Origin of the sequence: Nocardia testacea NBRC 100365, assembly GCF_000308775.1 — a bacterium.
Classification (GTDB): Bacteria; Actinomycetota; Actinomycetes; order Mycobacteriales; family Mycobacteriaceae; genus Nocardia; species Nocardia testacea.
In genome coordinates this window covers 1-51,491 of record NZ_BAGJ01000181.1, presented here as the reverse complement: position 1 = coordinate 51,491, position 51,491 = coordinate 1, and the positions used below count along the sequence as shown (strand labels likewise).

The 51,491-nt window shown below is 67.8% G+C and carries 42 protein-coding genes; 25 read left to right on the top strand and 17 right to left on the bottom strand.

Annotated features, from left to right (window positions below):
- The first annotated feature begins 113 nt into the window (after positions 1-113).
- The 7 genes from ON38_RS25295 to ON38_RS25265 all read left to right on the top strand — a co-directional run bounded on the left by ON38_RS25295 (position 114) and on the right by ON38_RS25265 (position 7,326).
- Positions 114-1,145: an MCE family protein gene (locus ON38_RS25295; RefSeq protein WP_039827500.1), complete on the top strand. Its 1,032-nt coding sequence runs from the start codon at positions 114-116 to the stop codon at positions 1,143-1,145.
- The gene (locus tag ON38_RS25290) at positions 1,142-2,140 is read left to right on the top strand and encodes an MCE family protein (RefSeq protein ID WP_245564194.1); all 999 of its coding nucleotides are present in this window, start codon (positions 1,142-1,144) and stop codon (positions 2,138-2,140) included. The genes ON38_RS25295 and ON38_RS25290 overlap by 4 nt, the downstream gene beginning before the upstream one ends.
- On the top strand, positions 2,137-3,237 hold the full coding sequence (locus ON38_RS25285) for an MCE family protein (RefSeq protein WP_039827498.1): 1,101 nt from the start codon (positions 2,137-2,139) through the stop codon (positions 3,235-3,237). Before ON38_RS25290 ends, ON38_RS25285 begins: the two co-directional genes overlap by 4 nt.
- The gene (locus ON38_RS25280; RefSeq protein ID WP_039827495.1) at positions 3,234-4,328 is read left to right on the top strand and encodes an MCE family protein; all 1,095 of its coding nucleotides are present in this window, start codon (positions 3,234-3,236) and stop codon (positions 4,326-4,328) included. Before ON38_RS25285 ends, ON38_RS25280 begins: the two co-directional genes overlap by 4 nt.
- Positions 4,328-5,491, top strand: coding sequence for an MlaD family protein (locus ON38_RS25275; RefSeq protein WP_039827493.1), 1,164 nt, complete (start codon positions 4,328-4,330; stop codon positions 5,489-5,491). Before ON38_RS25280 ends, ON38_RS25275 begins: the two co-directional genes overlap by 1 nt.
- Positions 5,492-5,625: 134 nt before the next feature.
- The gene (locus ON38_RS25270) at positions 5,626-6,660 is read left to right on the top strand and encodes an Rv1363c family protein (protein WP_157181881.1); all 1,035 of its coding nucleotides are present in this window, start codon (positions 5,626-5,628) and stop codon (positions 6,658-6,660) included.
- A gap of 39 nt (positions 6,661-6,699) precedes the next feature.
- Positions 6,700-7,326: a hypothetical protein gene (locus ON38_RS25265; RefSeq protein ID WP_051165157.1), complete on the top strand. Its 627-nt coding sequence runs from the start codon at positions 6,700-6,702 to the stop codon at positions 7,324-7,326.
- A gap of 128 nt (positions 7,327-7,454) precedes the next feature.
- Here ON38_RS25265 and ON38_RS25260 read toward each other — a convergent pair whose 3' ends face one another.
- Entirely contained in the window at positions 7,455-8,654 is a 1,200-nt protein-coding gene (locus tag ON38_RS25260) for a helix-turn-helix domain-containing protein (RefSeq protein ID WP_039827491.1), read from the bottom strand.
- A gap of 163 nt (positions 8,655-8,817) precedes the next feature.
- On the opposite strand from ON38_RS25260, the gene ON38_RS25255 reads away from it, so the two are divergent.
- Positions 8,818-9,126, top strand: a complete 309-nt coding sequence (locus tag ON38_RS25255; RefSeq protein ID WP_039827490.1) for a hypothetical protein — start codon at positions 8,818-8,820, stop codon at positions 9,124-9,126.
- A 315-nt stretch (positions 9,127-9,441) separates the two neighbouring features.
- On the opposite strand, the gene ON38_RS25250 is transcribed toward ON38_RS25255, so the two are convergent.
- The 4 genes from ON38_RS25250 to ON38_RS25230 all read right to left on the bottom strand — a co-directional run bounded on the left by ON38_RS25250 (position 9,442) and on the right by ON38_RS25230 (position 13,329).
- The gene (locus tag ON38_RS25250; RefSeq protein ID WP_039827489.1) at positions 9,442-10,005 is read right to left on the bottom strand and encodes a ribonuclease H family protein; all 564 of its coding nucleotides are present in this window, start codon (positions 10,003-10,005) and stop codon (positions 9,442-9,444) included.
- A 9-nt stretch (positions 10,006-10,014) separates the two neighbouring features.
- Entirely contained in the window at positions 10,015-10,485 is a 471-nt protein-coding gene (locus ON38_RS25245) for an SRPBCC family protein (RefSeq protein ID WP_039827488.1), read from the bottom strand.
- 365 nt (positions 10,486-10,850) lie between these two features.
- A complete protein-coding gene (locus ON38_RS25240; RefSeq protein ID WP_039827487.1) occupies positions 10,851-11,654 on the bottom strand; it encodes a TIGR03084 family metal-binding protein in 804 nt (267 codons plus the stop codon).
- A gap of 319 nt (positions 11,655-11,973) precedes the next feature.
- Positions 11,974-13,329 (bottom strand): DUF445 domain-containing protein, encoded by a 1,356-nt coding sequence (locus ON38_RS25230; RefSeq protein WP_039827485.1) that lies wholly within the window; start codon positions 13,327-13,329, stop codon positions 11,974-11,976.
- A gap of 133 nt (positions 13,330-13,462) precedes the next feature.
- On the opposite strand from ON38_RS25230, the gene ON38_RS25225 reads away from it, so the two are divergent.
- The 6 genes from ON38_RS25225 (at position 13,463) to ON38_RS25200 (ending at position 22,934) form a co-directional block, all read left to right on the top strand.
- The gene (locus ON38_RS25225) at positions 13,463-14,263 is read left to right on the top strand and encodes a cyclase family protein (RefSeq protein ID WP_039827484.1); all 801 of its coding nucleotides are present in this window, start codon (positions 13,463-13,465) and stop codon (positions 14,261-14,263) included.
- Positions 14,260-15,963 (top strand): thiamine pyrophosphate-binding protein, encoded by a 1,704-nt coding sequence (locus ON38_RS25220; protein WP_051165155.1) that lies wholly within the window; start codon positions 14,260-14,262, stop codon positions 15,961-15,963. The genes ON38_RS25225 and ON38_RS25220 overlap by 4 nt, the downstream gene beginning before the upstream one ends.
- A gap of 69 nt (positions 15,964-16,032) precedes the next feature.
- Positions 16,033-17,169, top strand: a complete 1,137-nt coding sequence (locus ON38_RS25215) for a serine hydrolase domain-containing protein (protein ID WP_245564193.1) — start codon at positions 16,033-16,035, stop codon at positions 17,167-17,169.
- 163 nt (positions 17,170-17,332) lie between these two features.
- On the top strand, positions 17,333-19,666 hold the full coding sequence (gene lon, locus ON38_RS25210; protein WP_051165158.1) for an endopeptidase La: 2,334 nt from the start codon (positions 17,333-17,335) through the stop codon (positions 19,664-19,666).
- 373 nt (positions 19,667-20,039) lie between these two features.
- Complete coding sequence (locus tag ON38_RS25205) at positions 20,040-21,191, top strand: RNA-guided endonuclease InsQ/TnpB family protein (RefSeq protein WP_306306697.1); 1,152 nt, start codon at positions 20,040-20,042, stop codon at positions 21,189-21,191.
- Between the two features lie 138 nt (positions 21,192-21,329).
- Complete coding sequence (locus ON38_RS25200; protein ID WP_083873074.1) at positions 21,330-22,934, top strand: molybdopterin-dependent oxidoreductase; 1,605 nt, start codon at positions 21,330-21,332, stop codon at positions 22,932-22,934.
- 19 nt (positions 22,935-22,953) lie between these two features.
- Here the strand turns inward: ON38_RS25200 and ON38_RS25195 are convergent, their stop codons facing one another.
- Positions 22,954-24,834, bottom strand: a complete 1,881-nt coding sequence (locus tag ON38_RS25195; protein WP_039827482.1) for an ABC transporter ATP-binding protein — start codon at positions 24,832-24,834, stop codon at positions 22,954-22,956.
- Positions 24,835-24,909: 75 nt separating this feature from the next.
- Positions 24,910-26,022: a DNA polymerase IV gene (locus ON38_RS25190; protein ID WP_039827480.1), complete on the bottom strand. Its 1,113-nt coding sequence runs from the start codon at positions 26,020-26,022 to the stop codon at positions 24,910-24,912.
- 181 nt (positions 26,023-26,203) lie between these two features.
- Here ON38_RS25190 and ON38_RS25185 point away from each other — a divergent pair, with 181 nt between their 5' ends.
- Both ON38_RS25185 and ON38_RS25180 read left to right on the top strand, forming a co-directional pair.
- Positions 26,204-29,008 (top strand): FAD-binding and (Fe-S)-binding domain-containing protein, encoded by a 2,805-nt coding sequence (locus ON38_RS25185; protein ID WP_039827479.1) that lies wholly within the window; start codon positions 26,204-26,206, stop codon positions 29,006-29,008.
- A gap of 274 nt (positions 29,009-29,282) precedes the next feature.
- Positions 29,283-30,230 carry a DNA-3-methyladenine glycosylase family protein gene (locus tag ON38_RS25180; protein ID WP_051165154.1) on the top strand — a complete coding sequence of 316 codons (948 nt, stop codon included), beginning with the start codon at positions 29,283-29,285 and terminating at the stop codon, positions 30,228-30,230.
- A gap of 97 nt (positions 30,231-30,327) precedes the next feature.
- Here ON38_RS25180 and ON38_RS25175 read toward each other — a convergent pair whose 3' ends face one another.
- Complete coding sequence (locus ON38_RS25175) at positions 30,328-30,528, bottom strand: hypothetical protein (protein ID WP_039827478.1); 201 nt, start codon at positions 30,526-30,528, stop codon at positions 30,328-30,330.
- A gap of 279 nt (positions 30,529-30,807) precedes the next feature.
- On the opposite strand from ON38_RS25175, the gene ON38_RS25170 reads away from it, so the two are divergent.
- Both ON38_RS25170 and ON38_RS25165 read left to right on the top strand, forming a co-directional pair.
- Positions 30,808-31,044, top strand: coding sequence for a DUF397 domain-containing protein (locus ON38_RS25170; RefSeq protein WP_039827477.1), 237 nt, complete (start codon positions 30,808-30,810; stop codon positions 31,042-31,044).
- A gap of 73 nt (positions 31,045-31,117) precedes the next feature.
- Positions 31,118-31,315: a hypothetical protein gene (locus ON38_RS25165; RefSeq protein ID WP_039827476.1), complete on the top strand. Its 198-nt coding sequence runs from the start codon at positions 31,118-31,120 to the stop codon at positions 31,313-31,315.
- Positions 31,316-31,334: 19 nt separating this feature from the next.
- Here ON38_RS25165 and ON38_RS25160 read toward each other — a convergent pair whose 3' ends face one another.
- The 5 genes from ON38_RS25160 to ON38_RS25140 form a co-directional block, all read right to left on the bottom strand.
- A complete protein-coding gene (locus tag ON38_RS25160; RefSeq protein WP_039827475.1) occupies positions 31,335-32,081 on the bottom strand; it encodes a succinate dehydrogenase/fumarate reductase iron-sulfur subunit in 747 nt (248 codons plus the stop codon).
- A 4-nt stretch (positions 32,082-32,085) separates the two neighbouring features.
- A complete protein-coding gene (locus ON38_RS25155) occupies positions 32,086-34,056 on the bottom strand; it encodes a fumarate reductase/succinate dehydrogenase flavoprotein subunit (protein WP_051165153.1) in 1,971 nt (656 codons plus the stop codon).
- Between the two features lie 15 nt (positions 34,057-34,071).
- Positions 34,072-34,905, bottom strand: coding sequence for a succinate dehydrogenase subunit SdhC (gene sdhC, locus ON38_RS25150; protein ID WP_039827474.1), 834 nt, complete (start codon positions 34,903-34,905; stop codon positions 34,072-34,074).
- Between the two features lie 287 nt (positions 34,906-35,192).
- On the bottom strand, positions 35,193-35,483 hold the full coding sequence (locus ON38_RS25145) for an Rv0250c family protein (protein ID WP_039827473.1): 291 nt from the start codon (positions 35,481-35,483) through the stop codon (positions 35,193-35,195).
- Between the two features lie 401 nt (positions 35,484-35,884).
- Complete coding sequence (locus ON38_RS25140; protein WP_039827472.1) at positions 35,885-37,072, bottom strand: ATP-binding protein; 1,188 nt, start codon at positions 37,070-37,072, stop codon at positions 35,885-35,887.
- A gap of 450 nt (positions 37,073-37,522) precedes the next feature.
- Here ON38_RS25140 and ON38_RS25135 point away from each other — a divergent pair, with 450 nt between their 5' ends.
- Positions 37,523-38,101, top strand: a complete 579-nt coding sequence (locus ON38_RS25135) for a C40 family peptidase (protein ID WP_051165152.1) — start codon at positions 37,523-37,525, stop codon at positions 38,099-38,101.
- A 3-nt stretch (positions 38,102-38,104) separates the two neighbouring features.
- On the top strand, positions 38,105-38,509 hold the full coding sequence (locus ON38_RS25130) for an RNA-binding S4 domain-containing protein (RefSeq protein ID WP_051165151.1): 405 nt from the start codon (positions 38,105-38,107) through the stop codon (positions 38,507-38,509).
- Between the two features lie 52 nt (positions 38,510-38,561).
- Here ON38_RS25130 and ON38_RS25125 read toward each other — a convergent pair whose 3' ends face one another.
- Entirely contained in the window at positions 38,562-40,550 is a 1,989-nt protein-coding gene (locus tag ON38_RS25125) for an acyltransferase domain-containing protein (protein WP_083873073.1), read from the bottom strand.
- A 263-nt stretch (positions 40,551-40,813) separates the two neighbouring features.
- On the opposite strand from ON38_RS25125, the gene ON38_RS25120 reads away from it, so the two are divergent.
- Positions 40,814-41,767, top strand: coding sequence for an MBL fold metallo-hydrolase (locus tag ON38_RS25120; protein WP_245564192.1), 954 nt, complete (start codon positions 40,814-40,816; stop codon positions 41,765-41,767).
- A 129-nt stretch (positions 41,768-41,896) separates the two neighbouring features.
- On the opposite strand, the gene ON38_RS25115 is transcribed toward ON38_RS25120, so the two are convergent.
- Entirely contained in the window at positions 41,897-42,874 is a 978-nt protein-coding gene (locus ON38_RS25115) for an NAD(P)H-dependent flavin oxidoreductase (RefSeq protein ID WP_039827469.1), read from the bottom strand.
- 331 nt (positions 42,875-43,205) lie between these two features.
- Between ON38_RS25115 and fadD5 the strand changes: the two genes are divergently transcribed.
- Positions 43,206-44,774 (top strand): fatty-acid--CoA ligase FadD5, encoded by a 1,569-nt coding sequence (gene fadD5 / locus ON38_RS25110; RefSeq protein WP_039827467.1) that lies wholly within the window; start codon positions 43,206-43,208, stop codon positions 44,772-44,774.
- A 142-nt stretch (positions 44,775-44,916) separates the two neighbouring features.
- A complete protein-coding gene (locus tag ON38_RS25105; RefSeq protein WP_039827465.1) occupies positions 44,917-45,510 on the top strand; it encodes a cysteine hydrolase family protein in 594 nt (197 codons plus the stop codon).
- A 412-nt stretch (positions 45,511-45,922) separates the two neighbouring features.
- On the opposite strand, the gene ON38_RS25100 is transcribed toward ON38_RS25105, so the two are convergent.
- Positions 45,923-48,307, bottom strand: coding sequence for a lysylphosphatidylglycerol synthase transmembrane domain-containing protein (locus tag ON38_RS25100; protein ID WP_039827463.1), 2,385 nt, complete (start codon positions 48,305-48,307; stop codon positions 45,923-45,925).
- A 118-nt stretch (positions 48,308-48,425) separates the two neighbouring features.
- Here ON38_RS25100 and ON38_RS25095 point away from each other — a divergent pair, with 118 nt between their 5' ends.
- Entirely contained in the window at positions 48,426-49,025 is a 600-nt protein-coding gene (locus tag ON38_RS25095; RefSeq protein WP_039827461.1) for a GDSL-type esterase/lipase family protein, read from the top strand.
- Positions 49,026-49,123: 98 nt separating this feature from the next.
- Here the strand turns inward: ON38_RS25095 and ON38_RS25090 are convergent, their stop codons facing one another.
- Entirely contained in the window at positions 49,124-50,497 is a 1,374-nt protein-coding gene (locus ON38_RS25090) for an ABC1 kinase family protein (RefSeq protein ID WP_245564191.1), read from the bottom strand.
- A 99-nt stretch (positions 50,498-50,596) separates the two neighbouring features.
- On the opposite strand from ON38_RS25090, the gene ON38_RS25085 reads away from it, so the two are divergent.
- Positions 50,597-51,388, top strand: a complete 792-nt coding sequence (locus ON38_RS25085) for a winged helix-turn-helix domain-containing protein (RefSeq protein WP_039827460.1) — start codon at positions 50,597-50,599, stop codon at positions 51,386-51,388.
- Positions 51,389-51,491: the final 103 nt, after the last annotated feature.

The following is a 51,491-nucleotide window of genomic DNA, read 5'->3' as shown; positions in this document are numbered from 1 at the left end:
GGCGACGCCGCGGTGGAGACGCTGCTGGGTCGTAAGCCGTCCTCGATGGAGTACTTGATGCTGAGTTCGATTCTGGAAGGCGGAACCCTGCGCGTGACCGAGGAGGCCGCCTCGTGAGGGGAGTTCGCAAACCGCTGATCGGGTTCGGCCTGTTCGCGATCGTATCCGTGCTGGTCACGGTGCTGGTCTGGAATACGCTGGCCCGGACGGTCGACGGCGGTACGAAATCGTATTCCGCGGTCTTCACCGATGTACTGGGCCTGCGCGAGGGCGACGACGTCCGGATGGCGGGCGTGCGGGTCGGCAAGGTCCAGAAGATCGAGGTCACCGACGACCACAATGCCAAGGTCAGTTTTATCGTCCAGGACGATCAGACGCTTTTCGGCAACACCAAGGCGCTGGTGCGTTACCAAAACCTGATCGGCCAGCGTTATGTCGCGCTGGCGCCGGGATCCGGTGGCGATGCGTCCCAGCTGCCCGAGGACGGCACCATCCCGGTGGACCGCACCGAGCCCTCCTTCGATATCTCGGCACTGCTCAACGGTTTCCAGCCGCTGTTCGAGGTGCTCGAGCCCGCCCAGGTGAACCGGCTCTCGGAAACATTCATCCTCGCGTTGCAGGGTGACCGGGTATCGCTGAGCTCGTTCATCACCCAGGCGGCCACCATGGCCACCGATTTCCAGCGGCGCGACGCCATCCTCAGCGATGTGATCACCAACCTCAGCGGTGTGATGGCCGGTTTGGCCAAACGAGGGGACGAATTGGAGACGCTGATAACCCAGACGCGGGCGCTCATCGGCGGTTTGTACGAGCAGGGGCAGCAGTTGCTCGGCTCGACCGAGCAGATCGCGGGCGCGACCACGGCTCTCGTCGGCATGGTGGGCAATATCCAGCCGAAGCTGGAGGCCGTCCAGAATTCGACACGTGACGCTTTGACCCTGTTCCTGGCCAACGGCGCCAAGCTGGATCAGGCCGCGATCGACCTCCCGTCCATCCTCGCCGACGCCGGACGCTTCACCTCCGAGGGCGCGTACGCCAACGCCTACATCTGCCGATTGGATGTCTCGCTCTACGGCGTGCTCTTCCCCCGCGGGCTGTTCTCCCAGATCGGCGGCAATTCGCAATCGGCGGTGTGCCGGCCATGATGACGAAACTCAAAACCTGGTTCAACAACAATCGGTATTTCGGCCTCGGCATCATCGGCGTCATCGTGGTCGCTGTCGTGGTGATCGCCTCCAGCGGGTTCCGCAACCTCGGGATCGGTGAACAGTCCATCGAGGCCGAGTTCGTGCAGTCCGCGGGTATCACCGTCGGGGACAAGGTCGATGTCGCCGGGGTGCCGGTGGGCCGGGTCGCGGCCGCCGAACTCGAGGGCGATCACGTACTGCTGACCCTGCAGGTCAGCAATGACGTGAAGCTCGGACCGGACGCCCGGGCCGCCATCAAGATGGCGACCCTGCTCGGCGCCCGCTATGTGGACCTGGATCCCGGTGACGGTTCCGGCCTGCCCGACGACCGGATCCCGAAGACCAATACCGCGGTCCCCTACGACCTCGCCGATGTGGTCTCCAAGGGCACCCCGGAGTTCCAGGAACTCGATCCCGGCAAACTGGCCGAATCGCTGAACCTGTTCAACGAGCAGTTGAACGGGTCGCCGGAACTGGTCGTCCAGTCGCTGGACAGCATCGGCGCGCTGGCCAAGGTGATCGATCAGCGCAAGGACGATGTCTCTCAGCTGCTCAAGGACCTCGACCGGGTGACCACGATCCTGGCCGACAACCGCAACAGCGCGCTGCTGATCATCACCCAGGGGGAGGCCATCGCCTCGCGGGTGGTGGAGCGGCAGCAGCTGCTGCGGACCCTGCTCGACAATGTGGCCACGCTGACCGCCCAGTTGCAGGCGATCGGTGCCCAGAACAACAACCAGTTCGGCACCACGCTCGACCAGCTGAACGTGATGGCGTCGGGCCTGCAGAAGAACAAGGACAACCTGGATCGGCTGCTGTCGATCATGCCGCCGTCGGTGCGCTACCTGGCCAATGCGTGGGGTAACGGCAACTACGCCGAGGTCGGTATTCCGTGGCTGTTCCCGGACAACTGGTTGTGCTTCGCCCAAGTCGCCGAGGGGTGCCAGGGATGATCAAGGACAAGATCGGGATCGTGAAGCGGACCGCCCAGGCGCTGTTCATCGGGGTTTCGGCGGTCGCGCTCGGCAGCTGTTCGGTGGTGAACAGCGTGACCGGCGGAGATATCAAGATCACCGCCGACTTCGAGAACATCGCCGGCATGTTCGAGGGCAACCCGATCACCGTGCTGGGGCTCGAGGTCGGCAAGGTCGACAAGATCGTGCCGCACGGTGATCTGGTCGAGGTCCATATGACCATCGACGGTGATGTGCAGATCCCGAAGGACGCGATGGCGGTGGTGGTCTCGCCCTCCATCGTCACCGACCGGCATATCGAGATGACGCCCCGCTACGTCGAAGGGGACACGCTCGAGAGCGGCGATCATCTGCCGCTGGAACGCACCGATGTTCCGGTGGAACTGGACACGATGCTCAAGACCATCGACAAGTTCGCCGATGCGCTCAAACCCCAGGAGGGTCAGGAAGGCGTCGGCCCGCTCTCGGGCCGGGTGCTGTACCCGATGCTCAACGGCCAGGGCGCGAAATTGCGCGACACCCTCAACGCACTGTCGAGCGCGTTGAAGGTCGGTGTCGACAACAAGGACCACATCTCGAACATCATCATCAAGCTCAACGAGCTGACCACGATGCTGGCCGAGAACGACCAGGCGGTCCGCGATTTCAGCAACCAGGCCACCCAGATGACCACCATGCTGGCCGAACAGGCGCCGGGCCTGCAGGCCACCCTGCAGCAGCTCTACGACTTCCTCAACAACACCAGTTCGGTCTTCGCGCAGCACCAGGATCAGCTGGTGGACACGCTGAACCGGATGAACACCGTGATCGAGCAGCTGCGGGCCAACGCGCACGGCGTCACCGAGGTGGTCGACGTGGCGCCGATGCTGCTGCAGAGTATCCACCGGTCGATGAACTACGAACAGGGCTACGTCCGGTTGCACGCGCTGATCGGCACGAATCTCGCCAACGGCGAACTCGTCAGCCTGTTCTGCGAACGGATACAGATGAAGTCCGACGGCTGCCGCACCGGCCGGCCCGAAGATTTCGGACCCGACTTCGGACTCACCGCCGCACTGCTGGGACTGACGAAATGATGCGAACGATCCGCCGGGCCCGCCGCGCCATGGCCGCCCTCGCCGCGGCCGGGACGGTGGTGCTGGCCTCCGGATGCGGTCTGACCGTGGAGGACATCCCGCTGCCGAAACCCGGTATCGGCGGGGACACCTTCACGCTGAAGGCGGTGTTCGAGAACGCGCTGAACCTGCCCGACCAGGCCAAGGTGAAGATCGGCGGTTCCGATGTCGGTGTGGTCACCAATATCGAGACCAAGAACTTCCAGGCCATCGTCGATATGGAGATCCGTAAGGATATCGACCTCCCGGAGGGCACCACCGCCGAACTACGCCAGGCCACCCCGCTCGGCGATGTGTTCATCGCGGTCTCCAAACCGCCCACCGAACAGGGCAGCCGATTGCTCACCGACGGCGATACGCTGCCCATCGAGAAGACCTCGGCCGGTGCGACGGTGGAGGAACTGCTGCTGTCGGTATCGCTGATGTTCAACGGCGGCGGTATCGCCCATCTGACCCGGCTGGGCACCGAACTCGACTCGATCGTCGGCGGGCGCAGCGATCAGCTGGTGCATCTGGTCAACGAGATCACCGGTGTGGTCTCGAGTATCAATGCCAACTCCGCGCAGATCGACAGCGTGCTGGGCGAATTCAATGTGCTGGCCGACACTCTCGACGCCCGGCGGACCGAGCTCGGTCAGGTGGCCGACACGCTGCCGGACATGATCGGCGCGATCGCGGAGAACAACCGGGCGCTCGGGGATCTGCTGGGCAAGATCGCGACCACCAGCGCGGCGCTCGGTGATTACGCGAACACCACCGGCGGTGATCTGGCCGGGACGCTGGACAACCTGAACAATCTGATGGCGGCGCTCGCGGCCACCGGTGACAACTTCGGCGCGCTGCTGGACGCCCTGCACGAGTTGAAGGGTCCGGTGAACGCCACCTTCCGTGGTAGCAGCCTGGCCGCCCAGGTCAATGTCACCAATCTCGATATCGCCATGCTGACCGCGCCCGGCACCAGCCACTTCTACGATGTGCGCGATCTGCAGGACTTCGCGGGCAGCCTGCTCCAGATCCTCCAGGTCGTGCAGTACCGCGTGGGAGGCCAGTGATGTTGTCCAAGAACAAGATCCTGCTGTCCAATATCGGACTGGTGCTGGCCCTGCTGATCGGCGGCACCTACCTGCTGGTCAACGTCATGCGGGTGAATCCGCTGCGTAGTACCTACACCGTCATCGTGAACCTGGACCGGTCCGGTGGGCTGCAGCCCGGCAACGATGTCACCCTGCGCGGTTTCCGGGTCGGCGAGGTGAGCGATCTCCAGCTCGTCGACGACGGCGCCGGTATCCAGGCGAAAGCCGAGATCGATTCCCGCTACGACATTCCGGTGGATACCAAGGTGGCCGTACAGGCGCTGTCGGGTGCCGGTGAGCAGTACATCGATTTCCGGCCGGCCGCCGACCAGGGCCCGTACCTGACCGACGGTTCGGAGGTCACCTTCGATCCCGAGCGCGTGAGCACCCCGGTTCCGATCTCGGCGGTGCTGGAGAATTCCAGCGACCTCATCGCCCAGGTGAACCCGGAACATTTCGCGGTGATCCTGAACGAGCTCGATATCGCGCTCAGCGGTGGGCCCGACCAGCTGCGTTCGCTGATCGAAGGGGTCAGCCTGGTCACCGCGGGGATGGATTCGCTGCTCCCGCAGACCACGCACCTCATCGCCAATCTGCGCACCATCGCGGGCACCACCTCCCAGGCCCAGCCGGACCTGGGGACGCTGACCGCCAATTCGCGGGTGCTGTTCGATCAGTTCAACAAGGCCAACGCCGAACTGATCAATGTGCTCGACCAGGCCCCGGGACAGTTCGCGAGCGTGACCGCCACGCTCGACAGCACCAGTGACCCGATCACCGCGCTGGCCAACAATTTCCTCGCGGTGACCCGGGCGGCGCAGCTGCGCACCCCCGCGCTGGCCGCGCTGTTCCCGGCACTCGAGATCGGTGGCGCCGCGCTCGGTGTCCCCGCTCACGACAACGAGTTCCACACCATCCTCGATATCTGGTTCCGGCCGTACTGCCAGTACCAGTCCACTCCGATGAAGACCCAGGTGGTGCAGGACGGCACGCTGCCGAAGTGGAACTACTGCGACAGCCCCGGCCCGGGTCAGCAGATCCGTGGCGCGGTGAACGCACCGCGACCGAACATCCCGAACAACGGCGCCACCATTCCGCCGGGGGTGGATCCGAACGAACGTACGCTGCCGCCCGTGCGGTAGGAGGTCCGGTCGCCGCGCGCCGGGTGCGACGGTGCATACTCTCGCAGAGATGCCCGCCACACCCGGCGGTCGTTTTCGACCGGTAGATTACGGCGCGTTTGCCAAGCCGCGCCGGGAAGGTGTGAACAGTACAGATGTCCTCAGAAAAACCCGTCTCCGATCCCCAGGAGCCGGAAGGCACCGGTGTGCCAGCGGACGCCGCGGCTGAGCACGCCCCTTCCGGAAAAGACGAGACCGACGCCGCGACCGGCGGCGGAGCAGCCGACAGCAAAACCGATACCGGCGCGGCGGACGCCGGTGATCCCGATGCCACGGTGCGGTCCGAGAAGGTCGATGCCGCGGAACCGGCCGGGGAAACCACGAAGTCGCCCGCCGATGCCGATTCGGCCGTGGCCAGCAGGTCCGGAGCCGATGACGAGACCGTTGTCATCGGCAAGCCTGCGGCGGCCGGCGACGAGACCGTCGTGGTCGGCAAGTCGGGCTCCGGGACGCCGGACGCCGGCGACGGTACCCCGGACGAAGCGGATTCCGGCGCCACGGTCGCGCTGAGCAAAGCGGAGGCGACCGCTGGGAAGGCCGATACCGCGAAGAAACCGGCCGGAGCCACCGAGGCGGAACCGGAGTCCGGGAAGGACCCGGGCGCCGCCGCGAAGCCCGCCGCCCGCCGCTCACCGTTCCCGCTGCCCGCGTTGATCGGTGCCGCGGTGCTGCTGGTCGCCGCTCTGGTCGCGGTCGGGGTCTTCTTCTTCCTCGCCGGGAACAAGCAGGACGAATTGGACCGACGTGCCGCGGCCACCAAGGCGGCCTGCGATTTCGGGAACAATTTCGCGACCTACACCGGCGACAAGGCCGACGACTACATCCAGCGCCTGGATCGATCCGCCACCGGTGAGTGGAAGAAGCTGGTATCGCAGATCGGGCCGGACCTGAAGACCCGGTTCGCCGAATCCAAGGTCAGCTCCACCGCCACGGGGGTGCAGTGCGGTTACGAATCCGGCTCCGGTGACGAGGCGCGGGTGGTGCTGGTCATCGACCAGCAGTTCACCACCGCGAACGTGCCGCAGGAGCAGGGGCCGGGACAGGTCAAGGTGGCCGCGAATGTCTCCATGCAGAAGGTCGACGGCACCTGGCTGGTCGCCGACTTCGATACGCCGATGATGCAGCAGTAGTTGCCGCCGCGAGACGAACAGACGTTAGGACTCGAAGCTATGGCCAAGAACGAGACCGCGGCCCCGGACACCGGCGACAAGTCCGGACTGCTGCCGGTGGTGGTTGCCTTCGTGGCGGGCGTGGTGCTGGTGGCGCTGGTCGCCGCCGGTGTCGTGTACTTCCGGGCGTTCCAGCAGAACCGCGGAGAACTCGCCGCCCAGGACCAGTCCGCCCGTGCCGCCTGCGATTTCGCCCGCGCGACCAACACCTACGACTACCAGGGCGACCTGGACGGATTCATGCAGGCGATGAAGGACGGGGCCACCGACAATGTGGTGTCCTCGCTCGAACAGAACTGGGATGTTCTGCGCCAGCTGCTCACCGAATCCAAGGTGAAATCCTGGGTCGACGAGGCGACCTGCGGTTTCCAGTCCGGTGACGAGAAATCCGCCAAGGTGCTCGTGAATATCGGACTGATGAAGACGAATTCGGTGACCCCTGAGCCGAAGCGCCAGGACATCGCGGTGACCGCGAGTCTGGAGAAGGACGGCGACCGCTGGATCGTGAACCAGTGGGAGCTGGCCATGCTCGCCGGTGTCGGTGGCCAGGGCGGACAGCCCGCGCCCGCCGGTCCCGCGCCGGCCGCCCCCGAAGGCGCGCAGCCGGCCCCGCAGCCGGGTAACTGAATCGAACCAGAGACAGGGTGACGCCCTCCGGGGCGTCACCCTGTCATCTCCGGGTGGACACGACGCAGCGCCGACGCCGGTGATTCGGCGCGATGCGCGGTTGGCATGCGAGAAACTTGATCACTGACCTATCCCACACCGCACCACGCCGCGAAACCACGCAGGCTTTCGGTGCTGCGTGCTTCCTGTCGCGCCAGTACACGAACGGTGTCGTGCACCATCGGGTGGTATCGGGTCTGAGTCGGTGCGATCTTGCGGGCGGTGTTGAGTGCATCGAGGGTCTTGGTCCGGTCGCCGTGCAGCAGGAACGCGCGACTGAGATCGATATAGAGGTGCCCGGCTCGAGATTTCGGAGTATTCGCGGGGAGGACCAGCTTCTCGCCCCGCTTGATCGCCTCGGTTCCGTCGAGCATTTCAACCGCAAGACCGACCGACCAGATTTCCGTATTCGCCCGGCCGAAGTTCATCACCGGGTCATGAAAGTCACGGGTACCGACACGCGCGGCCGTCGACTGTGCTTCTGCCAGGTGGGCGTCTGCGGAATCGCGATTTCCCGAGCGGGCCGCGGCAAGTCCGGATTGCAGGTGAAGGGTTCCCCAGGAAATGAGGCTTTCGGGGTCCGTACCCGCTACCTTCGGCTCGAGGTCGTGGCGGCATTGGTCGAGGTAGGCCGCAGCAGTGTTCCAGTCGCCTGCCGAGGTCAGCACCGATGCCCGGTGGAACTGCGCACAGGCCATCCACAGGCGTGACCCGGAGTGGGCCGCAGCCCACGCCATGCGCTCGACAACCAGCGTCGCAAGATCGGTGTACCCGAGCTTGTGCGCCAGACTTCGCGACGAGGTGTACAGCTCGCACAGCAGCAGGAAGCCTTTCTCACGTTCCCGGCCCTGTGTGCCGTGGACCAAGGCTCGGACCTCGGTCAGGAGTGCGGGTAGGTCGCTGGACAGCCGGTAGAAGTTCGTTTCCCGGCGGTGCTTTCGTATCTGGGCGACGTCCGCAACGATCGCCGCGAACGGTCGCGGCACCACTCCGGTCGCCGGGAGATCATGCGCCGCGAGCTCGAGACGGATCACAGCGATACCCGCGGCAACATCGCTCTGTTCGGTCGTGGTCCGGGGATAAGGCTGTCCCAAAAGCTCGGCGGGCGCCACCTTCAGAGCTCGCGCGCAGCACGCTACGAATGCCGCGCCGGCCGGCGCTCGGCCCTGTTCTACGGCGCGTACCAGTGACACCGATACGTGCGCTTCCGTGGCAAGCCGCGGCTGCGACCAACCCACCAGTTTTCGCATCTCCGCCACGCGTTGGCCGACGCCCACCTCTGTGCTCATCGATCCCCATCCTGTCTCGGCCCCTGACAACAGCATGACAAAAACCCTTGGTACTTCACAGCAGTCACTGAGTTGAACCTGAAACCCGCACCCGCCGCCGGGTCGACCCGACTCCCCGGCGTCGAGTGAACTCCAATGCAGGGTCGGGAAGCAGGGGTGCACGATGACCGGCGAACAGCCGAGGGCTATCGCGTTGATCCGCAGGGATGTACAGGGGGATGGGGTGGACGTCTATCGGGTCGCGGAGCAGCACGGATTCCGACTGGTGTGGACGGTCCGCCTCGATACAGGGCCGCTGGCAACCGCACTGATTTTGTTCGGCTCTGTCATGGAACATGGTGCAACTGCGGTCGTGGTCCCATCCTTCGAGCACGCCGACGCTGTGCGTCACGCGATTACCGATATCGCTGAGCTCGTCACTCCAATGCAGGTCTATCCGCGAGGGCATCGCTGGCCGGTGGTCGAACCGTGACCGGCGCCGATATTGTCCTGCTCTTGCTCGTCGTCGCACTGACCTGGCTGACAATCGCGCTCTTTCGAGTGTGATCCCATCCCAACATGTGCACGTTCGTGGGCGCATCTCGGGCACGCCGGAGCCCGGAATATCGAGAATCGGTTGCGGACCAGAGGTTACGGATTCCGAATACGTCGAGGTAGAAGCAGAAAACGCAACCCGGGCGCCCCCGGCGGTGGGTCGAGCCACCACCGCCGGAGGCTATTCGGTTGGTATCCGGATCCAGCAGTTCTACGACGACAACAGCGCGGGCGCTCCGATCCCGGACGGGATTCAGAACAGGTGGAGCGCCTGCGCCGTTGTCGCGTAGTCGGCGGTCGGTACGACCGCCGGTTCCGCAGCCTTCCCTGCTGCCGCGGAGGTTTCGGGGGCGACGCGGTTGACGGTCCGGGTGGCCACGGTCGACGTGGCCGCGGCCTTACGCGCGGCGGCTCCGGCCAGTGCATCGGCCTGTTCGTTGAAATAGTTACCGACATGTCCGCGCACCCAGCGGAACCGCACCGGGCCGGGACGGCCCGCGATGGCATGGTCTATTTCCCGGATGAGTTCGACGTTCTTGACCGCGGACCCGTTCGAGGTGCGCCAGCCGTTGTTGCGCCAGTTCGGCAGCCATTCGGACGCGCATTTGATCGCGTACAGGGAATCGCTCTCGATCAGCAGCGGATCCGTGCCGGGATGTGCCCGGATCGCCTCCAGGACGGCACGTAACTCGGCGATCTGATTGGTACCCGATGCCGCGCCGCCGCTTTCCGCGCCACCCGCGTGGTCCACCCACGCCCAGCCGATCGCCCCGCCGGGGTTGCGCAGGCACGATCCGTCGGTACTCACGATGATCATGGCAGTACCCTACGCAAGTCGGCCGACAAGATCGGTACCGTGGAATTCCTCTATCGCCCTGCGCAATCGGGATTCGCTGCGCCGCAGTGCCCGGCGTAGCAGTGCGGCGCGTGGCCGCTCGCGCAGCGCCGCGGCGAATCCCGTGGAAGCGGGGAAGTCGAGTTCGGAGGTGAGCACCGAGCGGCCGCGGCCGAGCGGGTCGAATCGGAGTGTCAGCCGGGCGGTGAAGGGACCGGTCAGGGCGTAACCCAGCACCGCGTCCTGGCGGTGCTCGGTGACCTCGCAGTGGAGGACGGGATGCCAGGGCCCGAGCCGGTAACCGATCTCGTACTTCGCCCCGATACCGCCTTCCGGATCACCACACCGGGTGATCTCGGCGGCTCCCGCCATCCAGTTCGGGATGGACAGGGGATCGTCGGCGTAGGCGAAGGCAACGGTGATCGGCGCCGTTACGTCGCTCGCGTATTTGATGAAGCCCACGGGCCCTCCCTCCACGGCTGCCCGATAAAAGTACTATAGCTTTCCGGTTTATTTAAGGCCGAGGGGGATTCGATAGCCGCGCGGCGCAGATGTGACACAGCGCCGAAACGTCCGGCGAGCGTATCAGAGCCGGTGAGGCCGGGCGGGTCGGAGAACAAGTGCCCTGAACACTCGAGACGCGCGTCAAAGCCGCGCCGGGCCGGTGCGAACGGCGGTGCCGATCAGCGACCACCGGCGGGTTTCACGAACCGCCCAGGGGGTACCTATCACCCGCCGGCGGGCGCTGTACTCGATTGCCGTGATGAGCTATCCGGCCAACGATGTCCGACTGTCCCGGGAACCTGGTGTGACGCTCGCCGGCCCTGTCAGTCCTTCCGGGTCGGTTCCCGGCCGGTGCCCGGTGGGCCCGCGAAAGCCTGGGCGATGGTCAGCCACCGCGCGGCTTCCGCGCCCGTGGTCCGCAGCGCCAGATCGTCGGGATGCCGGCGCTGGGTCACCAGGAGGCAGAAGTCGAGCGCCGGCCCGGTGACCCGTTCGCCGGCCTCCGCCGGCCCCCATGCCCAGAGCTCGCCCGAGGGCGCGCGCAGCTCGACCCGGAACTCCGTGCCGGGTACCGGCAGCTCCCGAAGCGTGTAGGCGAAATCCCGGGTGCGCACACCGATATGGGCCACCGACCGGAGCCGGTCGGTGGGTTCGCGGTGGACCCCGAGCGCGTCGGCGACATCTTGGCCGTGTGCCCAGGTCTCCATGAGCCGGGCGGTGGCCATCGACCCGGGGCGCATGGGCGGTCCGAACCACGGCACCTTCGCGTCCGCGGGGACCGCGCGCAATGCCGCGGCGAGTTCGGTCCGGCCGCGCCGCCAGCGTTGGAGAAGCTCCGCGGGCGGGGTCGCGGCGGCTTCGGCGGCGGCGTCGTCGACGAAGGTCGCCACCCGGGCCGCAGCCGCGGTCAGCAGGTCGGTGAAGGCGCTGCCGCCGGTCGCGGCGTCGGTGGCGGCCAGCGCGGCCACCTCGTCGGTCCAGGCGAGATGTCCGATCTGATGGGCGACGGTCCAGCCGGCCGCCGGGGTGGGCCGGGCCCAGTCCGGCTCCGTCAGTCCGGCGACCAGGGCCTCGAGCTCGGCGCCTTCCGCGGCGAGGTCGCGGAGCAACGCGTCCAGATCGGCCATCGGTTCCCTCATTCCCGTTACGCGCAGGTCGGTGCGGGGTTCAGCATTCCAGCGGTCCGAGAAAAATACAAGCACGCCTGCTTGTATTTTCCGCTGTTCCGGCCATCGCGGCATTCGCGGTCGATACCGGAGATACGGGCCACGGCACGGCCGACCCGGACGCCAGGAATCCCGGCAGCCGACGCGTGTTTCCGGAGCGCGAGCAAGGTGCCCGCAGCGGCACCGCACTCCCCGGTCGAACGTCCGGCGACCCCGACCGCGGTGCCACCGGGAGAGGTCACCGGCAGCGGCACGGATGCGCAGCGGATCGGTGCGGTGGCTACCAGCCGAAGATCAGCAGATGGGTGGCGCCGACCAGTAGCCCGAGCGCGGCTCCGTGCAGATAGAGCAGCCAGGCGTCCTGTTCGACCGAGGCGTAGAACATCTCCATGAATTCACCGGGCGTCAGCTGCTGTAGCTTGCGGGCCGCGAACTCGTCGATGTTCTCGGCCTGCTCCCGGATGAAATCGGCGTCCTCCACCAGCGCGGGTGCCAGGCCGACCGCCGCGCCCGCCGCTCCGACCTTCAGATTGTCGAACTGGCGCCGGCCGAACGCGGCCCGGACCACCGAGGTGGTGCGGCCCAGCTGGCGGTGGATCTCGTCGGAGATGAGCTGTTCGAGCAGCAGCCGGGTCTTGTCGCCGTTGGGGCCGTTGAGCAGCTCGTTGGACAGATTGGGCAGGGTGAGCACCTGGTAGGCGAGGATATGGGCCAGATCGGTGGCCGCCTGCGGCTGCCGTTTGGCCAGCAGCGCCTGTTTCCAGATGTATTTGTAGCGGGGCTGCGGATCGCCGGGGGTGAACACCACCCGCACGGCGATGATGTTGACGATGACGCCGATGAGCGCCGAGGCCGCCAGCACGATCACCCAGGACGGAACCCAGCCCCACACCGGAATATCGGAGTGGATATGCAGGTAGAGCGCCAGGAGCAGCCCGAACGGGGCGCCGAGCAGGCCGATCCGGACCATGAACTTCAGTTCCGGCGCCGCGATGGTGGTGGTGAGGTCCTTGAGGATCTGCGGATTCTCCTGCAGATACCGGATCACGAAACCCTTCACGTCGATGAGCTGGTCGACATTGTCACCGAGCGAATCGAATGCCCGGCCGGTGAGTTCGGGCAGTTCCCGTTCCACCCGCTGATAGATCAGTTGCCGCATCGCCCGCGGCACGGCATTCCACAGATCCGGGTTCTCCCGGTTCATCACCTCGTCGACAATGCTCTTGACCTGTTTGCGGGCCAGGGCCGCGACATAGTCGGCGATACCGTCGAGGTCCAGTTCGTGGATGAAATCCCGGGGACTGCCTATCCGCAGCAGGGCTTTGTCCACACAGATACTGGCCATCTTCTCGGCGCGGGCCGGAATGAAACCCTGGAAGCCCAGCCGGGACCCGTCCTCGGAAAAGGTCGGCAGCACCTGGACCCGGCGCGGTAGATAGGGATACAGCACGTCGAGGCCGGGAATCCGGATACCGCGGAACAGCAGCGGCCAGAAGAGCATCAGCACACCGGTCCAGTTGGTGAGCCAACCGGCCGCCGCGCTGAATATGGGGAAACTGATCAGATCTACGACGAACTTGCTCTGACCCGTGAGTTCTTCCCAATTGATCAACACTCCGGACGAGAGTGTGATCATCGCGCGCTCCCCTTGGGCCGGATCGGGTATTCGAGATCATCACATTGTCATCGGCCCGTCCCGGGTGTCAATCAGGGCTCACCGGCCCCCACGGCCCTCGCCGTGCCGTGGAAAACCGGAATAGGGTGCCGACATGAGCAACCCCGAGACCTCGGTACTCCCCGCTTTCCTCGCCGCCCTCGCCGACGGGCGGTTGGAAGTGATCGATCTGACCACACCGCTGAGCAGCTCCACGCCGGCCCTGCGGCTGCCCGAGCCGTTCGCCAATCTGATCGATTTCAGTCTCGAGGAGGTCAGTGCCTACAACGAGTCCGGCCCGTTCTGGCGGCACAACAACATCCACACCGGCGAACATATCGGCACCCACCTCGACGCCCCGGTGCACTGGGTCACCGGCCGTGACGGTGACGATGTGTCGCAGATCCCGGTGGGCCGGCTCATCGGACCGGCCGCCGTGCTGGACCTGACCGCCGAGGTGGCCGCCGACCCGGACCATCTGCTCACCATCGCCGAGGTGCGGGCCTGGGAGCAGCGGCACGGCCGTTTGGCCGACGGGGCGTGGCTGCTGCTGCGCACCGGCTGGGAATCGCGCGGCGGTTCCGAGGCCGAATTCCTCAATGCCGACGAGACGGGTTCGCATACGCCGGGGGTGGCGGTCGACTGTGCGCGCTGGCTGGCCACCGAGCGGGGGCTGACCGGGCTCGGGGTGGAAACCGTGGGGGTCGACGCCGGTCTGGCCGGCGGTTTCGATCCCGCGTTCCCGGTGCACCACTACTTCCTCGGCCACGACAAATACGGCCTCACCTCGCTGCGCAATCTCGGCCGGCTCCCCGCCGTGGGCGCGATGCTGGTGGTGAGTCCGTTACCGATCGTCGGCGGTACCGGCAGCCCGTCGCGAGTTCTCGCGGTGCTCGATCGGGCCGGCGCGGCGTGACGGGGGACGGCTCGGCGAATGCCCGGGCGGGCGGGCCCGGCTACGGCCCGACCGTTGCCGATGTGGTGGGCGGGGTGCTGGCCGACCTCGGCGCCGGGCACTGCTTCGGGGTCGTGGGCAGCGGTAATTTCGTGATGACCAACGCGCTGCGCCGCGGCGGCGTGCCCTTCACGGCGGCTCGGCACGAGGGCGGCGCGGCGAGTATGGCCGACGCCTACACCCGGATGTCGGGGCGGGTCGGAGTGCTGTCGGTGCACCAGGGTTGTGGGCTGACCAACGCCATGACCGGGATCGGCGAGGCCGCCAAGAGCCGCACCCCGATGATCGTGCTGACCGCGGACAGTCCGGCGGCGGCGTTGCGGTCCAATTTCCGAGTGGATCAGGAGGCGCTGGCCGGGAGTGTCGGCGCGGTGAGCGACCGGGTGTTCGCGGCGCAGACCGCGGTCGCCGATGTGACCCGGGCCTTCCGGACGGCGGTCGCCCGGCGCCGCACCGTGGTCCTCAATGTGGCGATCGACGTCGCCGCCGCCCCGGCCGCCGCGACCGGGCCCGTCGTGGCGCCGGTGCCGTTGCCGCCGGTCCGGCCGGGCGCCGAGGCGGTGACGCAGTTGGCGGCGGCGCTGCGCGGTGCGCGTAAGCCGGTTTTCGTGGCGGGCCGCGGCGCCCGGGACGCCGGGCCTTCGATCGCCGCTCTGGCGCGGGCCTGCGGTGCGCTGGTGGCCACTTCGGCCGTCGCGAACGGACTCTTCGCCGAAGACGAGTTCGCGCTGGGGATTTCGGGGGGTTTCTCGTCGCCGACCAGCGCCGAGCTGATCGCGGGCGCCGATCTCGTGGTCGGCTGGGGCTGTGCGCTGAACATGTGGACCATGCGGCACGGCCGCCTGATCGGGCCCGGCGCCCGGGTGGTGCAGGTCGACGACGATATCGACGCCATCGGCGCGCACCGCCCGGTCGATCTCGGCGTGCTCGGCGATTGCGCGGCGACCGCCCGGGACGTACTGGCCGAATGGGGACGGTCCGGCGCCCGGCAGGTGAGCGGCTACCGCACCCCGGAGGTGGCGGCCCGCATCGCCCGTACGGGTCGCTGGCAAGACGTCCCGGTGGACGATTCGTCCACCGGCGAGCGGATCGATCCCCGGGCGCTCACCATCGCGCTCGACGAGATCCTGCCCGCGCAGCGGATCGTCTCGATCGACTCCGGGAATTTCATGGGCTACCCCGCCACCCATCTGTCGGTGCCCGACGAGAACGGATTCTGTTTCACCCAGGCGTTCCAGTCGATCGGCCTCGGACTGGGCACCGCGATCGGTGCGGCGTTCGCCCGGCCCGACCGGCTCCCGGTGCTCGGCACCGGGGACGGCGGGTTCCTCATGGCGATCGCCGAGCTGGAAACGGCGGTGCGCTGCGCGCTTCCGCTGGTGGTGATCGTCTACAACGACTCCGCCTACGGCGCCGAAGTGCACCATTTCGGTGCTGCCGACCACGGCACCGTCACCTTCCCCGAGACCGATATCGCCGCTGTAGCGCAAGGTTTCGGGGCCACCGGCGTCACCGCCCGTTCGGAGGCCGATCTCGCCCCGGTCCGCGAATGGGTCGAGCGATACCGGCGCACGGGCCGGGCCCGGCCGCTGGTGATCGACGCGAAGATCACCAGCGACGGTGGCGCGTGGTGGCTCGCGGAGGCGTTCGCCGGGCACTGAATCCGGTCGAGTCCGGTCACGAAGCGGGAATCGGACTCGGCGGAACGATAACGTGTTCTAATTATTCACGTGACTGTGGAAGGACACGCCGACCCCGCCTTCGGTGCGGTTCGCGAGGTCTTCGCGGCGAATCTGGCGGCGGGCGCGGATCTCGGGGCCGCGGTGGCGGTATTCGTCGACGGCCGCGCGGTGGTGGATCTGTGGGGCGGAATCGCCGATCGCCGGACCGGACGGGCGTGGGAACGCGACACTCCCTGCGTCACCTTCTCGTGTACCAAAGGACTGACAGCGACCGCCGCGCTGCGGGTGAGTGCCGAGACCCGGATCGGCGTCGAGGAACCGGTGACGCGGTGGTGGCCGGAGTTCGGTGCCGCGGGCAAGGAAGCCACCACGCTGGCGGATCTGCTGGCCCACCGGGCCGGTCTGCCCGCGTTCGACCGGCCGGTCACCGTCGCCGAGGCGGCCGACCCCCGGGCCATGGCCGACCGGCTCGCCGCACAGCGACCGGTATGGGAGCCGGGCACCCGGCACGGTTACCACGCCCTGACCTTCGGTTGGCTGGTCGGCGAATTCGTCAGGCGGCACACCGGTGATTCGGTCGCGACCTATGTGGCCGAGCATTTCGGGCCCGAACTGTGTCTCGGCATACCGCGGGTCGCCCCGGCGCGCACCGCCTTCCCGGAGCGCTCCGGCGCCGCCCGATTCTCCGTCGATACCGCCGGGGGCGGCGTCGCCGCGCGGCTGATGCGTGCCTACGAAGATCCGGATTCGCTGATCATGCGCGGCTCGACCAACCCGCGCCCCTCCTACTCCGATCCCGCCGTGCAGGCGGGTGGCTGGCCGGCCAGCGGCCTGCACACCACCGCCCGGGCGCTGGCCGGTTTCTACCGCGACCTGGGTGCGGGCGCCCTGCTACCTGGGGACATCCTCCGCGCGGCCGCCACCGAACAGGTACGCGGTCCGGACGAGGTGCTGATGCTGGAAAGCGCGTTCGGACTCGGCTACATGCTGCCCGCGGCAACCATGCGGCTGCCCGGACCGGCCCGCGCCGGCGCGTTCGGCCATCCCGGCGCCGGCGGCTCGCTGGGGTTCACCGACCCCGAACGCCGGATCGCCTTCGGTTTCGTACCGAACCTGCGCCGTGACGCCTTCGACGGGGACACCCGCGCCCACGATCTCGTGACCGCCGTCTACGAATCGCTGTGATGAACGATTCTTCTTCGCCGTGGGCGAACACGGGCACGGGGTGGAACAAAGGCGGACCCGGCCAAGTTGAGTGGGTGTAGCTCAACTATTGGAGGTTGTGTTCGTGACTACACCACTGAATCTTCCGGTGCTGTTCCTGACCGATCCCATCGTGCTGCCCGGGATGGTCGTGCCGATCGAACTGGATGAATCCGCGCAGGCGGCCATCGACGCCGCGCAGGCCGCGCAGACCGGGACCGTGCTGCTGGCTCCGCGTCTGTCCGAGGGTTACGCCGCCTACGGCGTGATCGCCACCATCGAACAGATCGGCCGGATGCGCGGCGGTACGCCCGCCGCGGTGCTGAAGGCGGAACGGCGCGCGAAGATCGGTCACGGGGTCACCGGCCCCGGCGCCGCACTGTGGGTGGAGGCCGAACCGGTCGATACCCCCGCCGCCGACGGACGCACCCGGGAACTGGCCGCCGAGTACAAGAAGCTGGTCGTCTCGGTGCTGCAGAAGCGCGAGGCGTGGCAGATGATCGACGCCTTCAACCAGCTCACCGATCCGTCCGCCATCGCCGATACCGCGGGCTACGCCGCGTATCTCACCGATGAGCAGAAACGTGAACTGCTCGAGACCCCGGACGTCGCACAGCGGCTGAACCGGCTCATCGAATGGACCAGGGCCCATATCGCCGAGGCCGAGGTCACCGAGAAGATCGGTGACGAGGTCCGCGAGAACATGGAGAAGAGCCAGCGCGAATTCCTGCTGCGCCAGCAACTCAACGCCATCCGCAAGGAACTCGGCGAGGACGAGCCGGACGGCGCCGACGACTACCGCACCCGCGTAGAGCAGGCCGACCTGCCCGACAGCGTGCGCGAGGCGGCGCTGCGCGAGGTCGGCCGGTTGGAGCGCTCCAGTGATCAGAGCCCGGAAACCGGGTGGATCCGCACCTGGCTGGACACCGTCCTGGAACTGCCGTGGCAGGTGAAAACCGAGGACTCCACCGATGTGGCCGCTGCCCGGGCCGTGCTCGACGCCGACCATCACGGCCTGGACGAGGTGAAGGACCGGATGGTCGAGTATCTGGCGGTCCGGGCGCGGCGGGCGCAACGCGGCCTGGAGGTCGTGGGCGGACGGGGATCCGGCGCGGTACTGGTGCTGGCCGGCCCGCCCGGGGTCGGTAAGACCTCACTCGGTGAATCCGTCGCCCGCGCCCTGGGACGCAAGTTCGTCCGGGTCGCCCTCGGCGGTGTGCGGGACGAGGCGGAGATCCGCGGTCACCGGCGCACCTATGTGGGCGCGATGCCCGGCCGGATCGTCCGGGCGATCAAGGAAGCCGGTTCCATGAACCCGGTCGTCCTGCTGGACGAGGTCGACAAGATCGGTTCGGATTTCCGGGGCGACCCGGCGGCGGCCCTGCTCGAGGTGCTCGACCCCGCGCAGAACCACACCTTCCGCGATCACTACCTGGACATGGACCTCGACCTGTCCGATGTGCTGTTCCTGGCCACGGCCAATGTCATGGAGACCATTCCGGGCCCGCTGCTGGACCGGATGGAAGTGATCACGGTCGACGGGTACACAGAGGACGACAAGGTGGCCATCGCCCGCGACTTCCTGCTGCCCCGGCAACTGGAACGCAACGCGCTGACTGCCGAGGAGGTCCGGGTCACCGACGCGGCACTGCGCGAGGTAGCGGCGAACTACACCCGTGAGGCCGGCGTCCGGCAGCTCGAGCGGCTGATCGCCAAGGCATTGCGCAAGGCGGCGACCCGCCTGTCCGAGACCGGCGCCACCGAGGAGGCCCGGACGGATACGGAGTCCCCGTACTCCGGGGCCACGGCATCACCGCTGACCATAGATATCGCGGATCTGAAGGAATATCTCGGGCGTCCGCGCTTCACCCCGGATTCGGCGGAACGCACCGCGGTACCGGGTGTGGCGACCGGTCTGGCGGTCACCGGGCTCGGCGGTGACGTCCTCTACATCGAGGCCAATACCGCCGAGGGCGAGCGGGCCCTGACCCTGACCGGCCAACTGGGCGATGTCATGAAGGAATCGGCGCAGATCGCGTTGACCTACGTGCGATCGCACCTGGGTGAGATCGGCATCGAATCGGCGGTGCTGGACCGCAACCTGCACGTCCACGTGCCCGCCGGCGCCGTGCCCAAGGACGGGCCGTCGGCCGGTGTCACCATGGTCACCGCGCTGGTGTCGCTGGCCCTGGGGCGCCCGGTGCGCTCCGATGTCGGGATGACGGGCGAGGTCACCTTGAACGGCCGGGTGCTGCCGATCGGTGGGGTGAAGCAGAAGCTGCTCGCCGCGCAGCGTGCCGGACTGAAGACGGTGTTCATTCCGGCCCGCAACGAGCCGGACCTGGACGACGTCCCCGCCGATGTGCTGGCCGAGCTCGACGTCCGCCCGGTGGGCGATGTCGCCGAGATCCTGGCCTACGCCATCGAACCGGTGCGGGAACCGTCCCTGGGCGAGCGCACCCTGGCGGCCAGCGCCTGATCCACGATCGAGGGCCGCGGCAACCCGTTCGGGTGCCGCGGCCCTTTCGTTTGCGGCGATCCGGCGATCGTTTCGACCACCGCCCTAGCCGGGATCGACGGCCTGTCTCGCCGACGCAGCCACCGATTCGGCCGCCCGGGTCACGAGCAGTCCGCTGGCGAATTCCGAGACGCCGGCCTCCGGCGATCCGGCCTCCAGCGATCCGGCCTCCAGCGCCGGGCCCAGTGGCGCCGACTACACCGGCGTCTTCCCTGCCGCAGCCAGGAGTGACCAGGAAACGTAGCGCGCAAGCCCGGTCCTTCAGGGCCGGGTCAGCGCATCATTTCGTGCTGTGGTGTTCACGCGGGTTTATGTCGGCACCCGGTGTTAGGTTGTGGTCGTGCAGCTCCGGTACAACTTCCGGGTCTATCCGACGCCGGGTCAGCGGATCTCGTTGGCGCGGGCGTTCGGGTGTGCCCGGGTGGTGTACAACGACAATCTCCGCGCCCGCGAGCAAGCGCATGCGACTGGGGTGAAGCTCTCCGACACCGACGTTCAACGTCTCGTCGTCACGGAAGCCAAACGCACGCCGGAGCGAACCTGGCTGGCGGAGGTGTCGAGCGTGGTTTTGGTCCAGGCCTGCCAGGACGCACGCGCCGCCTACCGGAATTGGTGGGATTCGCTGTCCGGGAAACGCAAGGGTGCCAAACTGGGCAAGCCGCGGTTCCGGTCCCGCAAGGACAACCGGCAGGCGATCCGTTTCACCCGCAACGGGTTCTCGTTGCGTCCGAACGGTCGGGTGTATGTGGCGAAGGTCGGGGAGCTGAAAGTCTCGTGGTCGCGGGAGTTGCCGTCCGATCCGTCGTCGGTGACCGTCATCAAGGATGCGGGCGGACGCTATTTCGTGTCGTTCGTGGTGGTGGCCGACGATCGGCCTCTGCCCGAGTTGGAGGCCGAGGTCGGTATCGACTTGGGGCCGGCCACGTTCGCGGTCTGCTCGGACGGGAAAACGATCGTCTCGCCGCGTTTTCTGCGGCAGGCCGAACGCCGGTTGAAGAAGGCGCAACAGGCCCTCTCTCGCAAGGAGGAGGGCAGCAAGAACCGGGCCGGGGCCCGTATCAGGGTGGCTCGCTCGTATGCGCGGGTGGCCGATACGCGCCGACACTGGGCACACAAGCATTCCACGACGATCATCCGCGACAACCAAGCGGTGTATGTCGAGGACTTGTGTGTGAAGGGTCTGGCCCGGACCCGGTTGGCGAAGTCGGTCCACGATGCCGGGTGGTCGATGTTCACCCGCATGCTGGAGGAGAAAGCCCACAGGTATGGGCGGACCTTCGGCAAGGTGGATCGCTGGTTCCCGTCCTCGCAGTTGTGTTCGGTGTGCGGAGCTATCGACGGACCGAAACCGTTGCACGTCCGGGAATGGATCTGCCGATGCGGTGCCGTCCACGACCGGGATTTGAACGCCGCGAAGAATATACTCGCCGCAGGGCTTGCGGAGAATTCAAACGCCTGCGGAGGGGCCGTAAGTCCAGCCGCCTAGCGGAAGGCAAGCCCCAATGAAACAGGAACCCACCGAGATGCCGCGTAGCGGCATGGCAGGAATCCCGGCCGTTCACGGCCGGGAGGAAGTCAAACCATCCGCAGAGGGCCCCGCGCCGGTGGATGAACGAGGACGCTGATGCAGGACACGACGAGTTCGCCCGGTCCTCCCGGGCCGGATCAGCAGGATCGGCGCACCATCGACCGCTGCGCGGCGGGGCTGAGCGGTCTGCTGGCCGCCGCGGTCGTGCTCGGGGTCGGTGAACTCGTCGCGGCCCTCATCGCCCCGGATGCTTCGCCCTTCCTGGCCACCGGGGCGACCGTGGTCGATCACACGCCCCAGGCGCTGCGCGAGTTCGCGATCGAACAGTTCGGTACCCGGGACAAGCTCGTCCTGTTCCTGAGCATGGGTGCGGCGATGGTGGTGTCGGCGGTGGCGGCGGGATTGCTGGAACGACGCCGGCCCTACGGCAGCGTACTGCTGGCCGGGCTCGCGGTGGCCGTCTGTCTCGCCGCGCTGCGGCGGCCGAACGCCACCGCGGCGTTCGCCGTGCCGATCCTGCTCGGTGCCGTGGCCGGAATCTGCACCCTGCGGATCCTGATCGCCCGGGCACCGCGCCGGCCGGCGTCGGGGGGCGCATCCGCGGGAGACGCCGCGGGCTCGAACGGAACCGATGCCTCGCGGCGGCGGTTCCTGGGGTTGGCCGCCGGGGCCTTTGTCCTGGCAGCCGGATCCGCCGCGGCCGGGCGGTGGGCCGGCGAACGTGCGCGCGCGGTGACCGCGGACCTGCGGCGGTTCGTGGTCCCGCGTCCACAGGTGGCGGCCGCGCCCGTCCCTCCAGGGGTCGACCCGCCCGTCCCGGGGCTTTCCCCGTTCCGCACCCCCAACGACACCTTCTACCGGATCGATACCGCCCTGCGGTTACCCGCGTTGACCAGTGCCGACTGGCAGCTGCGGATCCACGGCATGGTGGAGCGCGAAATCCGGCTCACCATGGACGATCTGCTCCGGCGGCCCGCCGTGGAGAAGATGATCACCCTGACCTGTGTGTCCAACGAGGTCGGTGGTGACCTGGTAGGCAACGCGAGCTGGATCGGATACCCCCTCGCCGACCTGCTCGCCGAGGCCGGGGTCCGGCCGGACGCGGATATGGTGCTGTCCACCAGCGCCGACGGTTTCACCGCCGGCACGCCGGTCGCGGCCCTCACCGACGGTCGCGACGCCCTGCTCGCGGTGGGTATGAACGGCGAACCGCTGCCGGTCGAGCACGGTTACCCGGCCAGGCAGGTGGTACCCGGTCTCTACGGATACGTCAGCGCGACGAAATGGGTGGTCGACCTGGAGGTCACCCGATTCGATCGCGCCCAGGCCTACTGGACCCGGCGGGGCTGGTCGGCATTCGGCCCGATCAAAACCGCCTCCCGCATCGATGTTCCGCCGGCCTTCGGCCGTATCGGTCCGGGGCCGGTGGTGGTGGCCGGGGTCGCCTGGGCTCAGCATCGCGGGATCACTGCGGTGGAGGTGCAGGTCGACGACGGTCCCTGGCAGCCGGCCGACTTGGCGCCGGAGTATTCATTGGACACCTGGCGGCAGTGGACCTGGCGCTGGGACGCGGCACCTGGTTCACACACCCTGCGCGTACGAGCCACGGACGGGGCGGGCCGGGTGCAGACCGAGGAGCGCGCCGACCCGGTCCCGGACGGTGCCACGGGCCGGCACAGCCGGACGGTCACCGTCGGGTGACGATGACCGTCCCGGTCCACTACGCCGCCACCGGCGCCGGTGCCTGGGCGAATTGGGTCCGGTACAGCTCGGCGTAGCGCCCGTCCGCGGCGAGCAGTTCGGTATGGGAGCCACGCTCCACGATGCGTCCGGATTCGACCACCAGGATCTGATCGGCCGCCCGCACGGTCGAGAGCCGGTGGGCGATCACCAGGGCGGTACGACCCTGAAGCGCTTCGGTCAGTGCCGCCTGCACCGCGGCCTCGGAGGTCGAGTCGAGCGAAGCGGTCGCCTCGTCCAATACCACCACCCGCGGCTGTTTGAGCAGCAGCCGGGCAATGGTGAGGCGCTGGCGTTCGCCGCCGGAGAGGCGATAGCCCCGTTCCCCGACCACCGTGTCCAGTCCGTCGGGCAGGCTCGCGATCAGCTCGCTCAGGCGCGCCCGCGCCAGCGCGTCCCACAGCTGTTCCTCCCCGGCCTCCGGGGCGGCCAGCAGCAGATTGGCCCGGATGGTGTCGTGGAAAAGATGGCCGTCCTGGGTGACCAGGCCGACGGTTTCCTGGATCGACTGCGTGGTGAGTTCGCGAATATCGGTGCCGCCCAGCCGGACCGCGCCCGAATCCACGTCGTAGAGCCGCGAGACCAGCTGCGCGATGGTCGATTTACCGGCGCCGGAGGAGCCGACCAGGGCGATCAGCTGACCGGGCTCGGCGCGCAGTGACACCCCGTGCAGCACTTCCTCACCGCCGCGGGTGTCCAGTGTCGCCACCTCTTCCAGCGAGGCCAGCGAGACCTTGTCCGCCGCCGGGTATCCGAACCGCACATCGTCGAGTTCCACCGCGACGGGACCCGCGGGCACCGGCCGGGCGCCGGGAGCGTCCTCGATCAGCGGCTTCAGGTCCAGGACCTCGAAGACCCGCTCGAAACTGACCAGCGCGGACATGATCTCCATCCGGGCACTGGCCAGCGCGGTGAGCGGAGAGTACAGCCTGGTCAGCAGGAGCGACAGGGCCACCACGGCACCGGCGTCCAACTGCCCGCGCAGCGCGTACCAGCCGCCGAGGCCGTATACCAGCGCGACGGCCAGCGCCGAAACCAGTGTCAAGGCCGTGACGAAAACGGTCTGCAGCATGGCGGTGCGCACGCCGATATCCCGGACCCGCCGGGCCCGCAGCGCGAACTCGGCCGATTCCTGGGCAGGCCGCCCGAAGAGTTTCACCAGGGTCGCGCCCGGCGCGGAGAAACGCTCGGTCATCTGCGTGCTCATCGCCGCGTTCAATCCCGCTGCCTCCCGCTGGATATCGGCCAGCCGGTCGCCCATCCGCCGGGCCGGGATCACGAATACCGGCAGCAGGAGCAGCGCGAGCAGGGTTATCTGCCAGGACAATTGGAGCATCACCACCAGGGTGAGCGCCACGGTGACGATATTGGCGACCACCCCCGACAGGGTGTCGCTGAAGGCGCGCTGCGCCCCGATCACATCATTGTTCAACCGGCTCACCAGCGCGCCGGTCCGGGTCCGGGTGAAGAAGGCGATCGGCATCCGCTGAACGTGATCGAAGACCGCGGTCCGCAGGTCGAGGATCAGGCCCTCGCCGATCCGCGCCGACAGCCAGCGGATGGCCAGGCCCAGGCCGGCGTCGAGAACGGCCAGCGTGGCGATGGCCAGCGCCAGCAGTATCACCGTCCGCGGGGGCGACCCGGCGAAGATATCGTCGACCACCCGGCCCGCGAGCAGCGGCGTGGCGACCACCAGCACCGCCGCGGCCACGCTGAGCACGAGAAAGGCGATCAGCCGCCGTCGATGCGGCCGGGCGAAGCGCAGAATGCGCCGTGCCGTCGCGAGACTGAACGACCGTGTCTCCTCGGGGGCGTGCATGCGCCGGTACATCTGGTCCCAGGCCACCGATTCCATGCTCATCTGACAATGTCCTTCCGCTCCGGAGCACGATTGAACTCCGGTACACCGACACTAGAAGCTGAACCATTGTTCAGGTCAAGCGGCGGACGGTGGGCCGCCACCGTTCCCGGGTGCCGGCGCGACCGGGGCGAGTTCGAGACGGACCCCGAGCAATCGGATCGGACGATCCAGCGGAAACCGATCCAGCACCCGCAGCGCGGCTTCGACGATCACGGGGATATCGGTGGTCGGCTCCGGCAATTTGGACTGTTTGCTGCGGGTATAGAAGGTGCTGGTGCGCACGGTGACCGAGACCCGGGTGGCGATCCGCCCCGCCTCGATGATCTCCGCCGCGACCTCCACCGCCAGCCGGGCCACCTGCGCGCCGATCTCGGCCGGATCGGTGAGATCCCGCGCGAAGGTCTGCGATCTGCTGCGCCCCACCGCCGGTGGCGGTTTCGTCACCACCTCGGTATCACCGGCGCCGCGACTCATCACCCACAGCGCGGGGCCGTTCGCCGGACCGAACTCCGCGGCGAGCCGCGACCGATCGGCGGTCATCAGCTCCCCGACGGTATGAATATCGAGTTCGGCCAGCCGGGCCGCGATCCGGTTGCCGATTCCCCAGAGCGCGTTCGTCGGACGATGGGCCATCACCTCGGACCAGTTCGCGGCGGTGAGCCGGAACATGCCGTCGTGCGCTCCCGGATGGTCGGCGGCGGTGACGCCGGGCTTCCCGACCGATTTCGCGAAACCGGTGGCCAGTTTCGCGGTGAGCTTGTTGTCGCCGATGCCGATCGCGCAGGTGAGACCCAGTTCTGCCACCGCGGCCCGGATCGCCCGGGCGAATGCTTCGGGGTCCTCGGTATCGAGTGCCACGAACGCCTCGTCCCACCCCCACACCTCCACCTGATCGGTGAACGCCCGCAGCCGCGCCATGACCTCCTCGGACGCCTCCTCGTAGCAGGGCACGTCCAAGGGCAGGAAGACCGCATCCGGGCATTTCCGTGCCGCCGACCGCAACGCCATACCCGCCCGCACCCCGTAGGCGCGCGCCGGGTACGAGGCGCAGGTCACCACCTTGCGGGGCTCGTCCGGGTCGCCGTTTCCGCCCACGATCACCGGCTGCCCGCGTAGTTCGGGATGACGCCGGTATTCCACCGCGGCCTGGAATTGGTCGAGGTCGACGTGTAACAGCCAGCGGGCCACGAGACCGTCTTACTCCTACCGGGTGACAAGAAGGGGGATATCGCAACGGCGCGCGCCGCGTGGCCCGGACCGTGCCCCGGCGGCGTGGTGTTCGAAACGTGCTCCGTGGGTACCGGGCGGCCTACGGCCCGGTGACGCGAGTCGGCCGAGTGATCCGCCACTCCGGCCTAGGCTGGACCGTGTGACCGACCAGGACGCACGGGACACTCTCGCAAGGCATCTGCGCGCGCGGATCGGTATCGACGCGGTGGATATCTCCCACCGCCGGCGCGTGGAGTACTCCTCGGATGCCTCGAACTACCGGGTGCTACCCGAAGCGGTGGTCTTTCCCCGGTCCGAGGCGGATGTGGCGGCCGTACTGGAGGTCGCGCGGAGCGAGGGCCGGGCCGTGACCGCGCGCGGGGGCGGCACCTCCGTCGCGGGTAATGCCGTCGGTCCCGGCATCGTTCTCGATTTCAGCAGGCATATGACCGGAATCGCCGAGATAGATCCGGACCGCCGGACCGCCCGGGTACAGCCCGGGGTGGTGCTGTCGGATCTGCAGCGCCGGGCGCGGGAGCATGGGCTGCGCTTCGGCCCGGACCCGTCCACGCAGAACCGCTGCACCCTCGGCGGCATGATCGGCAACAATGCCTGCGGTCCGCACGCCATCGCGTGGGGTCGCACCTCCGACCGGGTCCGGGAATTGCGGATCATCGACGGTACCGGAGCGTCCCGCCGCCTGGCCGATTCGCTGGACGAGGTGCCCGGGCTGCCGGAGTTCACCGCGAAGGCCCTCGCCGTGCTGCGCACCGACCTGGGCCGGTTCGACCGGCAGGCCTCGGGCTATGGGCTCGAATACCTGCTGCCGGAACGGGGCGGCTCGGTGGCCGGTTCGTTCGTCGGCACCGAGGGGACCTGCGGTGTGCTGCTGGAAGCCGAAGTGGAATTGGTGCCGATCCCGGCGTCGACCCTGCTGGTCGTGCTCGGCTACCCCGATCTGGCCGCCGCCGCCGACGATATCGCCGCGGTGGTCTCGGTCGCGCCGGTGGCGGTCGAGGGTATCGATGCCCGGCTGGTCGAGATGGTGCGCGCACACGGCCGGCGGGTCCCCGATCTGCCGCGTGGCACCGGCTGGTTGTTCGTGGAGCTGGCGGGGGAGAACGCGGCCGCCACCCACGCCGCCGCCCGCCGGCTGTGCGGGGCGGCGGACGCGCTGGACAGCCGGATCATCGACGATTCCGGCGCCGCGGCCGCGCTGTGGCGGATCCGGGCCGACGGCGCCGGTCTGGCCGGCCGCACCCGTGATGGTGAGCCGGCCTGGCCGGGCTGGGAGGACGCGGCGGTTCCACCGGCCCGACTCGGGGCCTACCTGCGTGATTTCGACGAGCTGACCCGCGAGCACAAGGTCGAGGGGATGCTCTACGGGCATATCGGCGACGGCTGTATCCATGTGCGGCTGGACCTGCCCATCGCCAACGCGCCGGAACGGTTCCGCGCATTCCTGACCGACGCCGCGCATCTGGTGGTGGGCCACGGCGGTTCGCTGAGTGGGGAGCACGGCGACGGCCGGGCCCGGTCGGAGCTGCTGGAGATCATGTACTCACCCGAGGTCCGCGCCGTCTTCGCCGGTTACAAGGCGCTGTTCGACCCCGCGGACCTGCTCAATCCGGGCGTGCTGGTGCGGCCGCGCCCGCTCGACGCCGATCTGCGGCTGGCGGGTCTTCCGTCGCTGCCGCGCGCGGGCGGCTTCGCCTTCGCCGATGATGCCGGGGATCTGTCCACCGCGGTGCACCGCTGCGTGGGGGTGGGCAAATGCCGGGCCGATACGCGCGGCACGGGTGGTTTCATGTGCCCCTCCTACCTGGCCACGGCCGACGAGAAGGACACCACCCGGGGCCGGGCCCGGGTATTGCAGGAGGTGGTCCGGGGCGAACTGGACTGGGCCGCGCCCGCGGTGGCCGAATCACTGGACCTGTGCCTGTCCTGCCGCGCCTGCGGGACGGATTGCCCGGCGGGCGTCGATATGGCGACCTACAAGTCCGAGACGCTCTACCGCCGCTACCGGCGTCGGCCGCGCCCCCGCGACCACTACACGCTGGGTATGCTCCCGCGCTGGCTGGCCGCCGCGACTCGGATGCCGCGGCTGATCAACGCGCTGGCCGGCGCCGGACCGTTGCGCCGGCTCGGGCTGCGGGCCGCCGGGATCGATCCACGCCGGGAGGTGCCGGAGCTGGCGCCGGTGCCGTTCCGGCGGATCTGGCGACGCGAGATGGCCGAGCAGCAGGTGGGGAAATCGGGCGCGCCTACGGTGATGCTGTGGGTGGACACCTTCACCAATGCCTTCGACCCCGATATCGCGGTGGCGGCGGTGCGCCTGCTCGATTCGCTCGGCTACCGGGTGATCGTGCCGCACCGGCCGGTGTGCTGCGGCCTGACCTGGATCAGCACCGGGCAGCTGGACGGCGCCCGGGCTCGGCTGCGTGCCACGCTCGACGCCCTCGACGAACATGTGCGCAGCGGCGGGGCGGTGATCGGCCTCGAACCCTCCTGTACCGCCGCGCTGCGAGCCGATCTGCCGGAGCTGTTGCCCGAGGACCCGCGTGCCCGGCCGGTCGCGGCCGCGGTTCGCACCCTCGCCGAGTTCCTCACGGCGCAACCGGACTGGCGTCCGCCGTGGTACCCCGGCCGGTCGATGGTCGTCCAGCCGCATTGTCACCACTATTCGGTGCTGGGCTTCGACGCGGATCGCCGAATATTTGCCCAGATGGGCGTGAATGTGACAGAGATCGCCGGCTGCTGTGGTCTGGCGGGCAATTTCGGAATGCAGCAGGGGCATTACGAGATATCGGCGGCGGTGGCGGCGAACGGAATGCTGCCGGCACTGGAAGGCGCCGAACCGGATGCCGTCGTGGTCGCCGACGGGTTCTCCTGCCGTACCCAGGCTGCCCAGCTCACTGCCCGGCGGGGTCGGCATATGGCACAGATTCTGCTGGCAGACGATTGATTCCGGGTGAACCCCGGGTTTCTTCGTATCGAAGAGCGGCCGACCTCGGCGGGCCGGCCGCTCCTCGTGCGGCTCAGCTCCCGAAGGGGAGGGTCCCGGGCGGAATCTCGTAGCCGGAGCTACCGGCGAAAACCGAACCCCACAGATCGAGTAACCAATTGAGCGCTTCGGTGAGCATAGGAACCTCCAGTCACGGCGAAAACCACATATTTGCTCAACTGCGTCTTCATCGGCGGGCAATCGGACAGCGTTACTCCGCGCAGAGCACAATGGCATGGTGCCTGTCCGAACCGCGGGATCCACCGACGATGCGCGGGCGACCCGGACCCTGTCCGCCGCCGCCCCGATCCACCTCGCCCACACCCTCGCGCCGTTGTGTCGTGGGCCCGGCGACCCCTGTCACCAGATCACCCCGGACGGGGCGCACTGGCACACCTCACGCATGCCGACCGGACCGGTCACCTACCGGCTGGTCCAAGAAGACCCACTGACCGTCGGCGCGGCCGCCTGGGGTGCGGGCGCCGCGGAGTTCCTCGACGGGCTCGATCGCATGCTGTGCCTGGACGAGAGGGTCGACGATTTCGTGCCCATCCATCCCACGGTGGCGGCCGCGCACCAGCGGTATCCCGGGCTGCGGATGCTGCGCACCGGGCGGGTACTCGAAGCGCTGATCCCGGCGATCCTGGAACAGAAGGTGACCATCGTCTCCGCCCACGCGGCGTGGCGCCGCCTGGTACATCTGTTCGGTAGTCCGCCGCCCGGCCCGGCCCCGGCGGGTATGCGGATACCGCCGGACGCGGCGGGCTGGAGCCGGATCCCCTCATGGAGCTTCCACGGCGCCAATGTCGGGCCGCAGCGCAGCCGGACCATCGTGCGGGTGGCTCGGCTGGCCGAATCGCTGGAGCGGATGACGGCGCTGCCTCCGGCCGAGGCCGCACGCCGGCTCCGCACGATTCCCGGTATAGGGGAATGGACGGCCGCGGAGACCGCGCAGCGCGCTTTCGGCGACGCCGACGCGCTGTCGGTGGGTGACTTCCACTTGGCGTCGATCGTCGGCTGGACCCTGCTCGGCCGCGATATGGACGACGCCGAGATGGTCGACTACCTCGAACCGGTACGTCCGCATCGCTATCGCACCATCCGTCTGCTCGAGATCAGTGGGCAAGCTCGTAAACCGCGGTTCGGCCCGCGCGCTCCCATCACCGATCATCGCTGGCATTGACCGATAAGGGTGTTCGCGGCCCGGGAGATCTGGGTTCTTGTTCCGGATAGCCGTACGGAATCGGCCGGTGAGCGGCCGGTACGGCGGAACCCGGTCGCTATTGGAGGGCGCGATTGTCCAGTACGCAGCGGCCCGCTTCCACCAGGGTGGCCCGGGCGCGCCGGCGGACCCGGCACTCGTCGACGGTGCAGTCCAGGTGCAACTGCATTGCCGAATGGGCTTGTTCGGGGGTCATCACGCCGGGATCGGCACCGCAGGCGAGCAGGGTGGGGATCGGGGCGTCCAGATTCAACCGCATCACACGACCTCCTTCTGAACCCGCGGTCGACTCCTGTTGTCCGCGGTGGTTTTCCGGGTGTGCACATACGACCAACAGCTCACCATAGGCCGAGAAGGGCCGATATCGGGTGAGATTCGGCGTTTTTACCGGTACCGATTCGTGAAATTTCCTGTAGACGGGTGTAAACCCGAGCTCGGTGGGGGTGACGCGTAGCATCGCGCTACATCCTCGAGGCGCGCTGCGCCGGGACCCTCGACTCGAAAACGACGATTTCCGCGGCGGTGAAGGAGAACCTGGATGAGCATCGACAACGGTACGAACGTGGACCTCTCCGGCGCGCGGTGGGTGAGCGGCGCCACCGGCGAAGATGTCACCGCGCCGGGGACGCACAGTGTCGAGATCGCGATGCTCGCCGACGGTCATGTCGGGATGCGCGACGGTAAGAATCCCGACGGGCCGGTACTGGTCTTCACTCCGGGTGAATGGGCAGCCTTCACCGCCGGTGTACGCGACGGTGAATTCGACCGGCCGTAACCTCTCTCTACCCGGGCCGACCTACCCCGAGCTCGGAGTTTGGGTCCGTCAGGTAACGGGTAGACAACAATATGTGGACCCAGGGATCAAGAATTCCCGTCCCCGGCTCCGCAAATTCGGGCCCGGCGACGGCGTCGAACGATTGATCGTCGGCCTGCTCTTTGCGGCATCGGCGGTGGGCGTTTTCGTACTCACCGGCTCGGTGTTCTCGGCGTTGTTCGTGGGAGTGCTCGTGGGGCTGGTCGCGACCGGTGTGGTCGCGATGTTGTGAAGTCGGCCGGTCGAATCGGTCAGCGCCGGAAGAGTTTGTTGCCGAGCCAAACGATCGGATCGTATTTCCGGTCGGCGACGCGCTCCTTCATCGGTATCAGCGCATTGTCTGTGATCTTGATGTTTTCCGGGCACACCTCGGTGCAGCATTTGGTGATGTTGCAGTAACCCAGCCCGTGCTGCTCCTGCGCGGCGTCCCGGCGATCGGCCACATCCAGCGGATGCATCTCCAGCTCCGCGATGCGCATGAGGTACCGCGGGCCGGCGAACGCCTCTTTGTTCTCGTCGTGATCGCGCACCACATGACAGGTGTTCTGGCACAGGAAACACTCGATGCACTTGCGGAACTCCTGCGAGCGCTGCACATCCACCTGTTGCATCCGGTATTGCCCGGGTTCCAGATCCGGTGGCGGTGTGAACGAGGGGATCTCGCGGGCCTTCTGATAGTTGTAGGAGACATCGGTCACCAGGTCGCGCACCACCGGGAATGTCCGCAGCGGTGTCACAGTGACAACATCTTCCGGCGTGAAGGTGGACATCCGGGTCATGCAGAGCAGCTTCGGCCTGCCGTTCACCTCGGCCGAACACGAGCCGCATTTGCCCGCCTTGCAGTTCCAGCGGACCGCGAGATCCGGCGCCTGGGTCGCCTGCAGGCGGTGGATGATGTCGAGAACCACTTCGCCCTCGTTCACCGCCACCGTGAAATCCTGTAGTTCCCCGCCTTCGATATCGCCGCGCCATATGCGGAACTGGGCGTCGTAACTCATCCGCTCACGCCTCCTTGCTGTCCGATTCGCGGCCCGCGGGTGCCGACCCGGCCGCGGCGCCGTTCACCGCGGCCGGATGGCCCGCGAGTTCGGTTGGGGTGTAGTACTTTTCCAGCTCGCCGAAGTCGAAGAGCGCGAGTAGTTCGCCCCGCATCGGCAGCTGATCCTGCACGGTCACCGAGATATCGGGGACGGCTCCGACTCCGGCGCCGTCGGTGGCGCAGACCAGTAGTTTGTTGCGCCACTGCGGGTCCATACCCGGGTGGTCGTCGCGGGTGTGCCCGCCGCGGCTCTCGGTGCGCAGCAGCGCCGCCTGCGCCACGCACTGGCTGACCAGCAGCATGTTCCGCATATCGAGGGCGAGATGCCAGCCGGGATTGAACTGCCGGTGCCCCTCGATGCTGACGTGCGCGAACCGGTCGCGCAGCGCCTCGAGCCGGGTGATCGCCTCGCGGACCTCGTGTTCCTTGCGGATGATGCCCACCAGATCGTTCATGGTCTGCTGTAGATCGGTGTGCAGGGTGTACGGGTTCTCCCCGGAAGCGCCCTCCGGCGGGTCGAACGGGGCGAGCGCGGTCTGGGCCGCCGTCGCGATATCGGTATCGGCCACCACCGGCCGCTCGGCGAGCCCGGCGACATACTCCGCCGCGCCCAGACCCGCCCGCCGGCCGAAGACCAGCAGATCCGACAGCGAGTTGCCGCCGAGCCGGTTGGACCCGTGCATACCGCCCGAGCATTCACCGGCGGCGAAGAGGCCCGGTACATGCGCCGCGCCGGTATCCGGATCCACCTCGATGCCGCCCATCACATAGTGACAGGTGGGCCCGACCTCCATCGGTTCCTTGGTGATGTCCACATCGGCCAGTTCCTTGAACTGGTGGTGCATCGAGGGCAGCCGGCGGATGATCTCCTCGGGCGTGAGGCGCGAGGCGATATCGAGGTAGACCCCACCGTGTTCGGTACCCCGGCCGGCCTTGACCTCTTCGTTGATGGCGCGGGCCACTTCGTCGCGGGGCAGCAGATCGGGCGTGCGGCGCGCCGAATCGTTGTCGCGCAGCCACTGATCCGCCTCTTCCTCGCTCTCCGCGTACTGCCCTTTGAAGACCGCCGGAATGTAGTCGAACATGAACCGCTTGCCGTCGGTGTTCTTCAGTACGCCGCCGTCACCGCGGACACCCTCGGTGACGAGGATTCCCTTCACACTCGGCGGCCACACCATCCCGGTGGGATGGAACTGCAGGAACTCCATATTGATCAGCCGGGCGCCGGCCCGCAGCGCCAGGGCGTGGCCGTCGCCGGTGTACTCCCAGGAGTTCGAGGTCACCTTGTAGGACTTGCCGATGCCACCGGTGGCCAGCACGACGGCGGGGGTTTCGAACAGGATGAAGCGGCCGGATTCGCGCCAGTAGCCGAAGGCGCCGCTGATCCGGTCACCGTCCTTGAGCAGATCCGTGATCGTACATTCGGCGAAGACCTTGATCCTGGCTTCGTAGTCACCGGTCTGCGCGTAGTCCTCCTGCTGTAGCGAGACGATCTTCTGCTGCATGGTGCGGATCAGCTCCAGGCCGGTGCGGTCGCCCACATGTGCCAGCCGCGGGTAGGTGTGGCCACCGAAGTTGCGCTGGCTGATCCGGCCGTCGGCGGTCCGGTCGAACAGGGCACCGTAGGTTTCCAGCTCCCAGACCCGGTCGGGGGCCTCCCGCGCGTGCAGTTCGGCCATCCGCCAGTTGTTCAGGAACTTGCCGCCGCGCATGGTGTCGCGGAAATGGGTCTGCCAGGTGTCCTTCTCGTTGGCATTGCCCATCGCCGCCGCGCAGCCGCCCTCGGCCATCACGGTATGGGCCTTGCCGAACAGCGATTTGCACACCACCGCCACCGACAGGCCGTGTTCCCGGGCTTCGATCACCGCGCGTAGTCCGGCGCCGCCGGCACCGATCACCACGACGTCGTAGGTGTGCCGCTCCACTTCGGGCATAGCCGTGCAAACTCCTCAGTCGATGATGCGAAGATCGGAAATCGTGCCGCCGGCCACCAACATCACGTAGAAGTCGGTGAGCACGAGGGTGCCCAACGTGGTCCAGGCGAGCTGCATATGCCTGGTGTTGAGCTTGGAGACCTGCGTCCAGAACCAGTACCGCACCGGATGCGCGGAGAAGTGTTTGAGCCGTCCGCCCGCGATATGCCGGCAGGAATGGCAGGACAGGGTGTAGGCCCACAGCAGGATCACATTGCCGGTGATGATCAGACTGCCCAGGCCGATCCCGAAGCCACCGGTCTTGCCGTGGTAGGCGATCACCGCGTCATAGGTGTTGATCAACGAGATGAGCACCGCGACATAGAAGAAGTAGCGGTGGGCGTTCTGGATGATCAGGGGCAGCCGGGTCTCCCCGGTGTACTTCGCGTGGGGTTCGGCCACCGCGCAGGCCGGCGGGGAGAACCACACCGACCGGTAGTAGGCCTTGCGGTAGTAGTAGCAGGTGAGCCGGAACCCGAGCAGGAACGGCAGCACCAGGAACCCGAGCGGCAGGAACATCGGCAGGTCACCGAACGGGGTGCCGAAGTGACTCGCGCCCTCGACGCACGAGGTGCTCAGGCAGGGGGAGTAGAACGGCGTCAGATAGTGGTAGTCGGGCACCCAATAAGCCGTTCGTACAAATGATCTGATGGTCGCGTAGACGACGAACGCGGCCAGGCCGATCACGGTGATCAGCGGCGGCAGCCACCACCGATCCGTGCGTAGGGTCCGGGTGGTGATCCGGGCCCGGGTCCTGCTGAATACGCCTGTACCCGCTTCTGGAGCGGTTGTGGTCGTTGCGGCACTCACTGGTCGATGCCTCGCTGATCGGCGGTGCGGGTGGTCATGGGTACCTCCGCGATCGAATGTGATGCTGAGCACCATACGCCCGGCCCGCTATCGAATGAGCAGGGTCTGCGCAATCTCGATGGCCTCGAGCCACAGTGATTTGCGCCACATTTACTGACGATCTTGCTCCGGTGAACACGTCGCAAACGAGGACGGCCGGTCGCCTGTGCGGCGACCGGCCGTCCGAAGATCATCGGGTTGCGACCCGATGTCCGGTGTCCAGTTATCCGGCGGTGAACTCCGTGTGGTTACTGGGTGCGCGGCCGGGAGTGGAAGCCGAGTCCCTCGTCCTGGGCGCCCATCCACGCCGATTCGTCGGATTTGCTGTCCGGGACGTAGATGGGTTCCTGGCCGCGGCGTGCCGTCACCTGTGGTGGCGGACTCTTCTCCAGTTCGTCGGCATCGATGCACAGCCGTTCCAGATCGTTCTCCAGCCGGCGCACGGAGCCGGCGTCTCCGTAGTGGGTGCGCAGCACCCCGATGGAGTGGCGAAGCTGGTTTACGGCGTATCGGAGCTCCGCGATGTCGCTACGTGTCATGGGTACCTCCTGAGTTGCTGACCGGTCGCGGTGGCGAACGCCGCCCGGACTACCCCGGCCGCCCGGCGCGCTTGTGACCGACCACACAAGGTGATCTACAACACAGTACGGCAAAATCCCGATTCCGGCTCGTCCCACGATCAAGATCGGATCTCGGTTGGGGGCCGATGTGTACAACTCCGACGGGAGTCGTCGCGGCGGTATGGCGTCGTATATGCCTGTCTAACTCTGAGGCGAGAAATACGTATACACCGCTCGAAGAGGGAGCCGACCGGTTTATAAGCATCTCTACTGAAAAGCATAGAAACTGGAATAAAGATATAAGATCGTGCGCTATCGGGCTCTCTGCGGCTTTCTACGAAATCTTGTAGTGAGCCCGATAGATTGCCGGAGTCGGCCGGTCAGGTGGTGACACTTCGCAGGTAGCGCCCGAAATGCGGGACCGTGAACCCGATGGTGCCGCGCTCCGCGGAGTAGATGAGACCCTTCTTGATCAGCCCGTCGCGGGCGGGCGACAGCGATGCGGGTTTGCGACCCAGCTCGGCGGCCACCGCCGAGGTGGCGACCGGACCGTCGTCCCCGGAGAGGTCCGCCATCGCACGCATGTACTCGCGTTCGGCCGGGGTCGCCCGTTCGTACCGTGAGCCGAAGAACCCGACCGCGAGCTCCTCCTCGGCGGCCGGCGCCGCCACCTCGACGTCCTCGGCGGTGATCGGGCTGCCCGGCGCCTGGTCCCAGGTCGCCTTGCCGTAGGCCTGGACGAAATACGGATAACCGTCGGCTTTGCGGTAGAGCGCGGTGAGCGCTTCGTCGGAGAACTTCACGTCCTCACGCTCGGCCGGCGCGATCAGGGCGCGGTCGGCCGCCTCCCGGTCCAGCCGATCGATGCGGTGATAGCCGAAGAGCCGTTCGGAGTAGCTCTTGGACGCCGACAGGACCGCCGGCAGATGTGGCAGACCCGCCCCCACCACGATCAACGGCGCGGTGTCCTGGCCGAGTTCGTGGCAGGCGCCGCAGATGGCCGAGATATCGGCCGGACCCAGATCCTGCATCTCGTCGATGAAGACGGCGATACCCGCGCCCACGTCCTGGGCCAGTGCGGCGGCCTCCATCAGCAGTTCCACCAGATCGATCTCGATATCGCCGGAGTCGGCGCGTCCGGTCACGGCCGGTACGTCGATACCCGGTTGCCAGCGCTCCCGCATGCCCTTGTCCGCGGTGGCGCGCAACGCGAACGCTTTGAGGATGCCCAGGAAGTCGTCGATGCGTTCCTGGTTGTGATGGTTCTTGGCAATGGCCCGCGCGGCCATGTGCAGCGCCGAGGACAGCGGGCGGCGCAGTTCCTGGTCCGGGCGGGCCTCTATCTTGCCGGTGCCCCAACCCCGGGATACCGCCGCCGAGCGCAACTGGTTGAGCAGAACCGTCTTCCCCACGCCGCGCAACCCGGTGAGCATCACGCTGCGCTCCGGGCGACCCCGCGCGACCCGCTCGAGGACGATATCGAACGCGTCGAGCTGTTTGCCGCGCCCGGCCAGTTCCGGTGGACGCTGACCAGCGCCGGGCGCATAGGGGTTCCGCACGGGGTCCATACCCTCACACCGTAGCGAAACGATCGGAAAATCTGGCCCTATCTACGCCGGATTCTAGAGAGGTCCAGCGGCCATCCGGCGCATCCCGGTAGGGTGCCGCGGCACCGGGCGGACACGCCCGGCCGAGACCTTCGCGTGACCTGTCGCAGGCCCGAAAAGCGCTGGCGCGCCAGCGCTTTACACATGTACTCCCTGTTGGCGCGAAAAGGACACCCGTTCGGCTGGACAACACCCGGGTGGCATCGTAACCTTCTTGTGACTTAGTGGAGTCGAGTCGTTTCGTAAGTGAGGCGGCGCCATTGGTCACCGCCGCAGTCGGCCGCCGCGAATCGAGTAGGACGCGCGACCGGGGCAGCGGGAGAGCACGAAGATCGGAGACGTAGCTCGGTGGGTAAGCACAGCTTGCAGCGAGAATCCAAGCTGCCTAATTCTGTCAAGGGCGCACTGGTCATGGGCACGCTGGCCGCGACTACGGGCACCATGCCCGCGATCGCCTCGGCCGCGACGACCACGATCGACGTTCCCGGTATCGGCAAATTCGACGTCGAGGTACCGGATCAGTTCGCCGCGCAGGCGGATCAGCTCAACCAGCAGCTGAACCAGGCCCTCGAGCAGGCCCCGCACGCCATGCCCGCCGCTCCGGCGCTGCCCAACTTCGCGCCGCCCGCCCCGGTCCAGCAGCAGACCCTCGGCGATATCGCGCTCGACGCCGCCAAGACCAAGGTCGGCGCCATGTACTCCTGGGGTGCGGCCGGCCCGGCCAACTTCGACTGCTCCGGCCTGGTTCAGTGGGCCTACAAGCAGGCGGGCATCAAACTGCCGCGTACCAGCTTCGAACAGTCCCATGTGGGCGCGCCGGTGGCCTTCTCCAACCTCAAGCCCGGCGATATCGTCATCACCAACGGTGGTGGTCACGTCGGTATGTACGCCGGTGACGGCCTGCTGTTGAACGCGGTGCAGTCCGGCGAGCCGGTCTCCTACACCCACCTCTCCCCCGACGATGTGGTTACCGCGCGTCGTATCGTATAGCAGGTGAGCCGAGGCGCTACCGAGCCGAACGACGGCAATACCCACGCCCGGGTCGACTCCTGGGTCTGGGCTGTCCGTCTGTTCAAAACTCGGTCGGCTGCCGCGGCTGCCTGTCGAGGTGGCCATGTGCGGGTGAACGGTGCGACGGCCAAACCCGCGCAGCCGGTACATCCGGGCGACGAGATCCGCATCCGGAACAACGGTGTCGAGCGGATCGTCATCGTGGAGCGGGTGATCACGAAACGGGTAGGTGCTCCGATCGCCGCCCAATGCCTGATCGACCGCAGTCCACCGCCGCCGCCCAGAGAAGTTCTCGCTGCCCTACCGCAACGAGACCGCGGCTCCGGACGCCCGACGAAGCGGGAACGCCGCGAAACCGACCGGCTGCTCGGCCGGACCGATCACTGACCCACTTCCCGGGGCCGTCGTCCATCTGCTCGCTCAACGGTAGATCCGATCTCTACCGCTCCGGCGCGTGGTCCAGGTGCTCGGGCCACGTCGGAGGTTCAGTGTTCGCGGGTACCGGCGGCGGGTCCGGGGAGTCGGTGGTACCCGTATATGCCCAGGGGCTGTCGGTCGAGCGGGGCGTCCCCATGACCGGGGTGGCGAAGACGGCGATGAAAGCCACCGGATCGGCTGCGGTGAGTTCGATGAGATGGGCCGCCGATGCCGAGATTCGGGCGAATCGCCGCGCCAACCGTCCCGCGTCGAGCGCCGAATCCCGATGTCCGACCGATGATTCCGGTGCGATGATCGCCGAACCGGTTGCGATATCGCCGGATACAGCGGCATCGACCACCGTGTCCTCGAAAACCTGCGCGGCATGGATCACTCCGCGAATGGTGCATCCGGTCTCCCGGATATCCCGCAGCGCGTTGTCGAGGTCGTGGCGGTCGGCGGTATCGCAGCGCACCACCACGATTCGCTCTTCGAACCCCTCCAGCAGCGGTGGTACCGGGCGCGGCGAACGCGTCGGCACCACCACGTCCCGGGCTCCCGCGGCGAGCAGACGGCGAACCATCACCGAGCCCAGGGCGCCCAGACCACCGCTGACGACATAGGTTCCGGCTCGATCGATCATCATCGGCGGATCGAGGGCGACGCGCCCGGCCATGAAGCGGATAGCCCTATTGGCATCGACCACCCGGGTCCATGCGATGATATCTGTGGGTGGGGGGTCATCGGCGAGCCGTATCGATGCCAGCGTTCCGGCACCCGTGACCTCCGCCCGCAAATCCTCCCCACCGGACAGCCGGCCGGGCCCGGCCATGGCCGGGTTCGCCGGAGCAGTCGGATCGCAATCATCGAAAGACGCTGCCGGGAAGTGTCTTCCGCTCCCGAGTTGCTCCGGCCGCCGCCCGGCCGGAGTGATCGCCCGGGCTCCCGGGGCCGATCGTTCCTCGATACCGTTGCGGCCGTTCGAATTCCCACCCTTCGTTGCCGTGCCCAGCGCTCGTGCCGCGTGGAACTGGGCGAGGCAGGTGAGGAAGGCGGTGCCCTCGTCCGCGCTGTCCGCGGCACCGTAGGTGGTGTGCGCGAAGCGCGGTATCGACCGGACGGCCGGCGCGAGCAAGGGCTCGGGTCCGACCTCGAGAACCATCGCCATCCCGTCGTCGGCTGCCCGCCGCAGTGCCGCGTCGAGTTCTACGCGGCCGGTGAGATTTTCGGCCCAGTACCGGGCGGACATATCGTCCGCGCCGACGACTGTGCCCGGATACGTGCTGGAGTAGAGCGGTAGCCGGGGGGCCGCGGACCGGACCGGGCCGAGATCGTCGAGGAACCGCGGTATCGCCTCGGTCATGTCCGGGCTGTGCGCGGGATGGTCGCGCGGGGTGCGGGCGGTGGCGATACCGCGCCGTTCGGCGCGGCGGATCACCACGTCCACATAGCGCGAAGTTCCGGTGACCAGCACCGAACGCGGCCCGTTGACCGCGGCTACGGTGACCTTCCCTGCCAAGGGTTGCACCAGGCGGATCACCTCGGACTCCGAGGTCAGCAGTTCGGCTGTCGTGCTCGAACCCGCCGCCCGGCCCACCGCGCGGCCACGCGCCACCACCACTTTCGCGGCTTCTGCGAGCGTGAGCACACCGGCGGTCACCGCCGCGGCGATTTCGCCGGGACCGTGGCCGACGGCGGCATCCGGCCGGACACCCCACGCGATCAGCAGTTCGGCGAGGGCCATCTGGTAGACGAACAGGGCGGGTTGGACGAATTCCGGATGTGCCGGCGGCCGGGCCGTATCCGCGCCCGGCACCGGAGCACCGGGCCGGCGAAAGCCGTATCGCGGAGTCCAGACCCGGGGGCCGCCGGCGGCGGCGACCGCGTCCCCGGCCGCGGTGACCGCGTCGGCGAAGGCCGGATAACGGCCGGCCAGCATCCGGCCCATTCGCTCGTGTTCTCCGCCGTCGCCCGGGAACAGGAAGAGCACTCCCTGGGGAGAACCGATCATCGTAGTGACACTGCGGAAAGCCGGATTGCCCGGCGGCCGTGGCGAGCGGATGGCCTCACGACTCGATTATGCCGGAGAGATTCGGCGATCCGGATTTCGAAACCGTTGGCGCCGTGCGGCTTCCGCCGGCAACGGTCCGGACCGATCGATCGATGAGGGTACCGGCACGGTGGGCGGCAGCGAACCATCCGGGCGCCGGCAGACCTCGGCGACCCGCTTCCGGTCTCCCACTGCTTCCCGGGCCGGGCCGGTACCGTTGCCGTGTGGCCGATTCCGTGGACGGACGTACCCCCACTCTCCCGACACTCCTGCGCTGCTGTGCCGCACTGGCGGCCACGCCGGCGCGGCTACTGCGTCCGCGGCGTGCCGATACCGATTTCCTGGCGACGTTGGACACCGCGCCGTTGCCGGCGGCCCGGGCGAGTGTGGATCTGACCGTGCTCGTACAGGGGCGGATGTCGGCGCCGACGACCATCGTCGCGGAGGGGGTGCGCAGTCTCGGTCATCTGCCCATGGCGATGGGTGCCTATATCGTCGAGCATCCGTCGGCGCGGTTCGTCGTGGACCCGGCGCTGTGTGCGCACGTGCACCGGCGGGTGCTGCCCGGCCTGCCCTTCCCGATTCCGTCCCTGGTGGCGCCGGACGAACCGGTGCTCGGATTGGCGGACGCCCTGGCCGCCCGCGATCTCGACCCCGTCGCCATCGATTTCGTACTGCCCACCCACCTGCACTGGGACCATATTTCCGGGGTGCTCGAACTACCGGATTCGGTGCCGATTCGGCTGCCGTCCGCGGAACTGGGCTGGGCGCTGGAGGGTCCCCACGCGCCGACCGGGGTGGTGCGGGGGCCGCTGCGGGGCCGGCCGCTGGAGCCGCTGGAACTCGACGGTCCACCGGTACTCACCTTCGCGCGCAGCCTGGATCTGTTCGGCGACGGTTCGGTACTGCTCGTGGACCTGGCCGGGCACACCCCGGGCAGTATCGGCGTCCTGCTGGCCACCGGTGACGGGCGCCGGGTACTGCTCGCCGGTGATTCGGTATGGAACCGGCTGCAGATCGAACTGATCCGGGAGAAGGCGCCCATGCCCGGGCAATTGTTCGACGCCGACCGCGATATCGCCTTCGAGACCATCCATCGGCTGCACGCGCTGCCCGACGGTATCGAGGTGGTCGCCGCACACGATTACAACGCCGTGACCGCGCTCGCGGCGCGCTGAACCCGGGCGCGCGGCCGGAGAGTGCGGGAAGCCAACCTTTCCCGGATGGCTTCCCGCGTTCCTGCGTCGGATCGAATCGCCATTGGTCCGACGAGGCGCAGGGGTTCCGTTGCGGTGGAACCGGCCCGATCAGGCCGAGGCGACGAAACCGGCCAGCCGCGCGCTGATCAGTTCCGCGGCCTCGCCGACCATGCGGCCGATGAGTTCGGCGCAGGTCGGGATGTCCTCGATAAGGCCCTGGCACAGGCCGACCGACCAGATACCGGCGTCGAGGTCGCCCTCTTCGAAAACGCGCCGGCCGCGGGCGCCGGACACCAGTTCGCGGACATCCTCGAACTTCCCGCCGGCCTTCTCGATCTCGACCACCTTGCGGCTCACCTCGTTGTCGGCGACCCGGGCGGTGTTGTGCATGGTGCGGAAGATCAGCTTGGTATCGCGCTCGGAGTTGGCGACGATCTGCTCCTTGACCTTCCGGTCGATGGAGGACTCCTCGGTGCACAGGAACCGGGTGCCCATGTTCACGCCGTCGGCGCCCAGCGCCAGCGCCGCGACCAGGCCGCGAGCATCGGCGATACCGCCGGAGGCGATGATCGGGATGGTCAGGGCGCGGGCCGCGGCGGGAATGAGCACCAGGCCCGGTACGTCGTCCTCGCCGGGATGTCCGGCGCATTCGAAGCCGTCGATGCTGACCGCGTCCACGCCGATCTTCTGGGCCTTGAGGGCGTGCCGGACGCTGGTGCACTTGTGCACCACCTTGATTCCGGCCTCGTGGTAGGTGGGCAGGAAGGGCTCGGGGTTGCTGCCGGCCGTCTCCACGATCTTGATGCCGCTGTCCACGATCGCCCGCGCGTACTCCTCGTACGGCGGCGGGTTGATCGAGGGCAGGATGGTCAGGTTCACACCGAACGGCTTGTCGGTGAGTTCGCGCGTCCGCTCGATCTCGCGCCGGAGGTCGTCGGGCGTGGGCTGGGTCAGTGCGGTGATGAAGCCGAGCCCACCGGCGTTGGCGACGGCTGCGACGAGTTCGGCCCGGCCGACCCACATCATCCCGCCCTGCACGATCGGATGTTCGATACCGAAGGTCTCGGTGAACCTGGTCCGCAGCATCGGTGCTCTCCTCTACTTTCGCGGATAGTCCGCGTCTGCTGCATGGTGCCACGCGGGTCAGCGCCCGATCAACCCCGGAAGTGAGTCGTGATTCGCATATGTGATGGGATCTCGCGTAGCTGGGTGACGTGCAGGGCAACGGGTATCACCCCAAATACGCGCTTCAACGAGCGCGAACTCTTTCCCTGGTCAGGTTCCTCGCGATTAACCGCTATTCGGGCCCGATTTCCTTGCCGGTGCTGATGTGAATTGTTATTCTGCCGACATGTTCACACTGCGTGTGGCGCCGGACACTCCGGTGGGACGCGCGGTACCGAGAGGAGTACGTGGGATGTCCACCGGTGCGCAGGCCCTCGCCGAGCCGATCAGATCGCGTCGCAACCACTGGAACAACCAGATCGCCACGCATGCGGTGATGCGGCCGGACGAGGTGGCGCTGCGTTTCCGCGGTGCCGACACCACGTGGCGGCAGCTGCACGAACGGTCGCAGAAATTCGCCGACGCGCTCGCGCGCCGGGGCATCGGATTCGGCGACCGGGTCCTCATCCTGGCCCTCAACTACCCCGAATACCTGGAGGCCGTGTTCGGGATCAACGCTCTGGGCGCGATCGCGGTGCCGGTGAACTTCCGCCTCACCCCGCCCGAGGTCGCCTATATCGTCGGCGACAGCGGCGCCAAGGCCGTGGTCACCGATACCGTGCTGCAGCCGCTGGCCACCGCCGTGCAGGGGCAGGCACCGAGCCTCGAGCACTGCTTCGTCATCGGCGGCGGCAGTGGTGACGGGGTCGTCGGCTTCGAGGACGCGATCGCCGAGACGGGGGATGCGCACACCCCGCTCGATATCGCCGAGGACACGCCGTGCCTCATCATGTACACCTCGGGCACCACCGGCAGCCCCAAGGGCGCCATTCTCTCCTACGGCAATATGAACTCCCAGGCGCTCACCTGTATCCGTGCACTGCAGTTGGAGCAGGAGTCGATCGGTTTCTGCACCTCGCCGCTGTTCCATATCGCCGGACTCGGCAGCCTCGCACCGGCTTTCCTGCTCGGCGCGAAGACGGTGCTGCATCCGCTGGGCGCCTTCAGCGCGACCGAGTTCCTCGACGCCGTGGAGGCCGAACAGGCCACCTCCGCGTTCTGCGTGCCCGCCCAGTGGCAGCTGATCTGCGACGAGCCGACCGTCAAGCAGCGCAAACTCGCCCTGCGGGCGCTGAGCTGGGGCGCCGCCCCCGCGTCGGACACGGTGCTGAAGGCGATGGCCGAGGCATTCCCCGACGCTTTCAATGTCGCGGTGTTCGGGCAGACCGAGATGTCGCCGATCACCTGTGTGCTCGAGGGCAAGGACGCCATCCGCAAACTCGGTTCGGTCGGTAAGGTCATCCCCACCATCCAGGCCCGTATCGTCGACGACGAGATGAACGATGTGGCGCCCGGCGAGGTCGGCGAGATCGTCTACCGCGGCCCCACCATGATGTCGGGGTACTGGAACAAGCCGGAGGCGACCGCGGACGCGTTCGCCGGCGGATGGTTCCACTCCGGCGATCTGGTCCGCCAGGACGACGAGGGCTTCATCTACGTCGTGGACCGGAAGAAGGACATGATCATCTCCGGCGGCGAGAACATCTACTGCGCCGAGGTGGAGAACGTGCTGTTCTCGCATCCGAAGATTCGCGAGGCCGCGGTGATCGGCAAAGCGCACGAGAAGTGGGGCGAGGTCCCGGTCGCGGTCGTCGCGCTCAACGATCCGGCCGACGATCTCACCCTCGCGGAACTGGAGTCGTTCCTCAACGAGAACCTGGCCCGCTACAAGCATCCGAAAGAGCTGGTGCTCGTGGCCGAACTGCCGCGCAACGCCAGCGGCAAGGTCGTGAAAGTCGAACTGCGCAAACTCGATTCGTAGGCAACGTTTCACGTGAAGCATTGCGCCGGATCGGTTCCGCCGATCCGGCGCGCACCTGCGCGGGTAGCCCCGGCGCGCCCGGTGGCCAGGACTTTCCCGGTCAGTGGTGCGTCCCGGGCGCGCATGGTCGATTATCTACGCCATGTCGGATCAACATGCTGCAGTCCTCGCCCTGCACTGGCAGGTGAACGTTATTCGGCCGGAGGGGTTCTTCGGCCCGATGCTGGCCGAACCGGTGGCCGCCAGCGGAGTGGTACAGCGGGCTGCCGACTTCCACAAACAGGCGGCCGAACTGGGCCTGCCGATCATCTGCACGCGATTCACCGTCCCGGAAGGGGAAGGGCGGCTGGTGCGCAATACCGGGTTCATGCAATCGGTCGGGGCCGCCCAGCACGAGTTCCGGCCGGACGCTCCGGGTAGCCGGCTGATCGACGAGATCGCCGGGCAGGCCGACCGGGTGGTCGACAACCAGAAACTGTCCGGCCTGGCCGGTAGCGATCTGCCACGCTGGCTGGCCGAACACGATATCGACACCCTGTTCCTGACCGGTGTGGCCACCAACCTCACCGTGGAGCAGACCGCACGCCACGGCACCGATCTCGGCTTCACCGTCTACACGGTCGCCGACTGCGTCGCCGCCGCCGACCCCCAGGTCCACACGGCCTCCCTGGCGAATATCGCGCTCGTCAGCGCCGGCCTCCGCACCACCGCGGACGCCTTCAACGATCTCGATTGACCCTCCGGCGCCGACGCTCGACCGGTTCCAGGGTGGCTGAACGTGGGCCTCGGCCGATCGGCGGCCATCGAGCACCGACAGTGCTGTAGACCTCCCGCCGAGGCCGGTCGGGGCGCACATCTGCATAGACCCTGCTGTGGCCGGGGTGCGTCCCGGTTCTCGAGCGTGCGCGGCCGGCGGCTCGGAGAGGCGACGATTGTGCATTGACAGTGCAGTGAGCCTCACCAGGCCGGTCGAGGTGCACGTCTGCGCAGACCCTTCTTCTACCCCGGATGGTCCGCGTTGATGGTCGGGGCCCGCCCCCGGTTCTGGAGCGACAGAGCGAAGGAGCGCAGCGACTGAGCGCTGGAGTGAAGAACCGGGGTCACAGGGCGCCGACCCGCGGCGCCGGAGGCGCCGCCATCAACACAGCTCAGATCATGTTCTTCTCGGTCATCCAGCGCATCACCTGCCAGCCGCAGAACACCGGAATCCAGCAGGTGAGCACTCGGTAGAGCAGTACCGAAGGCACCGCCACCGCGGCGGGCAGGCCGAATGCGGCCAGACCGCCGATCAGCGCGGCCTCGACCGCGCCGACACCACCCGGCGTCGGCGCGGCCGAGGCCAGGGTGCCGCCGATCATCGTCACGATGGTGACGGTGACGAAGGTCGTACCGCCGCCGAACGCCTGGACACTGGCGAACAGCGCGAGTGCCTGCCCGAGGGTCAGAGCCGCGCAGCCGAGCACGATGACCACGCAGCGTTTCGGGTCGCGGGCCAGCAGCGCCAGCTCGCCGACCACCTCCTGCACTTGTGGGAGCACCGAATTGTTCAGCCAGCGACGCAGTTTCGGCACGAACATGAAAGTGCCGACGATCCCCACCCCGACCCCCGCGATCAGATAGAGGATCGTCGGCGAGGGGACGAAATGCGACAGATCCGCCGAGGTCCCGGCGGCCACACTGAACAACACCAGCAACCCGATATGCGTGCAGACCTGCACGGCCTGCTGCAGCGCCACCGCCGCCGTGGCCCGCACCGCGCCGACTCCGCCCTTTTGCAGGAAGCGCACGCTCAGCGCCAGCCCGCCCACGCGCGCGGGAGTGGTGGTGGCGGCGAAGGTGTTCGCGATCTGCATGAGGACCAGCGGCCAGTACTTCACCACACTGGAGGCGCACGCCCACAGGGCCGCGGCGGTACCGAGGTAGGTCAGCGACGACAGTGCCAGGCCGGCCAGGGCCCACCACCAGTTGGCCTCTTTGAGCTGGGTGAAGAAGGTCGGTACCGCGCTGATGAACGGGTAGGCCACATAGACCAGGCCGATCAGCAGCACCAGCTGGATGAGGCTTTTGCGGTTGAACCGGGTGATCTGCTCGGCTTCGATGCGGTCCTCGCCGGTCTGGGTGCGGACCTCTTCCCGCGCGGCCGAGACCACCGATTTCCAGTCCGGAATGGATTTGCGGATCCCGCCGGGCATGGCGAATTTGGTGAGCCGGCGCGACGCGGTGAGTACGGTCTGCTCGCCGAGCACGTCGATCGCCGACCGCACCGCCGCCTCGGCGCCGAAGACCGCCGTCATCGAGACCAGCAGCTGGGCGATATCGGATTGCAGCTGCGCGTCGGAGGCGCACAGTTCCGCCGCGGTGAACCCGCCGAACAGCGCACCGTCGGGTCCTACCCGGATCTCGGCGGGCCGCAACTCGCCGTGCGCGATCCCGCGCTCGCGCAGAACCGTCAACGCCCGCCACACCGAATCCAGTGCCGCGGTATCGGCGGGGTCCTGTTCGATCGAACGCCCCGCCGGCAGCGTATGCGCGTACAGCATCCAGCCGCGCGGTAATCCGGCCACCGTGACCGGCCGGTGCGCGGCCAGGTCGAGTTCGGCCAGCGCGATCGCCATCAGCGCGCGATGCTCGACCGCGCGATGCATGGAACCGTGTAGCGGCGCGGTCTCGCTGGAGCGGAAGGTCAGCCAGCGCCACAGCTGGCGCAGCGCGCTCAGCGAACGCTGGTTCTTGCCGTACAGTTCGACCACCAGCGCCCGCTCGCGCTCCTCCACGGTGGCCGAGAGCAGCAGCGCGCCGGGTCCGGCCGGCCGCACGACGGTGAACCGGGTGACGGTGTAGCCTCGGCGGGCCAGCTGGCGTACCGCGGCATCCAGGGGCACCTCCAGTGCCGGGGTGCCCACCAGCAGTACGATCACGGCCCCGACCAGCCAGCCGACCACCAGGCCGAACATGGCGCGGGCCGGGACCACGGTGCTGACCACCAGGTGGATCGGCGCGAAGGCCAGCAGCAGGACCCACAACCACCGCCGCGGCCGCACCGGCAGCCACGGGCTGGAGACGGTGAGCACCGCGGCCAGCATGGCGATCCAGCGGGGGTCGTCCAGGAACTGCTGCAGGAAGGTTTTGTCGTCCAGATTCTCCGGGACCTGTAGGTGCCACTGCGGTGCCGACAACCCGCTGGGGGTGATGGACAGCAGCAGTACCGCGGTGAGCCCGGCGGTGGCGTATCCGGCGAGCAGTTTCCACTGCCGTCCGAACGCCAGCTCCACCAGGATCGCGAACGGCAGGATGAGGATGACGATCCCGTACAGCAGATAGACCAGGTTCGACTGGTCGGGGTTGAGGAATCCGACGATATTGGATACCGAACGTTCCAGCGCGAGCCATTCGGGCCGGGTGATCAGCGAACCGGCGATGACCACGGCCACACCGACGGCCGCGAAGACGACACGGAGAATATCGCTGGTCCGCCGCGTGAGCGGCTGGAGGAGACTGCCCGTGACCGGGATCTCCCGCCCATCGACTCGCATGTCGTATCGGTACTTTCGGATCGAGGTGACGCTGACGGGCCGGTCACGCCCACCAGCAGGTGAGTATGCAGGAGCCCGAGCCGGACGATACACACCAACACGCTGTCAGAATCCAGGGGTGAGTGGTGATCAACGCATCTGTTTCGTGGGAGATTCTTTCGTCGCCGGCGTGGGCGACCCGCAGGCTCTGGGCTGGACCGGCCGACTGACCGCGCACGCCCGGGCCGCCGGAGCGGCGTGGACCACATACAACCTCGGGGTGCGCGGGCACACCTCCGCCGATATCGTCGCGCGATGGTCGGCGGAATGCCTGGTGCGCCTGCCGGCGGGGACGGACGGACGGGTCGTGTTCTCCTTCGGGGTGAACGACACCGTGGTAGCCGAGGGGCGGCGCCTGGTCGAGGAGCGGAACTCGGTGACGAATCTGTCCGTGCTGCTCACCAGCGCGCAGGCGCAGGAGTGGCCGGTGCTGGTGGTGGGGCCGCCGCCGGTCGACGAGACCGGGCACAATCGGCGGATCGAGGAGTTGGATCGGCGTTTCGAGCAGACGTGTGCCGAGTTCGGCGTGCCGTACGCGGCGTCGTTCCGGCTGCTGGCCGCGGATACGGTCTGGCGGGAGCAGGTGCGGGCCGGTGACGGGGCACATCCCGCGGCGGAGGGATATGCCGCGTTCGCCGAGTGGCTGCTGCCCGCATGGCGCCGTTGGGTGGGTTACTGAGCGCTCTCGCGGATAAATAGGATAGAATTTCCGCAAATTACGTTCCCTCACCGGAAAATGTCCCAGACGGTGAGGCGTCCCGATCCGGCCACCGGGTGTCAGTTCGCCGATACGCCCGGCGCCGGAGCGCTCCGCATGACCGCGAAGACCTCCCCGAGCTCGGGCACCGACCGCTGCAGTTCGTCACCGAAATCGCATTCGCATTCCAGCTGGCTCAAGGTACCGACCAGAGTGAGCGCGGCCCGTGCGAACGGAGTGCAATCCGGTGGCAGGGTCAGCTCACGCATCACATTCGTCAACCGCAGAGCGGTGGTACGCAGCACCTGTTTGCGCAACCACGGGGTGGTGATCCGGAATCGAGGGTGCCGCACCGGCTCCGCGCAGGCCGACAGGGCAGCATCGAGTGCCACCGCGTCGAAGGCGCGCCCGGGCAGCGCGAACCCGTGTGCCCGCACCGCCGTCTCCACGGCCGCCGGGCCGCCGTTGAAGATCGCGTCGCACATCTCGACCACCAGCCGGGTGAAACCCGGATGCGGCCACGGCGCGCACGCGCCGAAATCCACCACCCCCAGCCGTCCGTCGGCGAGCAGCCGCAGATTGCCGGGATGCGGGTCGCAATACAGCAGCCCGTGCTCTTCCCAGCCGGTCAGCACGAACCGCATCATCAGCTCACCGACCCGGTCCCGCTGCTCCCGGCTCCCGGATTCGATCAGCCGGGTGGCCGGAATCCCGCCGAGCCATTCCGAGACCAGCACATCGCCGCGCTGCTCCAGCACCTCGGGCACCCGGAATTCGGTACTGGCGGCATACGTCCGGGCGAACGCCCGCTGGTTATCGGCCTCGGCGGCATAATCCAGTTCCGCCCGCACACTCTCGCAGAGTGCCTCGGTCACCGATTTCACATCCGCGCCCGGCAGGAACACCGAAGCCAGTGTGGATATCCGCCGCAACTGCACCAGGTCCGACTCCACCGCTGTCCGGGCGCCCGGATACATGACCTTCACCGCGACCGCGCGCCCGTCGTGCCAGACCCCGCGATGCACCTGGCCGATCGACGCGGCGGCTGCCCGTCGATCGTCGAACTCGCGGAACAGTTCCCGCCAGTCCGGCCCCAGATGCTCGGCCAATACCGCGTGCACGGTGGCGGGCAGCATCACCGGCGCCGAATCCTGTAGCCGGGCCAGCGCGACCTGATACGGGGCGGCTATATCGCGGGGCAGCGCCAGCTGGTAGATCGCCAGCAGCTGGCCGAGTTTGGCCGCGCACCCCTTCAGCTCACCCAGTACCTCGAACATGTGCTCGGCGGTCCGGGTCTGGATATCCCGGTTCACCTCGTGCGCCGGGCGGCCGAGCGCCCGGCGCCCCGCGCCGGCCGCCTGCCGGCCCGCGAACGCGACCGGTAGTGCTACGAGCTTGGCGCTGCGCAGCGCCCGGCGCACCGGTGGCGCGCCGGGATCACGTCGACTGCTCATACCTCATCCCCAGAAGCGATTCGCCTGTTCTCCTGTGCAGTCTGGCATATTTGCGCATAGACTGTCTGGGACGTATCAGCTGCCGAGAAAGGTGCATCCATGGGATCCCGCACGGTGGTCGCCGATGTCGCCGACGAACTGGCACGGCGGGTCGCCGCAGGGGAGTATCAGCCGGGTGAGCTGATGCCGTCGGTCCGTCAGGTCGCCGAAGAATTCGAAATGAACCGGGCCACCGCCCAGCTCACCCTCGGCAGGCTGGAATCCTACGGATTCGTCGAGGCACGGCGCGGTAAGGGTTTCACCATTCGTGAGGTCCGCGCGGTCGGCGGTCTGGACGTCTACCGCCACCTCTTCCGGTTCTCCATCCCGATGCCCGAGGTCGCGATAGAGATGTTCCGCGATATCGTCGAGGTCGAGCGCGGCATCGTGATGGACGCACTGCTCTCCTACACGGGCCTCGCCCACGGTGTAGCGGCCGCGGCCGGGGTCGACCTCGCCGAACTGAAGGCCGAGATCGACACCCTGGAAACGCTGGCGCGCCTGGACGTTCCCGACTACCGCCGCATCCTCGCCATCGAGATCGGCGTGGTACGCAAACTGCTGGTCGCCCTCGAATCGAGTATGCAGCGCGCCATCCTCAACTCCATCGGCGAAATGGTGCTCGAAGTCCCCGAGGCCGTCGACGCCTACTTCGCCGGGGCCGCGGATCTGCACGTCCTGGTGTGGCGGGCATTGATCGCGGTCTGGGAATCGGAATCCGGACCCACCCCCGCCCAGCTGGCACTGTTCGAGGACCTGTTCGGGATGTACCACAACAAGGTCATCGCCCGATTCGAAGAACTGCTCGGCGCCGAGGAAGAACCCGAAGAGGTCCACGCCGCCACCGCCTGAGCTGTGCTGTGTTTATTTGCGGCGCCTTCGGCGCCGCGGGGTCGAGGCCCCCGAAGGTCCCGCCGTTCAGGCCTCGAGACTTGCGCCTTCGGCGCGGGCGCTT

Excerpts from the sequence above, each read along its gene's own strand:
- ON38_RS25275 (WP_039827493.1), top strand. The coding sequence starts at position 4,328 with ATGTTGTCCAAGAACAAGATCCTGCTGTCCAATATCGGACTGGTGCTG.
- ON38_RS25160 (WP_039827475.1), bottom strand. The coding sequence starts at position 32,081 with ATGAGTTACGACGCCCAGTTCCGCATATGGCGCGGCGATATCGAAGGC.
- ON38_RS25105 (WP_039827465.1), top strand. The coding sequence starts at position 44,917 with ATGTCGGATCAACATGCTGCAGTCCTCGCCCTGCACTGGCAGGTGAAC.
- ON38_RS25145 (WP_039827473.1), bottom strand. The coding sequence starts at position 35,483 with ATGACACGTAGCGACATCGCGGAGCTCCGATACGCCGTAAACCAGCTT.
- ON38_RS25240 (WP_039827487.1), bottom strand. The coding sequence starts at position 11,654 with ATGGCCGATCTGGACGCGTTGCTCCGCGACCTCGCCGCGGAAGGCGCC.
- ON38_RS25115 (WP_039827469.1), bottom strand. The coding sequence starts at position 42,874 with ATGCTGCGGACCAGGTTCACCGAGACCTTCGGTATCGAACATCCGATC.
- ON38_RS25090 (WP_245564191.1), bottom strand. The coding sequence starts at position 50,497 with ATGAGCAGTCGACGTGATCCCGGCGCGCCACCGGTGCGCCGGGCGCTG.
- ON38_RS25250 (WP_039827489.1), bottom strand. The coding sequence starts at position 10,005 with ATGATCATCGTGAGTACCGACGGATCGTGCCTGCGCAACCCCGGCGGG.
- ON38_RS25225 (WP_039827484.1), top strand. The coding sequence starts at position 13,463 with ATGAGCAACCCCGAGACCTCGGTACTCCCCGCTTTCCTCGCCGCCCTC.
- ON38_RS25255 (WP_039827490.1), top strand. The coding sequence starts at position 8,818 with ATGACCGGCGAACAGCCGAGGGCTATCGCGTTGATCCGCAGGGATGTA.
- ON38_RS25175 (WP_039827478.1), bottom strand. The coding sequence starts at position 30,528 with ATGCGGTTGAATCTGGACGCCCCGATCCCCACCCTGCTCGCCTGCGGT.
- ON38_RS25180 (WP_051165154.1), top strand. The coding sequence starts at position 29,283 with ATGGTGCCTGTCCGAACCGCGGGATCCACCGACGATGCGCGGGCGACC.
- ON38_RS25195 (WP_039827482.1), bottom strand. The coding sequence starts at position 24,834 with ATGAGCATGGAATCGGTGGCCTGGGACCAGATGTACCGGCGCATGCAC.
- lon (WP_051165158.1), top strand. The coding sequence starts at position 17,333 with ATGGTCGTGCCGATCGAACTGGATGAATCCGCGCAGGCGGCCATCGAC.
- ON38_RS25270 (WP_157181881.1), top strand. The coding sequence starts at position 5,626 with ATGTCCTCAGAAAAACCCGTCTCCGATCCCCAGGAGCCGGAAGGCACC.
- ON38_RS25135 (WP_051165152.1), top strand. The coding sequence starts at position 37,523 with ATGGGCACGCTGGCCGCGACTACGGGCACCATGCCCGCGATCGCCTCG.
- ON38_RS25140 (WP_039827472.1), bottom strand. The coding sequence starts at position 37,072 with ATGGACCCCGTGCGGAACCCCTATGCGCCCGGCGCTGGTCAGCGTCCA.
- ON38_RS25290 (WP_245564194.1), top strand. The coding sequence starts at position 1,142 with ATGATGACGAAACTCAAAACCTGGTTCAACAACAATCGGTATTTCGGC.
- ON38_RS25155 (WP_051165153.1), bottom strand. The coding sequence starts at position 34,056 with ATGCCCGAAGTGGAGCGGCACACCTACGACGTCGTGGTGATCGGTGCC.
- ON38_RS25280 (WP_039827495.1), top strand. The coding sequence starts at position 3,234 with ATGATGCGAACGATCCGCCGGGCCCGCCGCGCCATGGCCGCCCTCGCC.
- ON38_RS25125 (WP_083873073.1), bottom strand. The coding sequence starts at position 40,550 with ATGATCGGTTCTCCCCAGGGAGTGCTCTTCCTGTTCCCGGGCGACGGC.
- ON38_RS25170 (WP_039827477.1), top strand. The coding sequence starts at position 30,808 with ATGAGCATCGACAACGGTACGAACGTGGACCTCTCCGGCGCGCGGTGG.
- ON38_RS25200 (WP_083873074.1), top strand. The coding sequence starts at position 21,330 with ATGCAGGACACGACGAGTTCGCCCGGTCCTCCCGGGCCGGATCAGCAG.
- ON38_RS25085 (WP_039827460.1), top strand. The coding sequence starts at position 50,597 with ATGGGATCCCGCACGGTGGTCGCCGATGTCGCCGACGAACTGGCACGG.
- ON38_RS25265 (WP_051165157.1), top strand. The coding sequence starts at position 6,700 with ATGGCCAAGAACGAGACCGCGGCCCCGGACACCGGCGACAAGTCCGGA.
- ON38_RS25285 (WP_039827498.1), top strand. The coding sequence starts at position 2,137 with ATGATCAAGGACAAGATCGGGATCGTGAAGCGGACCGCCCAGGCGCTG.
- fadD5 (WP_039827467.1), top strand. The coding sequence starts at position 43,206 with ATGTCCACCGGTGCGCAGGCCCTCGCCGAGCCGATCAGATCGCGTCGC.
- ON38_RS25260 (WP_039827491.1), bottom strand. The coding sequence starts at position 8,654 with ATGAGCACAGAGGTGGGCGTCGGCCAACGCGTGGCGGAGATGCGAAAA.
- ON38_RS25230 (WP_039827485.1), bottom strand. The coding sequence starts at position 13,329 with ATGATCACACTCTCGTCCGGAGTGTTGATCAATTGGGAAGAACTCACG.
- ON38_RS25100 (WP_039827463.1), bottom strand. The coding sequence starts at position 48,307 with ATGCGAGTCGATGGGCGGGAGATCCCGGTCACGGGCAGTCTCCTCCAG.